This is a genomic window from Planctomycetota bacterium, from assembly GCA_035384565.1.
Taxonomy (GTDB): domain Bacteria; phylum Planctomycetota; class PUPC01; order DSUN01; family DSUN01; genus DAOOIT01.
Genome location: DAOOIT010000045.1, coordinates 1 through 50173 on the forward strand (window position 1 = coordinate 1; position 50173 = coordinate 50173).

A 50173-nucleotide genomic window follows, 5' to 3' on the forward strand; every position below is an offset into this window, starting at 1 on the left:
CCCCGCTGGCGCCGGCAACGCAGCCCACGGGGATTCTTGGACAGGCTCCTAGTGCTGCCCATGCCGCCTCGTGGCTCCTGACATCCTTCCCCGCCTCGGCCGTCTACCCCGAAGAAGGCTACCGCCGCCGAACGTCGGATCCGCCCTCGCATCCTCCGCTGGGCAGGCCCCTCACAGGAGCCCCCGCGCCTCGCACACGGCGCGGACGAGCAGCGGCCAGGCAATCGTGGCGTCGCAGTAGACCTCGGCGTAGCGGCCCCCCTCGTCGGGGCTCACAAACTTGCCCCACGAAACGCCCTCCGAGTACGTGCAGCCGCTCAGCCCGCCCCAGTGCACCGGCTCGGGGCACACACGCACGCCATACTGGAACCGCGGCACGGCCAGAGTCGTGCCGACGCGCATGTTGATGATCTCGACGAAGGGCGCCACCTGCTGCGCCCAGTTGCGCGGCACGCCGCCGCCCACGGTGAATATGCCCAGCCGTTTCGCCCGCAGGGCACGCTTCGCGTAGTCGTGGAGGTCCAGATAGGGATTGAAGTTCGGCACGCGGCCGAAGAACGCGTCGGGATCGTCGCGAGCCAGAAGCGGCCCGCCTACAGCCTTGCCCAGGATGTGGGTGGCCAGGTCGAGGCCCAGCTCGGAATCGGTGAACGCCGGCACGTAGACGGGCACCCCCTTCGCATACGCGCAGCCCAGGATGCTCGGCATCTGGCCGTGCTCGAACAGGTGACGGCCCACCTCGCGCGTCACCTCGCTCGAACAGGTCGGGCGGCTCCAGTCGAACTTCCCCAGCACCGCGCTCATCACCCGCTCGGCCTGGCAGAGGTTCTCCTCCATCTCCAAAGTGTCGTACACGCGGTTGTAGCCCTTCTCGTACAGTTCCTTGTCGGTCATCGCGGGGTTGTGTTTGTAGTGGGTGAGGCCAATAGCCTCGGTGAGGCCATGGGCCATGAGGGCGCCGGTGGAGATGACGATGTGGGCGAGGCCCGCGTTGATCATCTCGCAGACGACCTTGCCCATCTTCGCCACCGTCATCGCCCCCGAGATGGTGAGCACGATGGTACAGTCGGGGTCTTCGCTCATCGCCTTCAGCACGTGGAAGGCTTCGCCCAGGTTACGGCCGCCGAAAGCCGTCTTCGACATCGCCTCCAGCATCTCAACAAACGTGCGGGTCGAACGAACGTCCAGCGGCTCCAGCGGTTCCAACCCATCCGACCGCCCATCGTGCAGCTTCTCGCGCTCCATGCGTTCCTCGCTTTCGGGTGTGGGGGGCTTCCGACGCGTGGACGCTTGAAGGGTAGCGCGTCGCCCTGTGCCCTGTCAACCGGGTCTTCGCGCTTGACAAGGCGGACGGATTGCGCGTTTCTTATTGACACCCCATCAGGAGGCCCACCATGAGACGTGTCCTGTGCATTCTGGCCACTCTGACCATCGCCGCGGCAGCCGAGACGCCTAACGCGTGGATGAAGCTGCCCGCCGCCGCCTCGGACTGTCGTCCCGGCTCGGTGCTGCTGGCCGCGCCCGACCTCAAGCAAATGCTCCTAGTGGTGGCCGGCGAGAAAGACGCGCCCCAGGTGCGGGCCTTCGACCCCGCCGCAGGCACGTGGAGCGACCTCGCCCCCGCACCGAAGCAGAAGGGCGGCTTCTTTCCCTACTACCAGGCCGCCTACGACCCGGGCACGAAGTCCATCTACTGCCTTTCGGGCGGCCCGGTTCTCCACGCGTTCCGCGTGGAAGAGAAGACTTGGACAGCGCACCCGCCCGCGCCGGAGCTTGAGGGCCTGAGCTGGCACGCCCTGGCCTGCGACCCCGCGGGCAAGCGGCTTGTCGTGGTAGGCTCCGACAAGAAGGCCGACAACCTCGGCTGGCTCCGCACCGTGGTCTACGACATCCCGGCGGGGAGATGGACGAAGATGGACGTGATGGACGAGCAGGTGGAGCGGGAGCACCGCGAGCTGGTCGCGGCGAAGGAGGCCGTGATTGACCTCCGCGGCCGCATTCGACTCGCGTGGTTCCGCGACCCGAAGGGCGTGGGCACCGAGGCCGAGCTGAAGGCCCTCGCCGAGCGCTGCGACGCGCTGAAGAAGATGCCACAGATGGCCGCCTTCGCCGCCGAGGTGGACGGCGTCGCCGCTCACCTCGGCCAGCAGAAGACGCTCGACGCCCTCACGGCTGCCCGCGCGCTTCAGAGCAAGCTCGAAGCGGCCGCTGAAGCCCAGTACCCTATCCCCTGCTCCCGCCGCAACTCGCCTCTCGTCTACGACCCGACGAGCCGCCTCCTCGTGCTTTTCGGCGGCGACCACGAGGACTACCTGATGAACGACACGTGGCTCCTCGACCTCGAGAAGAAGGCGTGGCGGCGGGCGAAGCCCGACAAGGCGCCCAGCCCCCGAGCCGGCCATGCCCTCGTCGCGCTGCCCAAGTGCGGCAAGATCGCGCTCTACGAAGGCTACATCCAGTCGTCGAGCACCGACTACGGCGCCGCTCCCTATGCCCCACTCGCGCCGCGTCAGCTCTGGCTCTTCGACCCCAAGGCCGAGCGGTGGGATCTCGCCGCCTCCTGGCCTCTCCCCGCGAAGGACGACGCGGCCACCCCCGCCCCCCTCGGCATCTTCGACGGCTACTCCAGCGACCGCTTCTGCCCGCCCGCCCTGGCGGCTGATGCCAACGACCGCCTAATCCTCGCCGCCCACGCCATCACCCTGTGGTTCTGGCGCTGGAAGCGCCCCGCCGAGACCTGGGCCCTCGCCGTTGATCCCACCCGCCTCGACGCCGAGGGCCGCGAGAAGCTGGGCACGCAGCCCGACCAGCGGCTCTATCGCACCGGCCCCTTCGTCGCATCGTTCTGCGAGGTGCCGGATGAGCCGAAGCCCCCCGCCCTCGACCAGCTCCCCGACAACCAGTGGGTCCGCCTGCCCGACCCGCCCCGCAACCCCTGCCACGGCTGCCGCCAGCGCGACTGGGGCACTTGCGTGTGGGACTCCGATCGCGACCAGATTCTGATGTGGGGCGGGGGCCACTGCGTGCGGTCGTCCAGCGTGGTCGCCCACTGGTCGCCCGCCTCGGGCCGCATCGTGGAGGGCTACGACGCCGATGAGCCCTACGGCGGCAACGGCGGCGGGGGCTTCGACTCCTCGCTCCTCAACCGCCCCTGGGTCTCCGCCCACAACTACAACCACTACGCCTACGACCCCAAGTGCAAGCTCCTCGTCTCGGGCCGCGGCTACCTCTACGACCCCGAGCGGATGGACTGGCTGCGCATCGAGCCCTATGCGCTGCCCTTCGCCTTTTCCTGGGGCAGCACCGTGGTCGAGACCTCGCCCCACGGCGCCGTCGCCTGGGCGAGGAAACGCAACAGCGACGACGCCGGTCTCTGGCTCTTCGACCGCGAAAAGGGCTGGACCGATCTCGCGCCGAAGGGCAAGCTGTTCGCGCCTTATTGCGACGCCCACGGCATGGTCTACGACTCCAAGCGAGACCGCATGATCCTCAGCGGGGTCGGTGGCGGCTATGCCAAGCTCAGCAGCGGCGATCTCCTGGCGTTCGACTTCAAGACGAAGGAACTGACCTCGATCACGCCCGGGAACAGCGAGTTCTCCAAGACGAACAACGCCCGCGAGCTGGCCTATATCGAGCACGCCGACTGGGTGCTCATCGGCGAACTCTATCCTCGCGGCGAGAAGGTCAAGGGCACCCGCTACACCCGCGTCTACGATTGCGCGAGAAACCGCATGTTCCTGCTCGACGCAGGCCCCGTGCCCGACGGTTACGCGGTTGGCTGGATGTATGATGCGGCGCGCAAGCTGGCTTATGCCTTCACCTACCGCGGCGAGGCTTGGGCCATGAAGGTCAATCCCGCCACGGCCCGGCTGCTCGAGAGGGCCGAGCCATGAGAGACCAGCTCCTGAGCAGCGGTCAACGATGGCGGGCGGGCGGCCGGAGGAGGGCAGGGGAGCGCTTGACGACCGAACGCAGCAGCCCAAGCATCTCCTCGGGGAATCGGGAGCCCAGCTCGGACTTGTCGGTGCCCTTCTCGCGCAGGGGGCTGTTCTTGGGGAGGCGGTAGTCGGGGCCGCTGGGGTCCTCGAATGGCGCACCGCGGTGGCCGATGACCTCCTCGGCCTTGACGAGGTCCTTGGGGAGAGCGCGGGGCTGGGCATAGAGGCACACGTTGGTGAGTGCGGCAACGATCTCCTTCTTCTGATCCTTCGCCTTCTGCTTGTTCTTGGGTTCAGTAACGGTGAAGGCGCCGAGGATACTGTCGGTGATGGTGATGTTGCGCGCGTCCTCGTAGACACTGATGGGGCCGACAACGGTGGCGTGGTTGAGCTTGACGTCGCCCTCGAAGACGCAGGAGCCGATGATGAGGCAGTCGGTGAGGGTGACCCTGCTGAGGGTGAGCTCGTTGCCGACGAGGATTGACGCGGTGTGCTCGCCGCCGGAGACTTCCGCCTTGTCGCCGAGCAACAGCAGGCTGTGGTGAGTGGGGGTGTCAACGAGCTTCTCGAGCCGGAAGATGCAGCCGACGAGGGTGACTCTGGCGACGGCGTGCTTCGAGAGGGCGGAGACCACGTTGGTGACGGCCACACAGTTCTGGAGGGTCGCGGAGCAGTTGATGCCGATGTCCACCGCGGCCTTTGTGTTGGAGAACTCCAGATTCTCGATCCAGACGTCCTTGTCGTCCTTGTCGAAGACGAGGATGGTGTCGCGCTTGACGCCACCGTCGAGGCGTGGGGGCCGTTCGCCAAGGCCGCGGAGGATGAGGCCCTCGCCGATGCGGTTGGGGATGGCAATGCTGCCGTGGGAGTAGACGCCGCCATCAATCTCGATGGTGGAGCGGGGCGCTTCGAGCGCCGCCACGGCTTTCTCGACGGAGGCATGCGCGCCCTTAGCCGTGGCGGAGACCTTGAGGACCGGCCCGCGGGCGTCCACCGCTTTCTGCATCGTCTCCACCGAGGGGTTCAACTGCCGGTTGGTGAGAAGGGGGCTGTTGGGCGAGGCGTCGCGGAGGGCGGCGAGTTGCTTCTTGCACTCCTCGAACAAGCGGGCGTTGAAGGCGGCCATGGCCTTGTCGTAGCACTCCTTGGCCTTCTGCTCGTCGCCCGGCTTGTCGGGCTGCTTGGGGGCCGGCTGCTTGGGTTCGGGCTGTTTCGGCTCGGGTTGCTTGGGGGCGGGCTCCGGTGTGGGCTCGGGGACGCCGGGAGGGACGAACGGCTTGAAGGCTGAGGCGACGTCGCAGACCTTTTCGTTCTCCGCGTAGAAGGCGGTGTCGGCGAACTTCTCCTTGTAGTCGGCGAGGGCGGCTTCAGCCTCCTTGAGCTTGCCATCGAGGAAGAGCTTGAGGGTGCCGGCGAAGGTGCGGGCGGCCAGGGCTTCCTTGGCGGCCTTGCCCACGCCCTGGGCAGGGTCGGTGAGGGCGTCGGTCTTGGTGCCGAGCTCGTCGGCGCGGCCGAAGGCCACAGCCGCCTTCTGCTCGTTGCCGAGGAGGCGGAACCACAGGCCCAGGGCCAACTGGTGAGCGGGGTCGCCCGCCTTCGCGACGAGCTTGGCGAGGCGCTCCACAGTGACTTCGCCGAGCTTGGACCAAGGAATCTTCTCGCCTTCGCGCGCGCCCCCGCCGGTGACCACGGAGGTGATGCCTTCCTTATCGGCGCCGGTGAGTTCGCCGTTGAGGCCGGAGATCTTGAGCGCGCCCTTGGTGAGGCGCGGCTCAGCCTTGCGGATGTGGTCGGCGATGAGGTCGCGTAAGGCGGCGAGGGCCTCGATGGCGGCCTTGCGCTGCTCGATCTGTGCGGCGAGGGCCGGGTCTTCGGCCTTGAGTTTGCCGAGGCTCTCGAGTGCGGCGTCGAGCCGCCAGTCCTCGAGCAGGGCTTGCGCGGCCTCGAGGCCCTTGGCGAGGTCGCCTTGCTGCGCCGCGCGGCGGTCGGCGGCTTCCGCGGCCTTGCGGGCTGCTTCGGCGCCCTGGGTGAGGGCTGCCAGGGCCTCCTTGTGTGCGTCAATCGCCTCGATCGCCACCCTGGCCTGTCCGACCTCATTGTCGGTGCCGAAGGTGTCGGCGACGGTCTGGAGGGCGGCTCTGGCTTCGTCGAGCTTGCCGGCGGCGGCCAGCTCGCGCACGGTCTTGGCCACGGCCTGGAAGGCTTTCGCGGCTTGTTCGAGGATCGGGGCCTTTGCGGCATCCACGGCCTTCTGGAGCGCCTCGTCGGCGTTATCCTTGGTCAGTCCGTCGAGGGCGGCCAGGGCCTTGCCGAACTGGTTCTGGGCGGCGAGCGCCTGGGCGGCGCGGGTGACTTCTGCCAGGCCGCCAGCGGGAGGGCCATCCTCCTTTCGGGGCTCTTCCTTCTTCGGCTCCTCTTTCGGCTCGACAGGTTCCTCTTTCGCCTTGGGTTCCTCGGCCTTGGGCTCGGCAGCAGGTTCCTTCTGCTTAGGTTCTTCCACCGTCGGCCTGGGCGGCTCAGGCTCAGGCGGCGTGGGCTTGGGGACGACGGCCGGCGTGGGCTTGGAGGCCGGGGCTTTGGCCGGCAGAGTCTTGGGGGCCGGTTGCGTCTTCGCGGGTTCGGCCGGGGCGCTGGCGGATGCCTGCGGCCTGGACCCAAAGAGCTTCGGGAGCAGGAATACGAAGAGGCCGAGAACGGCCATGGCCGCGACGGCGCCGCCGACGGCCAGCGGCAGCCAGTTTCTGCGGCGCCGCACCACGCCGGTCGGCGCGTCGGTGGCCACGCTCGGCACGCGAATGTCGGTGCCGCTGAGGAGCGCTTGCAGCCTCTCGAGCAGCTCGGCATAGGTCTGGAAGCGGTCGGCGGGGTCCTTGGCGCACATCTTCGCGAGCAGGCCATCGAGGCCCTTGGGGATCTCGGGCACGAGCGCGTGGGCCGACGGGAAGGGCATGTCGGCGTGCTGGATGATCATCTCCGGCACGCTGGGGCCTGGGAACGGCGGCCGTCCGGTGAGGAGGTGGAAGAGAACGGCGCCCAGGGCATAGATGTCGGACCGGCAGTCGGCCAGCCGGGGGTTCTTCGAGAATTCGGGAGCCATGTAGAGCGGGCCGCCGTGGGCGCCGCGCACGATGCCCACGCTGGTGCCCTCGAAGCTCTTCGCGAGGCCCAGATCGGCCACCTTCACGTCGCCCTGCTCGGTCAGCAGGATGTTCGAGGGCTTGAGGTTGCGGTGGACGAGCAGGTGCTCATAGGCGAAGTCGAGCGCGGCCGCCGTCTGCGCGATGATGGGCACGGCCTCGGACACCGGCAGGCGCTTCTTGCGGGCCAGGAGGTCGGCCAGGCTCTCGCCGTCCACGTACTCCATCGAGAAGAAGTGGTGGTTCTTGTCTTCATCAATATCGAAAATCTGCACGATGTTCGGGTGGTTGAGCTTGGCGACCGCTTGTGCCTCGCGCTTGAACCCGGCGAAGAAGATGGCGTTCTTGGCCACGGTCTCAGGCAGCACTTTGAGGGCCACGCGGCGCTTGAGGCCCTCCTGGATCGCCTCGAAGACCGTGCCCATGCTGCCCTGTCCGATCCGGCGCACGAGGGTGTAGCCGGCGAGCGTCTCGCCGAGGGCCGGCTCGCCGGCGACCGGCTCCTGGGACGAAATCTGCATCGGGCGGACCGCGGGCCCGGTCGCCGACGCCGCGGGGGTTTCGGCCGATGCTCTGGGAGGGATCTGCATCGGACGCACGGGCGCCGGGCTCTCAGGCGGGGCGGAAGGCTCGGGGGCCGCCGGGGAGGGCGCCTGGGGCTCCTCGCGCGTCGCTTCGGTCGTCGTCGTGGCATCTACGGCCACGGCAATGTTCCCGCCGCCAGGCGGCGAGCCGAGCACGCTCTTGCAGGTGGGACAGCGGAAGCGCTCGGCGCCCTCGGGCGCGGCGAGCTTGCCCATGCAGTTGGGACAGGTGAGGATGCGTTTGGCCACGGGGCGCTCCTCGTCGGGTCGGGGCCGCATCAGTCTGCGTCAATTATAGCGCCCCGTCGCCCGACTTTGCAACACCCCGGCTTTCTTGACAGTCGGGTCACAAGGCACTACCATCATCTGCGGTCACGACCCGGTCCTGCCCGCCCAACCCCAGGAGCGCAGACAACCATGGACGAGTTACGCTTCCGCCAGGTGCACCTGGACTTTCACACTTCGGAGCACATTCCCGGCGTAGGCTCGCGTTTTGACCCCGAGCAGTTTGTGGCGATGCTCAAGCGTGGGCGGGTGAACTCGATCAACTGCTTCTCGAAGTGCCATCACGGCTGGTCGTATCACCCGACGCGCGTGGGCGAGATGCACCCGAGCCTGCGGTTCGACCTGCTGGGCGCGATGATTGAGGCGTGCCACGCCAACGATATCAAGATCCCCGTCTACCTGAGCGTGGGGCTGGACGAGCGGAACGCCCGCCTGCATCCCGAATGGATCGAGGTGGGCGCCGAAGGCAACCGCCACGGCGCCGCGCCGCTGAAGGCCGGGTGGCGCAAGATGTGCTTCGGTTCGCCCTACCTCGATTTCGTGATCGCCCAGGTGGAGGAGATGGTTCGCAACTACGACGCCGACGGCGCCTGGCTGGACATCATCCACCAGGGCGAGTGCTGCTGCACATGGTGCCTCGCGGGCATGGAGAAGGCGGGCCTGAATCCCGAGAAGGCCGAGGACCGTCAGGCCTACGCCCGCCGGGTGCTGCTCGCCTACTACCAGCGAATGACCGACGCGGTGCACGCCCTCAAGCCCGGGCTGCTCATCTTCCACAACAGCGGCCACATCCCGCGCGGGCGACGCGACCTGTTCCCCTACTTCACGCACCTGGAGCTGGAGTCCCTGCCCACCGGCGGCTGGGGCTACGACCACTTTCCCATTTCGGCTAAGTACTCGGCCACGACCGGTTTCGACTTCGTGGGCATGACGGGCAAGTTTCACACCACCTGGGGCGAGTTCGGGGGCTACAAGAACCCCGTGGCCCTGCGCTACGAGTGCGCGGCGATGCTGGCCTGGGGTTCGAAGTGCGGCGTGGGCGACCAGCTTCATCCCGATGGGCACATGGACGAGGACACCTATCGCATCATCGGCGACGCCTTTGCCCACGTGGAGGCCCGCGAGCCCTGGTGCAAGGGCGCCAAGCCGGCCTCCGAGGCAGCCATTCTCTCGGTCGAAGCCGTCCAGAAGCGCCATCGCGGCAGCGACGACCCCGACGTGGGGGCGGCCCGCATCCTGCTCGAGAACCACGTGAACTTCGACGTGGTGGACACCGAGGCCGACTTCGCCCGCTATCGTCTGCTCGTGCTGCCCGACGAGGTGACACTCGACGACAAGGCCCTGCTCCGCAAGGTCAAGGCATTCGTCGCGGCCGGCGGCACGCTCGTTCTCAGCGGCCGCAGCGGCATGAACGCTGAGGGCACGAAGTTCCTGGTGGACGTGGGGGCCAAGCCCGTCGGCCCCTCGCCCTGGCAGCCTGACTACGTGAAGCTGCTGAAGCCCAGAGGCGGCGCATCCCTGCCCTGCGAAGGCCTGGTCGAGAATCCCTTCGTCATGTATGAGCGGGCGCAGCGGGTGAAGGTGACCGGCGCCGAGGTGCTGGCCGAGGCCTGGCGGCCCTACTTCAACCGCGAGTTCCGCCACTTCTGCTCGCATCAGCACACGCCGCCGAGCGAGCCGGCCGGCTACCCCGCCGCCCTCCGCAAGGGCCGCGTGCTCTACTTCGCCCACCCCGTGTTCGCCAACTACCGCAACAAGGGCCAACAACTCGCCCGCGACTACGTCTGGCGGCTGATCGCCGACACCTACGGCCGCCTCGACGTCGAGGTGGGGCTGCCCAGCGGCGGCCGCGTGAGCCTGCTGCGGCAGGCGGCCCGTCGCCGCCACATCCTGCATCTCCTCTACGCTACGCCGATCAATCGCGGGCGGGGCATCGAGGTCATCGAAGACGTCGTGCCCCTCTACGACGTGCCCGTGTCGCTCAAGCTCAGGGCCCGCAGGGTCACGCTCGTGCCCGAGGGCAAGCCCTTGCGGTTCACCCGCAGAAAGGGCCGCATCGAGTTCACCGTCCCGCGCCTCGAGATGCATCAGATGATCGCCCTCGACGACTGAGGGCAAAGGCAAGTCATCCCCCGCACTTGCAGGAAGAGCCGCATGATCCGCCAAGCCTTCGTGATGTCGGTGAATCCCGGCCAGGAGGCCGAGTATGAGCGACGGCACCGGCCCATCTGGCCCGAGCTGGAAGCCACGCTCAAGGCCCACGGCGTCCACAACTACTCGATCTTCCTGCACCCCGAGACCCGCCAGCTCTTCGCCTACGCCGAGGTCGAGAGCGAGGCGCAATGGGCCGCCATCGCCCAGACGCCCGAATGCAGGAGATGGTGGGCGCACATGAAGGACGTGATGCCCGCCAATCCTGACGATAGCCCCGTCTCCCAGCCGCTCAAGGAGGTGTTCCACATTGACTGACCGCACCCTCTCCTGTCTGCTCCTACTCGTCTTTGGAGCCGTCGCCGTGGCCGAGGACATCAATCCCTATCCGCGCCAGCTCGTTCGCACCGAGTCGCTGATGAAGTGGACGTTCGAAGCGGGCAACGCGGGCTGGGCCGCACTGCACGAGTGCACGGTCGCCGCCGAGAAGGGGGTGCTGAAGATCACGTCCACCGGCCCCGACCCGTATCTCCGCAGCCCGGCCTTCAAGGCCGAAGGGCCGCTCGCCGTGCGGTTGCGGATGAAAGGCGCAGCGGACGGCCATGGACAGATCTTCTGGGCCACCGCGCAATCGTCCGGCATCGAGGAAGCCAAGAGCACCCGCTTCGACATGACCCACGACAGGCAGTGGCACGACTACGAGGTGCCGCTCGATGCGACGGGCACGGTGACGATGCTCCGCCTCGACCCCGGCACGGCACCAGGCGAAGTCGAGGTCCAGTCTGTCGAGCTCTGCCGCCTCGTCCGCCACCCCCTCGAGATCGTCAAGGTCGAGTCGGGCGACGGCCTGGCCGTCGTCCAACTGAAGAACCACGGGGTCGAGCCAATCGAGTTCACCCTCGGCGGCAAGGCGGCCACTATCGCCGCCGGAGCCGTCGAGCGGTCGCTCCTGAAGCTGGATGCCAAGCAGCCCTTCGAGGCCGTCGCCATCGCCATCGAGCCCAAGGGGCTTCCACCCATCCGCCGCACCCTCTTCGTCCACCATTCCAATGCCCAGACGGACTGGGTAAGCCTGGAGAGCAAAGATCTCATCGTGCGCGTCGCCCGCGACGCCTCCGGGGCGCGCATCGAGCGTGCGGGAAAGACCGCGGCCATCATCGCGCCCCTCGTTCACACGAACGGCGTGGTGCCGAAACTCGAAATTGACAAGAGCGTGGTGACGGACGCCGCCCCCTCCGTCGCGTTCCGCGGCGAAGGTGTCTCCATTCTCCTGATGCTCCGCAACGACGAACTCTCCGTGCGGATCGTGAGCGACAAGCCGTGCGAAGGGCCCGTCGTGCGCGCCATCGGGCCGCTCGAGGCCGGCCTGTTCGCGGGACTCGAGTATCTCGGCAAGGGCGAGCGTTCGTCCTCTAGGCTCGATATCGAGACGCCCGAGCACGTGCGCTACCAGCCTGACATCCTCAAAGTCACGATGCCCCTGATGGCCTGCGTGACTTCGCTTGTAGTTCCGCCTTCAGGCGGTCTGAGAGATGGGGAGGGAAAGGCAGAAGACCGCCTGAAGGCGGAACTCCCAACAGCGGTGGCTGTGGCTTGGGAGGACATGTCGCTCCAGCCCGTTTACGCCGTGCCGAACTTCTTCGACGGCACGCCTGACCACCGCATGGCCCTGCGCGGCACGAAGATCGAGGCGGCCATCCTCGTCCGGCCGGCCAGCATCGAGGAGGCGATCCTCTGGGCCGTGAAGCGCCACGGCCTGCCGCCCCTGCCGCCCGCGCCGCGCAGCCCCGAGGCCCAGGCCAAGCTATGCCTCGACGCGCTCAACGGCCCCCTGAAGGGCGAGGGCGGCTGGGGCCATTGCGCCGAGCCGAACTGGAAGCGCATGCCCACCGCCGACCACGCCTCGACGATCTGGCGCATCACCGGCGAGGCCCCGAAGCTCGACCGGCTCGTCCCCGGCGGCGCCCACGTCCCCAACGACGCCATCTGGTTCGCCACCGGCCGCGCCAAGCAATGGCTCGAAATGCGGTCGGCCCAGGCGCAGGGCCTCATCAAGAGCCAGAAGCCCGACGGCTCCTGGCGCTATCAGGGCCAATACCAGAAGGGCCACTACGAAGACACCGCGAGCGGCCACTGCGCCCGCCCCGCCGCCACGCTCCTGGAGTTCGCCCGCCTGACCGGCGACAAAGCTGCGCTTGATGCGGGGCTGAAGGCTCTTGACTACATGAAACGCTTCGACGTGCCGCGTGGGGCGCAGACCTGGGAGCTCTCGCTCCATACCCCCGACATCCTGGCCTCGGCCTATCTCGTCTGGGCCCACGTCCGCGGCTACGAGTTGACCGGCCGCGAGGACTACCTGGCCGAGGCCCGTCGCTGGGCGCTCAGCGGCGTCCCCTTCGTCTACCTGTGGACGTCGAAGCCGGTCATGCTCTACGCCACCATCGCCGTCTACGGCGCCACGAGCTGGCGCGCGCCCAACTGGATGGGCCTGCCCGTCCAGTGGTGCGGCGGCGTCTACGCCTACGCCCTGGCGATGCTCGCCCCTCACGACAAGACGCTCGACTGGGCGCACCTCGCCCGCGGCATCCTCATCAGCGCCGAGCAGCAGCAATACCCTGACGGCCCGTTCGTCGGCACGCTCCCTGATTCGTTCCACCTGGCCGCTCAGCGCCGCCAGGGGCCGAACATCAATCCCTGCGCCATCCTGAGCCTGCGCTGGGTGCTCGATGGCCAGCTTGACTCGTTGGCGGTCGCGGCGGACGCCAAGCACCGCGTCGTCGCCCCCTTCCCTGTCGAGCTCCGCGACGGCCAGGCCCACATCAAGGCCCGCAAGGGCATCACCTATCAACTCCTCGTTGACGGCCACCGCATCCGCGACGTCCAGTCCGAGGGCAACGACCTTGTTCCCTTGAATTGATCGCGCGAAGGCAGGGAGACCCATGGCCACGAAACGCCGCTACACGAATGAGCCTATCGGGTTGGAGGTCATCCCCGACTTCCTGCCTCCGCCTGAGAAGCTCGTCCGGCGGGAGGAGACGGTGAAGGTCACGCTGGTCCTCGACAAGTTCCGCGTGGAGTTCTTTAAGCGCCACGCCCGCAGGAGCCACGTGCCCTGTCAGCGCGTCATCCGCCGCGTGCTCGACCTCTATGCCGCCCGCCATCGGTGAGCCGCTTCCCTCGCCTTCTCAAGCCCGGCAGCCTGGTCCTCAGTTACGGCGCCTTGACGGTGAAGCGGGTCTCATTGGACGCGGCGCCGCGGGTCTCCCACCGCACGGTATGCGTGCCTGCTTGCGTGACGTCGCGCGAGAGGTCGTATTCTCGTTCCCACGCTTCGTTCACCCCCATCGTTGCGCGGCCCGTCCACACTGAGAACAGCGTGCGGTTCTCCTTCCGCTCGCCGTCTACCACCAGCGTCCCCGTGAGGAACGGAAGGAAGTGGAGCGGGCCATCGCTCACGTTCTCCACGTAGAGCACCATGGGCATGGGCTTGCCCACGACCGCGTCCGTGGGCGGTTCGAGGAGCAGGCGGGCCTCTTTCGTGGGCTCTCCCCAGGTCGCCGTGAGCCGAAGCAGCGACCGCCGCAGGCTGCGGTCCACGTTCTCCTCCAGGAGCTTCACCAGGACCGGCACGGCCTCCTGGCAGCGGAGGGCCGCCAGGGCTTGAGCCGCCTTCGCCCTGCACCTAGCGTCACACGAGCTACGGAGGATCTCCAGCAGGGTCGCCGCGGCGGGGGCGTGGCGGAAGCGCCCCAGGGCGTCAACGAGGATCCAGCTCCGCTGGCTCTGTCTCGGGAGCTGGAGTGCCTCCAGCAGGGCCGGCGCGGCGTGGGGGTCGCCGATATCCCGCAACGCGCCTGCCGCGCTCTCGCGCAGATCGCTGCGAATGGCAGGGTCCTTGACGATCGTGCAGAGCCGCGGCACAGCCTGTCGGTCGCCCAGCGCGCCCAGCGCCCAGATGCTGACCTCACGGGCGCCAGCCCACGGGTCATCCAGGCCCTTGCGAAAGACTGACACGGCCGGCACGCCGAGGCGCCAGAGCGAGACGGTTGCGCCTGCGCGCTGCCGGATATCTGGACAGTGCTCCGCCACGAGGCGTTGCGCGATCTCATCGGCCTCCCGCGTGCGCGGGCCGTAGACTTGACTCGCGCTCCACCAGTTCTCGCCCCGCAGGCTCGGCCGGGTGAGATCGAGTTTCCACAGGGTCTCGCCCAGCTTGGGGAACGTGGCCTCGGCAATGACGCGGCACCCCTTGCCCACCAGCACGCAGTCCCAGTACTCATCGAAGGCGGCTCGGTACCTCATGATCCCGACCCACGGGCGCGGGAGGAACCAGAACGAAGCACTGGCAGTCCCACGCTTCGCCTCGACAAGGAAGGCGACCGGCTCATAGGTGAACCAATGGCGCGGAATCGTGTTCCGAGCGGTCTCGGCGATCTCGAAGTCGGGCAGCGCCCGATGCACCAGGGCCACGAAACCCTCAGCTTCGTCGTCGCTGGGCCACTCGCCCCCGAACGCGGCAGAGATGCCCATCAAGCATGCGGCGGGCAAGGCGCCGAGCCACAAGGAAAACTGTGTGGTGCGTCGCCAGTCCGTCATGGCCTGACTCCGTGTTCTCAAGAGCGAGTCTAGCAGGGCTATTCCCGGAAAGCAATAGGGTGCTCTTGCCGTCACTCCACCAGCACCAAGCCGTAGTAGTTCTGTTCGCAGTCGCGGGAGGCGACGACGGCGATGGGGAAGCCGGCGGCGCGGGCGGTGGCGAAGACGTCTATGCCGCAGGCCTCCATCGCGGGGCGGGCATCGTCCTCGTGGCGGCAGGCGCCCTCGAGGTTGCAGGTCTTGCACAGGCGGCACGGGCCGCAGGCGTAGGCGAACGCCTTGTAGTAGCCGGCCAGGAACACCTCGCGCTCCAACGCCACGACGATCTTGCGGATGTCCGCCGTCCGGTCGCCGTGGACGAGGATGGCGGTCTTGAACTCATCGAGGATTCTGCGCGTGCGTTCGGGCGTGGGCGAGTAGGGCGGGCAGTTGCGGCTGCTCGCATAGGCCCCGCAGCCGTACTGGCACTTCAGCCGCACCCATTCGCCCGTGAACACCTGGCTGGTGGGCACCAGCTTCGCCTCCTTCGCGCCCAGCTCGACGGCGCGGCGGAGGAAGCCGTCAAGCGGTGTCGGGTGTTGGGTGTTGGGTGTTCGGGGACCGGCGAGTGCCGCTGTCTTGGCCCTTGTTCGTTTCATGTCTTCTCTGCTCCCTCTGCTCCTCTGCGCGAGACTCATTTCCTCTCGCCGCGGATGTGGGCAACCGCGAACTCGCCGGGCGCGTCGCCGGGGTCGAGGCGCAGGGCGGTGATCGTCTGCCCCGCCCACTGGGCGTGCTTACCCACCTCCAGCCGATAGTCGTGGAACTGGCCGTCGGCGATGATGGGAAAGCGGAGCGACTTGGCCTCCTCGAAGTCGGGCGATGCCTTGGTGGTCCAGAAGAGCTGGGCCGATCGCCCGGCCGTCGCCCGCAGGCGGACGAGGAGGACGGGGCAGGCTTCGCCCTTCATGTGGACGAGGCTGCGGACGATGTAGGGGTCGCTGCCCGTTGCCGTGCCGCAGAGGGCGCCATCGCGGACGGCGAGACCACTGATGTCGTGCGCCGCCGTCCAGCCCTCGGCCGAGCGGGCGAACGTGAAGTCCAACCGCTCCACAACCGTCGGCAGCCGGTCCACCCGCCGATAGCGGGTTCCCTCCACGCGTACCGCCCACGTTCGTAGTGCGGCCTTCAGGCCGTAGCCTTCGGCCGGCGCAGGCGGGCCGACGCGGATCGAGAGATAGGCCAGCGCATCGTCATAGCGCCAGCCCGGCTCGGCCCCCTTCTCGACCTCCGCGCGCTCGGCGAGAGGCCTGCCGTCGAGGAGGACGATGGTCGGCCGAGCAACGTTGGCGATGAGGACGCAGCCCTCCTCGCCCGGCGGATACCCGGCCTTGAAGGTGAGGAGATCGCCGTCCCACGAGGTGTCGCTGATCCTGGCCGTGGCGGAGATGTGGATGCGGCGCTCGGGGCCGGAGAGGAATGAGAACAAGCCCTTCGCGGGACGGGGACGTCCCGCCCACAGCATCACCGTGGAAGGTTCCTCGTCGCGGCCATGGAGCAGCAGGATGTTCTGGATGATCTGGCGGGGGACAAAGACCCAGGGGCATTTCTTGCCGTCAATCGCGCTGATGTTGTCGGGCCACAGCGCCACGTTCTCGCCCTCACTGTCCTGCTGAAGAATGGCGCTGCGGATGATCAGCTCGGCGAGGCGACGCCAGTCCTTGCTCTGGTCGTATTCGGCCAGCTTCAGGAGCGCGGTCGCGTAGCGAAGGCCGTTCCACTGGACTGGCCGCCCGAACCAGGAGCAGGTGAACCACGTGGCGCCGTAGACGGGGATGCTGGCGCCGAGGAGCCACGGCTTGTCGGGCGGGTTCCACAGGTAGATGAAGGGGATCCCGCGCCGCGCCCAGGTGACGGCGTCGCGGAGCCAGCGCTCGTCGCCGCTGAAGCGATACGCCTCGATGTAGGCGTCCACCGCGTCGGCGGCGGCCAGCAGGTCGGGCGTGTGGACGGGCACCTCCCACACCTGGGCCGCGCGGGGCACGCGAAAGGTCTCCATCAGGCGGAGCGTCTTCTGCATCCGCTCGTAGGCCTCGGCGTCGCCCGCGATGCGCGCGTAGCGGAGCACCTGGAACGCCTTGTTCGCGCAGGTGCCGACCTCGACTGCGTTGTCGGGGCCGAGCTCGTGATAGTCCTTGCCCACGAAGGGGCCGTGGCCCTCCCGGTCGGCATCGAAGCGCCAGGCGCCGTCGTCGCCCATCGTGGCGAGGAGGCCGGCGGCGTGGGCGGGATTGGCGATGGCGAGGTCGAAGCGGCCTGGGAACCGCATCGCATCGAGCCGCGGCTCGGTGTGAAGGAGCGGCGCCACCTCCTCCGCCCGCTCGCGGCACTGCTTCCGCACCGCCTCATCGGGGCTGACGAGCGCACCGAGCAACAGGTCGGCGGCGAAATGGTGCGGCCTGCCCTTCTTCGACATGATCGGCCCGCCGCCCTTGCTCGTCCACCACTCCTTCGTCTCAGGCACCCAGAGCGACTTGAGGTAGGCTTGCATCGAGAACTCGATTTCCTTCTCGTATGACCCGTGCGGCAGGGGCAGGGGCTCTGGCAGGCCGTAAATGCGAATCCACTCATCCACCGCCGCCAGCGCATCTCTCGCCTCCCCGTCGGCAAGGATGAGGCCACGAACACGGAGCGTCTGGCCGGCCTCGAGAGGATACGGTTGCCAATCGCCGGGCTTCATTCCCCTGATGAACTCGGGGCCCGCGGGCAGCAGAAGGCCGGCGAGATGCGAGCGTTGCCCTCGGCGGACGTCGGGGGACTCAAAGATCACGGACGGCCGGTCGCGCGTGCCGTCCCACTTCTGGTGGACATCCCACAGCAGGCCGACGGCTCCGTGGCGGCCGTGGACCCCGATGGCTGGGATCACTACCATACTTGGGGGAGGCATGGAGCGGTCGCGGTCCGGATGGTTCGCCGCGATGTCAAGACTGCTGGAGGAAAGCTCATCGCCTACGAGCCACTCGAGTCCGGGGAAGACGGCCTCTTCGCGGTCGAGCACGTAGAGGAGCGGGCCGCCGAGGCAGGCGACGTTCATCGGCACATCGCTCCCCAGCTCGCAGTCCATGAGGACCCAGGCGTTCTGACGGCTCAGGGAGAAAGCGACACCCGTCCACCTCGAGCCGCCCAGGAATCGTCGAGCGTCAGCGAAGCGCAGGCAGGCCACCGATTCGGTCGCCTCGGCGCGGGGCATCTGTGAGGTGAAGCCGCCGCTTTCGCGGAGCGTGTCACCATCCTCGCTCTGATAGGTGAACGGGGCGAGGTGGAGGAGCCAGGCGACGGTGCGCCAGCCGTGTGGCGTCCTGGCCGCAAGCTCGCCTACGCCGAAGCCGAAGGCATTACGCCGGAACGCGAGCCGCACACGTTCGTTCTCGATGAGGGCATAGTGTTCGGCGGCGACGGCGCGCAGACGGCCCGAGGGGGCGGGCAGCCTCACGGCTGCGCCGACGATGAGCGTCGTGCCCTGGCTCGGCTTCTCCCTGACATTGGCGGCGCGGACCTCCGCATGCACAGGGGCTTCAGGACTCTGCGCCTGGGGAGTATGCATCGCGCGGGCGACCCAGGCCTGGCCCGGTAAGAGCTCGGGGAGACCCCGGCTCGCCTTGCTCTCACCCAACGCGAAGTCCACAGCAGGCGAGAGCAGGATGGCGTTGCCGGCGTTGCGGATGACGCACTCAAGGGCGATGGTTTCGCCCACGGTCGCCACCGGGGCCGTGGGGCCGAAGCTCTCCAGCACGAGCTTGGGCGCGACGGCGATGACGTCGGCAGCCGCGAGGGCGCCCGAGGAAACGGTGAGACGGATCGTGCTGGGCCCCTCGCGGCGGCCCTGCACGATCCAGCTTGCCTTGGCCTTGCTTTCGGCGGCGACTCCGCCCAGGCGGAGTTCGACGGGGCTGGCGCGGAGGCCGGGCTGGGCGGAGAGGGTGGCGCGGGTGTCGGGGGCGGGGCCGTCGCCGACGTTTTCGATGAGGGCGGAGATGGTGCAGCGCTCGCCAGGACGCTTGGGGTCCTCGTCGAGGCGGAGGCGGCTGATGCGGAGGAGCGGGCCGACGGTCTCGACGTAGGCGAAGTCGTCGAGGAGGAGTTCGCCTGCGGCGCCGAGGATGCGGGCGGCGAAGTGGACCCATCTGGCCTTGGGGTCGCCGGTGAAGTCGTACTTGAGTCGGCCCTGGTGCCACTGGCCGTCGCCGATGTGGTCCTTCGGCACGTCGAAGATGGCGCGGGGCGAGTCGGTGCCCTCGATGGGGACGGCGTTCATCGGGATGGCCTGGATGGTGAGGCGGGTGCCTTCGGCGGCGGAGAGGGCTTTGTACCAGAACTCGATCCCGCCCTTGAGTTGGGCAATCATCGCGCCCTGCTCGCCGCTCTTGGGCTTCCAAGCGCGGTTGAGGCCGGTTTCGGGGGCCTTGGTGTCGGGGGTGCGGAGGAGGCGGAGCGCGGTCTTGCCGGAATGGACACTATGGACATCATGGACGGCCTGGACGGTTTGGCCGACGGGCTCCCAGCCGAGAGGGAAGCCGTTGGGGGCCAACTCCTCGAACGAACCGTTGGTGCAGGGGTTGGGCGGCGTGGCGGCCCAGGGGCCGCTGAGGAACGCGAGAGCCAGAAGCCACGCGGGCATGTTCTCCTCCTCTCGCCGGCGAGTGTAGGCCGGGGCGGACGCCGCGTCAAGCCCGGCGGGCGGGGCCGCGCGTGGGGCAGTTCGCCCATAGTGGCTCAAACCAGGGGGAGAGGGTGAGCAAGAATGATGGAATGCGTTGGATCGGCGATTCTCGTGCGTTTGTCCATACTTGCGCCCTCCGGGGCGTGAGCCAGTATGGGTGGAATGGCGACAATCGGCGATTTGCGGGGCTGTAGCCGTAAGCGCTGCCGTGCGAAGGACATGTGCGGGGCAGCCCGGGGGCGGGCACGCAAGTCCAGAACGGCAGGGCGCTTGGGACGCCGCGTCGAGCTCGGCTTGATCGCGCCGTCGCCCGTGGCGTAGAATGCGGGGCGGGGAGGAGAGCAACGTCCAGGCACTGAGTGAAGGGGGTCTCGCTTGAAGTGCATCCTTCTTCTGGCGGCGTGCGCGGTTGTGCTGGGTGCGGGCGGGTGCTCGCGGTGGCAGGCTTCCGCGGGCGGGCGCGGGGCGATTCGGCTGCTGGGGCGATGGGACGCGTCGGGCGCGCCCACCCGCCTGGTGACGGTGAACCCCGGTTCGTCGTTCGAGTTCCGCTACGAGGGCACGACGTGCGTGCTGCACTTCGACCGCTCGGGGAACAAGCCGCCGCTGCCGCAGCTTTGGGTGCAGTTCGACGGCGAATGGTCGAAGCAGGTGGTGGATCGCGACCAGGTCGTGCTCGGCGAGGGGGCGGAGGCGGGCCGGCACCAGGTGTGGGTGATCGTGAAGGCGCTCGACGAGCATCAGGCGCGCTGGAAGCCGCCGCTCGTGGCCGCGCTCACCCTTGCGGGGGTTGAGGTGCCCGAGGGGCGACTGCTGCCGGCGCCGCGCCGCCGCAAGCTGCTCTTCGAGGCCATCGGCGACTCGATCACCGAGGGTGTGCTGGCCGTGCGCGCGGGGAAGCTGGAGGAGTGGACGGAGATTGCGGATGCCCGGGCGACCTGGGCGTTCCAGACGGCGCTCGCCCTTGGCGCGGAGCCGCGCATCATCGGGTTCGGCGCCCAGGGCGTCACCAAGGGCGGCAACGGCGGCGTGCCCCCTGCGCCGCTGGCGTATCCTTTCGTCTACGACGGCGTGCCGGCCCACGAGGTGCCCGCCGATATCGTGGCCATCAACCACGGCTGCAACGACGGCGGCGTGCCGAACATCGAGAACGGCTACCGCAACCTCATCAAGCTGGCCCGCCAGCGCAACCCCGAGGCGGCGATCTTCTGCCTCGTGCCGTTCGCCCAGGTGCACGAGCGCTCCATTCGCTTCGCGGTCGAGGGCGTGCACAACGAAGGGGATGCCAAGGTCTACCTCGTCGAGACCAAGGGCTGGATTGACCCGAAGGCCGACACGACCGATGGCGTACACCCCAACGCCCAGGGCCACGAGAAGGCGGCGAAGCTGCTCACCGAGGCCATCCGCCGTACCCTGCGGCGGTGAGCACGCTCGCCGGGACGTGACCTTGCACAGAACCTCCCGCGGGTTGCCGACCCGCGGGAGGTTGGAGGCCGAGGAATCGCCATGCGTCCGTCTTGCCTTGCCGCGCTTGTCTGTATCGCCATCGCCGCCATCGCATCAGTCTCCGCCGCAGGAGCCAAGCGAATGACGCCGGAGGAGCGGATCGCGGTCGTGCTGCGCGAGACGCAGCCGTTGAGGTTCCCCCGCGGCGAGCGGCTGCCGCTCTTCGTGTGGCCCGCGATGGACCTGCCCGGCGACGAGGCCCAGGTCGAGGCGACGCTGCGGGCTCTCGACGCGCGCGGCATCGCCGCCTGCGCCTCGTGGCACCCGGGCAGGAACCAACAGCAGTCGCTCGACCGCGCCCTGCGGATGAGCGCCCTCCAGAAACGCCTCGGCCTGCTGGTCAACATCAACGCCAACGCCTGCACGTACAGCATCTGCGACGGCTCGGATGCCACCGCGCACCTGGACGCCGAGGGCAAGCCCTTCTTCGATACGTCCTCGGAAGGCAGGAAGCTCGGCTGCCCCTTCCGCCTCCAACACCGCTACCCGGCCATGCGCGAGCAGGTGGACTTCTTCTGCCGCGCCTACGCGGAGAAGGGCGTGGAGCCGAACTTCGTCTTCGCCGACTGGGAGATTGACGGGCCGATCGAGTGGAACGGCGGCTGGGACGCCGCGAGGCGCTGCGCCGTGTGCCGCAAGAACATCCCGAAGATGGACGACTTCCTGGAGTTCCAGAAAGCCTATCGCCGCCTCCGCAGCGAGATTCAGCGCGAGTGCTACGCCAGCGTCGTCCTCAAGCGCTTCCCCAAGGCCCTCGTGGGCAACTACGGCGTCTATCCCCACGGCGGCTGGCGCCACTGGTACGACTACTTCGAGGGCGACCCGCCGAAGGGCTGCCCCGTGAAGCTGGACGGGCGGGCGCCCTACCGCCCGTGGCCCGTTGAGGAGTTCGCCGACTGCGGCTACACCTTCGCCATGCCTGTGGTCTACACCTGGTATCGCATCTGGAGCTGGTACGACTGGCCGCAGGGCGATTACCGCTGGTTCTACGCGCTCTTGCTTGAAGCGAGCGGCGTCGGCCAAGCCACGCCCGCGGGCACCCCCATCATCACCTTCGTCCACCACACCACCACCTCGCCGCCCAAGGACCCCGATCCCGCCGTCAAGCAGTTCAGCAGCGCCGCCTATCGGGAGCTGCTTTGGCACATGCTCCTGCGCGGGCACGCCACCTTTTTCCTCTGGTGCCCCGACAACGAGATTGCTCAGGAAGTGAAGCCGCTGCACGAGACGTGGGCCGCGGCATTGGAGTTCCGCGAGTTCCTCGACAAGGGCGAGCCCGTGACGTTCGACGTGCCCAGACAGCCCGGCCCGGTCGTTTCCGCCCTGCGCCTCGGCGATCGCCTGCTCGTGCGGCGCACCGACTTCACGGACGCCCGAGGGCCCGTCGCCCTGAGGGTGGGGGAGAAAACTCTCGCGGTGCCGCGCGCGGAGGGGAAGAGCCAGGTCCTCCCCCTGGCCGACTGACCGCTGAGTTACCTGCCCACCTGTCGGCCCAGGCTGCGGCCCAGGCGCTCGAGGGCCTCGGAGCGGTCGTAGGGGTCGAGGTGCACGTTGACGAGGGAGAAGCAGGCGGTGTTCTCGCGCGCCTGGGCGAGCGCTGCTTCCAGCTCGCCCTCCGTGCGTGCCTCGCAGCCCCAGCCGGCGCCCACGAGGCGCGGCATCTCGTGGTAGGCCCAGTTGGGGATGTCGTTGTAGGCCCCGTCGTGGATGAAGCGCTCGGTGGTGTAGCCCTTGTTGTTGAGCACAAACACGATGGGGTTGAGGCCGAAGCGGGCGATGGTGGAGAGCTCCTGCCCGGTCATCTGGAACGCGCCGTCGCCCACGAGCACGATGGGCCGCAGGCGCGGCTTGCCGATCTGCACGCCGAGGGCCGCGGGCACGGCGAAGCCCATCGAGGTGTAGTAGGCCGGGCTCACGAATTCGGTCTTGCGGTGGATCGTGAGGTCGGCCGCGCCGAACAGGCTGTCGCCCGGATCGCACACGACCGCGAAGTTGTCCTCGAGGAACTCGTTGAGGCGCGCGAAGAAGCGGCGGACGGTGATGGGCCGCTGGCGGTGCACGCAGAAGGGCTTCTGCGGGCGCTTCGGCGGCGCGGCCACCTTGCGCCGCGGCCCGATCGGCGCGCGCAGCAGGCCGCGCAGGAAGTCGTGCAGCGTGACCCCCTCGAAGTGATGGTGCCGGATGGCGATCCGCTCGGACGTCGCGTGGATCGTGCGGCTCATGTCCAGGTGGGCCGTGAAGATGCCCAGGTCAATGTCGGTCAGGAACGCCCCGAGGATAAGCACGGCATCGGCCCCTTCGACCGCGCGCCGCACGTCGTCGCGGCCCATGCCGCCCTCGTAGATGCCCAGGTACTGCGGGTGGATTTCGGAGATGACCGACTTGCCGAGCAGCGTGGCGGCCACAGGATAGCCCGACCGCTCGACGAGGTGCACGAGGGTCTCCTGGAGGCCGAAGCGGTGGAGTTCCACGCCGGCGAGGATCACGGGGCGCTTGGCCGCCCGCAGCATGGCCGCGGCTTCGGCCAGGGCCTCGCGAAGGGCCTCGGGGTCGCTGTGTGGCTCCTCGCGTCCCAGCGGCCCGGGCGCGGCGCAGGGGCGGTCCACCAGGTCGCGCGGCAGCTCCAGGTAGACGGGGCGCTTGGCGCGCAGGCAGGCGGCAATCGTGGCATCAATCTGTTCCGGCGCGTGGTCGGGGTTCTCCAGGGCGGCCGACGCCACGGTGACCTGCTCGAAGATGAGCTTCTGGGTGTTGAAGTCGCGCACGCGGTGGTGGAGGAGCGGCGAGCGGATGCGCTCGCGGAGGCCCGGCGCCCCGCTGATGACGATGACGGGCGACTTCTCGGCGTAGGCCTCGGCCACGGCGTTCACCGTGTTGAGGCCGCCCACGCAGTAGGTGACGCACAGCGCGCTCAGGCCGTTCACCCGCGCGTAGGCGTCGGCCGCGAAGGCCGCTCCCGCCTCCGAGCAGGTGCCCACCACCTCCATCGAGCTGGCCTCCAGCAGATCGTAGAAGCTCAGCACGTAGTCGCCCGGGATGCCGAACACGTGCTTCAGCCCCGCTTCCTCGAGGCGCTGCACGAGGTACGAGCCTACCGTCGCCGACTTGGGCATGCGAGTCAACTCCATTCCTGCCGTGGAATCTCCGCGCCTTTGAGGATGTGGAGGAGTGTTCCGATGGGGATGGGGAGGCCCTTGTGATGGGGAATGATCGCTTGGAGGCCGGTCTCGGGGTGCCGCCACTTGCGATGGCAGCCGCGCTGGACGAGGAACTTGAACCCGTGCGCAGCAAGCAGCCGCTCGAGTTCCGGCGCGGTCATTCGGCGGACCCTGTGGCTCATCCCACAGCCACCTCGAGCACCTTCGCGCCAGGGGCGAGTTCCACGTCACTCGGCTCGAGGTAGAGGGCGATGGCTTCTTTAATGTTCTCGAGCGCCTCCTCCTCTGTCTCGCCGCACGAGGCGCAGCCAGGAAGCTCGGGGCACCACACCGCCCAGTCGCCAGTCTCGGGGTCCTGCTCGACCACGATGCGCCATTTCATTTATCGCTCTCCTGCCCCCCTTCCATCAGTATAGCCTGCGCAACGTTCGTTGCAAGCGGGTGTCTCTCGCTCACCTGACGACGAGCCAGTGGAGCGTGGCCCCTTCGGGCGCGGGTTTGTCGAAGGCGACGGCGAAGCCCTTCTCGGTCTGCTGGGTGACGGCGCGGGCGGTGAGCCACGATTGCTCGATGAAGACGGCGTAGGCGGCGTCGGGCTCAGGCTGGGGGAAGGCTACGGCGAACGATGTGGCCCCGGCGGGGATCTTGGCGGCGATGCCGCGGAGGTTGCGGGCGGGCTTCTCGGTGGCCGAGAGGCCGCCCGCGCGCACGACCCCCGCGCCGCCGGTGTCCACGTTGCCGCCGCGGACCTCGAGGTCGCCCGTCTCCGGCGAGACGCCGAGCGAGGTGCGCTGGCCACGCCGCGTCGCCCACTGAAGGGTCTGTGGGCGATTGGGCTGGCGGAGCAGGATGGCCGCGTCGGCGAAGTCGGCCTTGCAGTCGAGGCCCACTTCGGCGGCGGACTCGATGGCGAGCACGGAACCCCACGCCGGGCGTCGCGTGCGGCTCTTCGCCGCGGCATCGAGCGTCGTCGGGCCGCCGCGGACGGCGAGGCACTGGTCGCGCGGCACGGTGCCCAGGTTCGCAATGTCGAACACGGGCGAGGGGAAGGCGCCGGGCACCTCGTCCCAGAGGAACGCCCGGAAGGCCAGGGGCTTGAAGGGGTCGGGGCCGATGGCCTGCTCGATGGGGTCGCCGGGGGCGAAATCGTGCGGCGTACCGCGATCGGCATAGGGGGCGAGCACGAGGGTCGTGCGCCCGGCGATTCCCGCCGACGGGCCGCCGGGCGTGACGCCGCGCGAGAGGTCGCAGGGGTAGGCGCCCGGGGCGATGATGTACCGGAGCGGGCGGAGATGCCCGTCGCGGCTGTAGTTCTCGGGGTCGAAGAGGGTCGGGCTGCCGGCGCTCTTCGCTCCCCACCAGAAGCGGCGGATGCGGAGGTCCTTGGTGCCATCGGCGTGGGCCGTCAGCTCGGTGATCTCGTACCAGCGGCGGAGCCGGCCTTCGACGAGCTCTGACGGCTCATCCACGGCGAAGAAACGGCCGATGACGGCCTCGGTCCACGGGCAGTCCTTATCCCCACGGATGAGGCCGCCCATGCGCAGTTCCTTCGCGCCCTTCTGCACGCCGTCCACCAGCGTCGTCGGATAGGCTTTGCCCTCGAGCACGCTGCCGCCGCCCGCGTCGGGGTCGGAGGCCGAGCTGGGAGCGACGATGAGCACGCGGCCCCCGGTGATGGCCTTCGTGGGGTTCAGGTTGATGAGGGGGCGGGTGTTGGCGAGGGTCTCGGCGTTGGCGGCGCCGGTGTAGACGACCTCGCCCGTTTCGGCGTTCGCGGCCTGCACGCTCGCGCGGAAGACGTTGGTGAGGCTGCGGATGTAGGTGGCGTAGCAGACGCCGTTCTCGTCGCCGGCGGCCGAGTGCACGTCGCCCATGTACCCGAAGTCGGTGGCCACGAGATAGGCGTCGCCGCAGGCGTAGTGGTGGCGTTTGACGAAGAGGTCGAACGTCTGGTTCGCCGCGTTCGCGTTGGTGGTCATCACAAGCGGCTGGGTGTGGTTCTTGTTGTGCACGATGGCGCCGCGTTCGTGGTCGCTCGTGGTGTCGGCCACGAAGTAGGGCTTGCGCCGTTCGGGGTCGTAGCCGAGGGCTTTCACCCACACGCGCGCCACGCCGCCGCCGTAGCCCGGGCCGCCATGCACATTGAGGAATTGCCCCACGAAGAGGCCGCGAATCGTGGGCACGTAGAAGCGGCGGTCGGCGCCCGCTCTCACAGGCTCCTGAAGCCAGTCGAGGTAGCTGCTGGCGCCGTGGACGATGTTGTTCTCGATCTCCATCGCGGGGTAGAAGCCCCAGTGGGGCAGGCTGTCGCCGGGCGGCATGCGCAGGGTGCGGGCCACCTTCCAGCCGGTCATCTGCGGCACGCGGACCGTGAGGGTGCCGCCGCGCAGGTCGAGCACGGTGACGCCGGGGCCGGCGCGCCAGCCTTTGGCCGGCGCCGGCGGCGGGGGCTCGCGACGGAGCGATTGGCCCGCGTTCTCACAGCTCCAGCCCGCGGGCGCCTCGGGCGGGATGATCAGAACTCCGCCCGGATCGCCCAGGGCCGTCAGGGCCTTCTGGAACGCCGCCGTGGCCTCGGCCGGGGTGCCGATCGGCCCGAAATCCGCCAGCGAGTGCACGGTCTCTCCTGCCGCCGCCCCCGCGGTCGGCGAGAGCAGGGCCCACACGGTGAACACCAGAAGCCGTCGCATACGCGCTCTCCAGTATCGGGGTCGGAACATGCGATGTCAGCATAGGGCATGCCCTGGTCGAGCGCAAGCGGCGGAGAGCGGGGCATTTGACAAGCCTCCCTGCCCGCGCTACCGTGTTCGAGAGGCCGAAACGCACGCTGGGGAGAGGAACCGAAATGGAGGATGGGACATGCGACGAGCCGTGGCATGGATGGTTCTGCTGGGGGCTGTGGCCCTGGCGGCCGACAACACGCCGCCCGAGGGCTTCACCGCGCTCTTCAACGGCAAGGACCTCACAGGCTGGGGCGCCGGCGTGGGCAAGCCGGCCACCGAGAAGCAGATCGCCGAGTGGAAGGTCGAGGACGGCATCATCAAGTACACCGGCAAGGATGGCGATCTGTGGACGACGAAGAGCTTCAAGGACTTCGTGCTGATGGTCGAGTGGCGGCTGCCGGCGCCGGGCGACAGCGGCATCTACGTGCGCGGCTCGTCGAAATGCCAGGCGAACATTTGGGTGAGCGAGCTCGGCTCGGGCGAGGTCTATGGCTACCGCACCGACGGCAGCCTGCCCGAGGAGATTCGCAAGGCGGCCACACCCTCGAAGGAGGCCGACAAGCCGGTGGGCGAATGGAACGCCTTCGTCATCACGGTCAAAGGCGACCGCATGACGGTCGAGCTGAACGGCGAGAAGGTGATTGACGGGCTCCAGATGGTCAAGTGCCCGGCCGAGGGGCCCATCGCCCTCCAGAACCACGGCAATCCGCTGGAGTTCAGGAACATCTACATCAAGGAGCTCACGGACGAGCCGGCGAAGTGAGCCTCGTGCCCGCCAGCGCCTGACACAAGCGGGCTGCGCCGCCGCGCGAGGGCGGCAGCCGATCGGAGAGCCGCCGGTTCCCCAGGGGGGCCGGCGGTTTCTCTATGGGGCGAGGTGGAAGATCGTCTTGACGCCGGCGATGATGAAGTGCACGCCGATAGCGATGATGAAGATGCGCATGATGCGCGAGGCAATGAGCAGGCCGAAGCTGCCGAGCAGCCGGCGAATCGGCTCATCGAGCCAGAAAATGACCCGCGTGAGGGCGAACACGATGGCGCCGGCCAGCAGGGCATGCAGTTCGCCGTGCCGCTCGACGATCAGCATCGTCGTCACGATCGCTCCCGGCCCCACCAGCAGGGGGCAGGCCATCGGCACGGCGGCGATCTCCAGCCCGCGGGGCTGCCGCCTCGCCTCGGCCGCCTCGGGCTCCCGCGATGTCACCATCGCGTGAATCCCCACCGCTGCCAGCAGCAGGCCGCCCGCGATCTGGAACTCCGGCACCTCGATCTGGAAGACCTTCTTCAGCACGAAGCGCCCGGCCACGGCGAACGCCACGATGATCACGAACCCGACGGTGGTGGCGACATGGTAGGCCCGCCGCCGCAGCCGCGGCTCCATGCCCTCCATCAGGTCCACGAAAATGGGCAGATTCCCCGGCGCATCCACGATGGCGAACAGGAAGATCACGCTGTCGAGGAGTTCGCGCACGCCACACCATGCCCGCCCTCCCGCAGGCCTGAAGGCCCGCGGGAGGGCCATTGGAGAGCAGCGGTCAACGGTCGAACCTGTTCACAGTCCCTTGAGGGCCGTGGACTTGCTTTTCTTCTCGATCTCAGCGGAGGTGACCTCGCGCCCGAGCTTCTGGGAGAGGTAGATGCCCTCGCTGACCTTCATGGTGGCCAGGGCGATGGCCGCGGTGTCAATGAGCTTGCACTTGCCGAGCAGCCCGGCGATCCAGTGGTGCTGCGGGCCGTCGTAGCAGGCGGTCTCGGGGAAGCAGGCGTGCCAGCGCCAGTCGCTGCCGCCGAGGTCGAAGGTGGCGTTCATCGGCATGTCGGCCACGGTGGTGAAGAAGCCGAACGGGCTGAGCTTCACGCCGCCCTTCGAGCCGGCGATCATCGGGCTGTCGGTGCCGTCCGAGTGAATGGCCCAGCTCTCCTCGATGACGAAGCTGATGCCGCCCTGGAGGCGCACGAAGCCGAGGCCCAGTTCCTCGACCTCCCACGGGGCCGCCTTGGCGCGGTCCTCGTACTTGTCAATCTCGTCGTGGGTGGCGCCGGTGACGGTCTGGATCGCCGGGTTGCCGATGAGGTAGAGGATGTTGGCGATGTGGTAGACGCCCATGTCGAAGAGCGCGCCGCCCTGCGCCGTCTTCCTGGTGACGAATTGCGGCGAGCCATAGCCGTCCACCCACGGGCGGCCGCGGCGGCGGAAGCCGTAGCTCTTGACGAAGTAGATCTTGCCCAGCAGCCCCTCGTCAATCAGGCGCTTGGCGGCCCGGGTCTCTTTGGAGAACAGCGTCGAGAGCTGAATCGAGAGCTTCCTGCCGCACTTCTTGGCCGTCTCGTACATGCGCTTGGCGTCGGGATAGGCGCCCGCCATCGGCTTCTCGCAGTAGACGTGCTTGCCCGCCTCCAGCGCCGCAATGGTCACCGGAGCGTGGTAGTTGTTGTGGAGGCACACGTCCACCGCGTCAATCTCGTCCATCTTCAGCATCTCGCGGAACTTCGTGAACACGCGCGGGATGCCGTTGGCGGCGGCTACGCGTTCCGCCTCGTCCTTGTTCACGTCGGCCACAGCCACGATCTCGCAGTCGGGCACGCTCTTGTAGGTGTTCACATGGCTCTTGCCGATCTGGCCCACGCCGATGATGCCGAGCCTGATCTTCCGACCCATTTTCCGCTCTCCTTGCTCCAGGGGCTGCGAAGCTGCTGCGTGGCGCACCGTGCGCCCATGCTGCGTAGCATACACGTCTGCTCTGCTTTTGCAAGCGGATGTCATGGCCGGAGCACACCCCGAGGGGGGATTGCGACCCATCGGCGCTTCCCGCTCACCGGCCGTCGCTGAGGCGGACGACGATGGACCGGCGGAAGGGGGGGAGTTCGATGACCGCCTGCCGGGCGATGAGCGGGGTGGAGCGATTGGCCCAAGGGTCGTAGACGAAGGCACTCGCCACGGGCCTGAGGGCGCCCAGAGGCCCCAGGTCCACGGTCGCGCCGCGGACCTCCTCGGGGGCCTGGCCGTCCCGCAGCTCGCTCATCCAGGTGTTGGCCTTGTCGCGGCACCAGAGGACGAGGGTGTGTTTGCCCCGGAGGGCGTAGACGCGCAACCGCGGGTGCTCGAGCATCAGCGGCTCGAAGCCCTCGGCCGGCGGGTCAAGGCCCTTGACGGCCTGGGCGAAGCGCCCGAACTGCCACCAGAGGTCGTTCGCAGCCACGTAGACATCCCAGTGCCAGCACTGGCCGCTGCCCGCGGCTCCCGCGAAGAAGGGGGCGAAGAGCACGTCGTGGAGGATGATGCCGGCCTTGTCCTTGGCATAGAGCTTGAAGGGGCCGGTGTGGCGCGGCTCGACGGCGCCGCTCTCGGCCAGGATGACGGGGCGCTCGGGCTTCAGGGCGAGCAGCTCGCGCACCGCGTCGGCGGCCAACACGTCCACCGGGCCGTGGCAGACCTCGAGCTTCGCGCCCAGGTCGAGGTAGCGGTGCACCTGGGCCACGTCGTTGCCCTTCATCGTGGCGAGGCGGCGGTAGTTGTCGCGCGCCCAGTCGCCATCGTAGCTGCCCAGGCTCTGCATCGCCAAGTTCCGCGGGAAGAGCTTGTGGAGTTCGGCGAGCATCGTCTCGCTCCAGGCCATGTAGTCGCCGCCGTGCACGCAGTTGACTTCGTTCCATAGCTCCCAGCCGTAGACGATGGGGTCGTTGCCGTAGCGGTGGGCATACCAGGCGAGTTTGCGCTTGAACTGCTCGCGGGGCGGGTCAGTGTCGAACCAGTCCTTGGTCGAGGCGGCGGGGCCGCTGCGCGAGGCGTGCTGCACGGGGTTGAGGGCCCAGGTCTTGCGGGGCGAGGCGGGGTCAATCTCGCGGAAGTGCTCGAGGGTCATCTTGATGCGAATGCCGTGCTTGCGGCCTAGGGCGAGGAGGGCGTCTATGCGCTTCGCCTTCGCTTCATCATAGGCGCCGGCCTTCTCGTGCTCCACGTCGAAGAAGCCGATGCTCAGCCACACGCGCAGGTGGTTGGCGCCGTGGGCCGCGAGGGCCTTCATCCAGGCGTCGAACTGCGCGAGGCCCGCGGCCTCGTCGCCGCCGGCCCTGCCGGGGTGGATCATGTTCAGGCCGATGGGGATGTAGGGCTTGCCGTTCGTGAGCTCGAGGTAGCGCGGGTCGCGCGGGCTGACGCGCACAAACGCCTTCGCATCGTCTTCGCCTGCGAATGCCCCCGCAATTGCCATGGCCATCACCCCCAGAAGAGCAACTTGGCGCTGCATCGTCTGCCTCCGCGAATCAGGGCGCCAGCACGGCGAAGAAGCCCTCCTTCGGGTCGGTCTTCTCCTTGCCAGGGTCGGCGGCCTGGGGTTGGAGGGCGTCCTTGGTCGTGAAGATGTCGGCGGGGGCCTCGCCGCCGGCGAAGACGGCGCGGAGCTTGCCCTCGACTGTGCGGGCGTCCACCGCGTGGGCGGCGCCGTTGCCCAGGCGGGTGCAGGCGAGGCGCGTCTTGAGGTCGGGCGACATCACGAGGAGGAACGCGCCGCCCGTGTAATCGCTGCCACTGGGGTTGAGATCAATCGGCAGGCCGAACGCGGCGACGCCGACCACGTAAACGCGTCCCGCCTCGTCGGCATTGATCTCGCCGGTCTTGGTCGCCACGTAGTTGGCCCGGCCCTTGGCGAGCCGCCCGCAGAACTGCTGGCCCATGAGGTAATCGCCCGTGGCGGGCTCGTAGCGGGCGAAGAAGCACTTGTGCTCGGCCCGGGAGTTGTGGAACTGATGGTAGTGGTCGCCGCCGGCGAGGGTCACCTTGGCCATGATGTCGCGCGGGCTGTAGCGGAAGATGTGGTTGCCGCCGGCCACCTGAAACGTGACGTAGAGCTTGCCGTCGCGGCCGATCGTACAGCGGTCGCCGCGGGCGTCGGCCATGTTGTTCCCGCTCCGGTTGATGAAGCGGTCGGACTTCTCGTCGGTGTCCCAGTTGTAGTTCTCCCACTTGCGCGAGCCGTCGTAGGCGAGGCCGAAGATGTAGGGGATTTGGACGGGCTCGCGCTTCTTGCCGTCGAAGGCGTGGGCGTTGCGGAAGCCCGTGAAGACGACGGTCTTCGACGCCCCGTCAATGCACACGTCGCAGGTGAAGTTGCTCCCCTTCGCCGTGCCGAGCGGCTTGCCGTCGGGGTCGAAGACGTGAATGCTCCCGTCGGCGATAGCCGCGAAGTGGCCGTCTTTCGCCGCGTCCACGCGGGTGCAGTCCTTGAACTCCTTGCGGAGAAGCACCTTGTCGCCCGTCGGCGAGAGCTTGAGCAGGCCCTCGGCCCCCGCGGCGAGATACAGATTGTCCCTTTCGTCGAGTGCCAGGTCCTTGAGTTCCTTAGCGACTGCGGCGGAGCCGAGCAGTTTCCTGCCATCGGGGCTGAGGCGCAGGACGCAGCCATTCTTCCCTGCCTCCACATTCGGCCCGGCCACCTTCACCCCTGGCCCGAGATTGGCCGCCAGCACAATCGTCCCATCCCCCTGAATCCGCGCCCCAACCACGCGGTCGTCGAAGCCTGGCGCGCCGAGGAATGAGGCGGAGGTGATGTGGAAGTCCCCCGCGGCCTGTGCCCGAACACCTGACGCCAGCGCGAGAGACACCATCGCAATCGCGAACGGCCTGCCGATCACTTGTCGCTCCTTGCGTCCTTGAACACGACCTTGAACACGTTGGTTGCCTTGGCAATCTGTGCCTCCGCCTTCTTCAGGAGTGCCTCCGCGGCGTTCCTGATACCCTCTTCGTCGTCGAAGTCGACGACCTTCTCGGTCGCGGTGAAGAAGCGACTGTACGTGGCATCCGGGCGGAATGCCAGCTTGCTCAGCCCAAAGCCGGCCTCGCTGAGAGCTTGGACGCATGCGAGCCTGAGTTTGCTGTCCGCCATCTTGCCGACCTCGAGTCCGAGGTGGATCCCGCCGCGACGGAGCTTCTGGAGCCAACAGTAGACCCACCACTTTGGAACGAGGTCCTTCCACACCAGAGGGGTGAAGAAGACCATGCCGGGCTTGACGACGAGAATCTCGTGCTGTTTCCCCTCGGACAACACCACCGTAACCACGTCCTGAAAGCGGCTGACCGCCCCATGCTCGACTATCAGGTCAATCGCTTCGCGGTGTTTCCGGTAGATCGCCCTGCACAGGTCGGTGATAGCCTTGTCCTGCATGGTCAGCCTCCGCAGGGTTTCCTCGTAGTGAGAGAGAAACGTGGCCACTGGCACGGCAAGCTGACGATGCCGCTGGCCCCTGATCCGCTCGATGACCCGCAGAAGCTGGGAGTAGCTGTAGGGGATCCAGGGAGAAAGCTCCTCAGCCTCCTCGCCGCGCTCCTCGAGGGTCAGGAGGACGGGCAGCATCCTGGCGGCAGGGAATTCCTTCTGCGCGTCCTTGTAGTACCTCTCAAGCTGCTTCTTGCTCACGCCGGAGCGCACTTTGTTCTCGATGAGGATAACGACGGGATCGCTTGCGTGGACGATGACCAGGAGGTCGAAGTGGTGCCACTCCCTGCGCACCTCGACGTCGCTGAAGTCCAAGAGTTCAACTTCCGCAGCCGAAAGGCTAGGGGCTTTCTCGCCACTCTCCAGCAGGATGTTGGACATAACGCGGCGCAACACCACGTCGCCAAGCCCGTGTGACCCCTTGGGGTCGAGGAGCCAGGCGAGCGTGTTGCTGTGGCGGATCTCCTCGGTCTCGACTTTCAGCGCGCGGAAGATGTTGAACGTCGCGAGCCGGGCCGAGAGTTCCTCAAGCTCGGGATTGTCGGCCAGGAAGCGGTCGAGTGCTGCCTTGGCTTCGGCCTGCTCTTGGGGGGTCATGTCACGATGCCCTCTCGCTCTACACGGCCATGCAATAGGCCACGCACATTGTATGCCGCACCGGATAGGGCGTCAACCCAACCTCCCGCAGGTTGTGAACCTGCGGGAGGTTTCCTCAACTGCCTTCCCGCGGGTTTCCTCACCCGCGGGAGGTTAGGGGTCGAGAAGGTAGCGCTTGAGTCGCGCCCGCATGCGCGCCTCGCCGATCTCATCTTCAACGAAGCGGCGATACTCCTCCGCGGTCGGGAACCGCTGGCGAATGAACTCCCCATCTTTCAGCGTGCCGGCTCTCTCCCCGACCCATTCCTGGTAGTTCGAATAGGCCCACTCTTCCGGGTGGGACACCAGACCTGCGATGACAGGATTGAGGTGGATGTACCTGCACAGGTGCTCGACGTATGCCTCGCGGTCCACCAGCACGTGGCGGAAGCGCCCCTCGAACAATGTGCCCCTGCGCTGACGCTCGCGGTTCAGCGCCTGCACGTAGGCATTGAACACCAGGTTGATGAGGCGGGAAAGCGGGGCCTCGCCCTCCTGCCTCAGCAAGAGATGATAGTGGTTGGGCATGAGACAATAGGCGATCACCGTGGCTCCGCAGGGGCCTCGGTACAGTTTGAGCAGCCGCAGGCAGTGTTCATAGTTGGCGGGTGTGAAGAAGATAGCTCCTCTTCCCGCGCCCCGGTTGAGGATGTGGTAGTAGTGGCCAGGGGCAAAGGCACCGCGCCTGTAGGGCACAGCCGACCCTCCTTCGATTCGACCTCCCGCGGGTTCCAAACCCGCGGGAGGTTAGAATGGGCGGTAGCAGCGGATGTCGTCAATGGCGGTGACGGCCTCGCCGCGGCCGCCGAAGAGGAACTTGCCGGACTCGGCGACGGCGACGCCGATGCCGCTGCCGGTGCTGAGGCTCTGGATGTCCAGGGTGCCAACGGGTTGGCCGTCAACCGAGAGCGTGGCTTTGCCGCCCTTCCAGGCGAGGTCGAAGGCGTGCCAGCCCTCAAGCCCCAACCTCCCGCGGGTTTCAAACCCGCGGGAGGTTACGCGCTGGCCATCCTTCGCGCCCGGCTTGGATTCGAGGCGCTCGAAGAGGATGCCCTCCTTGTCGAGGGAGATGGCGAGGGCGGAATCGCGGGGCACGGAGGCCCCGCCCACAGTCTGCCGCGCCTGCCTGGGTGTCGTGGAGAAGATGAGGCCCTGCTTGCCGGTGAGGCGGGCCTGGAAGGCGAGGCGGCCCTCGGCGTCTGTGAGGTGAAGCCGCGGCCAAAGGCGAATGCCGTCGCGCCCGACGCTCAGGGCCTGGCCCTTGACGCCCTGGGTGAGCGGGGCATCGGTGGGCTCAAACATCGAGCAGCCGAGCGCCTCGTCGGCCTCCACGATGCGGCCTGAAGGCCGCACTACGAACTCGCGGTCGAAGGAGGCGTAGAAGCTCTCGTCGGCCTTGAGCAGTTGTCGCTCGATGAGGTGGACGGCCGCGAAGTCGCGCTGGAGGACGGGCACGCTGAAGCCGCGGCGGGTCAGTTCCACCGCCTCGCCCGTCTCGGCGTTGAGGGCAACGGTCTTGCCGCGGCTCAGGCCCAGGCCGCCGAAGTCCACCAACACGTCCACGGTCTGGTCCTTGCGCGCGGTGTTCACGACCCAGACGATGGCGCGCGGGGGAGGACCTCCCGCGGGTTTGGAACCTGCGGGAGGTTTGGCTACGTGAGCCGAGGCGAGGCAGTCGGGCGTCTTGGCCGCGACGGGGCAGCCCTTCTTCCAGTAGCCGAAGAACTCCACGTTGTCCTCGTAGAGGCGGGCCTCCTGGGCGAGGACGTTGTAGAAGGGCACCTGTTCGGGCAACACGTCGTGGGCCATCACCCAGCCGACGAATTGGTGGGTGTGCTTTGGCTCGTGGACGGTGGCGTGGCGGGACGATTGGCACATCATGGTCATCACGCCGCCCGCGCACTTGGCCGAGCCGATGGCCCGCAGGCGGCCGGCGGGCAACACCTCGAGGTAATCGGCGTTGAGGTCGGTCGGCTCGACGTTTTCGCCCTCGAAGAAGATGTCGCCGAACCATGCGTGGTAGGCGGCGCCCGACGATATGTGCTGCCAGAGATTCGGGGCGAGCACGCCGTTCTCGTGGAACATGATCTTCAGCCGCTTGAAGTACTCGCGCTCGCCGAGATACGAGTAGCCGGGCTGGAGGCGGCCGTCGGGCTTGAAGTAGGCGCCGCCCGTAAGGAAGTTCTTGTCCAAGCCCAGATAATTCTCGTCCACGTAGAGGCCGCGGAAGCCGGCCTCGCGCACCCATTTCTGGTAGTGCCACACGCGGAAGTCGTTCGGCCCCTTGCCCTGCGTGGTGTTGCCGTTCGAGAAATCGCCCGGCGTCTCGCCCCAGTCCACCACGTAGCCGGAGAACTCGTGTCCCGCGTAGTCGCGATAGCGGGCGATGGCGTGGGCGATAGAGCCGACCATGGGGCGGTGGTCGGTGTTGCGCGGGAACTGGTCGAATGCCTTCTTGGACTTCTCGAGGCTCCACGGATAGGGGGAGCAGTAATAGGGCCACAGCACCGCCCAGTCGGCCTGGCTGTCGAACCAGAAGTAGGTGTTGCGCGCGCCGAGGAGGTCGCCCTTGCGGCTGGCGCAGATGATCGAGCGCCAGCCGGGCGGCAGAGGACGCGACGGGAAGGTCTGGTAGGCCCACTTGATCGTGGTCGGCTGCTTCAGTTCGGTCGGCAGCTCAATGAAGTGGACGCGCAGCGTCACGGTGCCGTCCTTGCGGATGATTTCCTGGGTGGGGTGCGAGCGGTCGGTCTCCGTGCCCCAGCCCTTGTCGTTGTCGGCGACCCAGATGAAGGCGCGGTCGGAGTTGGTGAGCCAGATGTAGGGCACGAAGTCGCCGAGCAGCATGCCCGAGCCGGTCTGCTGGCTCGACCAGTAGGCGGGCGTGACGTCGTGGGTCGCCGCCCAGCCGCCGGCCGTTGTGCAGAAGTGCGTGGCCTCTTCTTCGGGGAAGACGACCTCCAGTGTCAGCTTATCGGCCTTGCCGCTGAGGGTCCATTCGTTCAGCGTGAAGCCATCGAACTCCACGCGGGTCTTGGCCTCGACCTTGATGCCGCCCCCTTCGCCGGTGCCGGCGACGTCCACCTGGGCCTCCACGTGGCGGACGAGGCTGGGCGCAGAGGGCACGACCTCGATGGGTTTGCCGCCGCTCACAGCGACGAGGCGCATGCGCTTCACCTGGTCCACCCCGCCGTTGTCGGCCTTCTTCAGCAGGCCCAACCCGTCCAGAGCGAGCAAGCGGTTCCAGACGCCCACAGTGCCGTTCTTCCAGGTCGCAGGCGGCCAGGGCGGGATGACCTTGTCCGTGATGCCGACCGAATTGTCGGACCACTCAAACCTGTGGCGGAGGAGGCCGACCTCCTTCGATTCGCTCTTGAGCGGCTTGCCGTCGGCATCCTTCACCGTCACCTCGACGAGGACCTTGAGCGGCTCGGGCGTGGGGCTGGGCTTGGGGGGCTTGCCCTCCTTTGCCAGCTTTGCGTTCTCGGCCTCCGCAGCGTCAATCCGCGGCCAGTCGGCCACGGGGATGCGCAGCTTGTCGAGGGCGAAATGGGTGGAGGAGTAGCAGTGGCGGAAGGGCTGCATCGCGAAGCCCATCAGCTCCTTGTTGTTCTGCGTCGGGTCGAGGAGGCGGATCGCCCCGCCGGCCACCTTCGCGCGGTCGGGCAGGTCTATGATGTCGGCCCGCACGATCATCACGTTCGACTCGGGGCCATACATCGCGCGGAAGTCGAGTTCCTTGACCTCGGCCTTCTCGGGCCGCACGGGCTTGGGGCTGGGCGCCCAGCCGTTCACCTGGAAGGGGAAGCTCTGGCGGAAGATCACGCGGGGCACGGAGGCCCCGCCCACAGCCTGAGTGGCGGTGATGGTGAAATGGCCGGCCTTCTTCTCGTTCATCGCCTCGGGCGGGACGGCGCCCGCGAACTCAAAGGGCTTCCGCTCGCCGGCGTCGAGGGTGAATGCCTGCCTGATGATCTTGTCGGTGTCAGCAAACGTTGGCTCCTTGTGCCAGCGCAGCTCGAGGGTTACCTCGGCCTTCGCCTTGTCGGGCGCCACGATGGCCATCGGGAGGCGGTAGTTGCCGCTGAACACGCTCGTGACGTTGAACAGTTGCACCACCGCCGAATCGTCCACGAGGTGCACCTGGGGGTGTTGGGGGATTTCGCTGAATGCCTGGGTGATGGACCACGACGCCTGCGCCCGCGGCTTGGCCCCGTGCGCCGTGCGGCACATCAGGAACCGCCAGACATCCCCACTCTTCACGCCGTCGAACCCGAAGTCCTTGATCGGAATGCTCGCCTCCAGGACGTAGTGCGTCTCGCTCTCGGTCACGGCGGTGGTCCAGTTGCCCTTCCAGCCCTGGGCCACGTAGCCGCGGGTGGGGATCATCTTCTGGTCGAGCACGGCGGGATAGGTGTTGATGATGTTCTGATAGGTCTCGGGCACGAGCGTGGGCGGCGTGATCCAGATCTCGACCGACGGGTCGCCGTAGTCGTAGTCGTCGTTCTCTCGCACCGCCTTGCGCAGATACCACTCGGCGTCGGTGCGGCGGCAGTTGAAGAGGAAGTAGAAGTGCCGCTCGTCGTAGCCCAGGGCCACGGTCGTCTCGGCGGTCTGAAGCTCGTGCTCGAAGGGCGCGATCATGCCGGAGGTTGTGAACGCCTTGTCCCACTCGCCGGGGGCGATCCTGCCGTCAATCGTCGGCGGTGCGATCTTGCGGGCCGTGAACTCGCCGATGGGCAACCGCGGCTTCTGGGCGGCGAACGCCGCCGAAGCCGCCACGAGAACTAATAGCGCAGAGGAACGAAGCCAGCAGTTCATCGGGGCGCACTCCATCGAGGTGGTGACGGAACCGGGGAGTAATATATCCGCGCGCGGCCGCCGCATCAAGGCGCGGTCGCTCGCGCGCAAAAGCCTTGCCGAACGGGGCGTTCCGGTGTAGACTCAGGGGAGCGCATGGCAGGGGGCAGTTGGAGCCGTGGCCTGCACGTGGACCGTCAGGAGGGGCGGCCGGTGAGAAGGCACCCGGTGAGCCAGATACGCGAGACCCTGCGTCCGTCGCTGCATCGCGTGGTGGCGGGCCTGACGCTGGTGCTCGGCTGCGCGGCCTCGCTGGTCGGCGCGCACCTGGCGCGAAGGGCGGAGGAGCGGCGGGTCGAGAGCGCCTTCGACCGCGTGGCCGCCCACCACTTCGCCGCGGTGCAGAAGACCCTGGCGCTGAACCTCCAGGTGCCGAGTTTCGTCGAGAGCTTCTACGCGGCATCGCAATTGGTCGAACGCGGGGAGTTCCGCGCCTTCGCGGCGAACATTCTGTCGCGCCGCCCCTCGGTGGCGGCGCTCCAGTGGGCGCCCCGGGTGCTGGCCGCCGAACGGACGGCCCACGAGGCGGCCGCCCGGGAAGATGGCCTGAAGGATTACCGGGTCACCGAACTGGACGACCACGACCGGCCCGTGGCCGCCGGGCCGCGCGATGAGTACTTCCCCATCTACTACTCCGAGCCCCGGGAGGGCCTCGGGCTCCCCCTGGGCTTGGACCTCGCCAGCAACCTCGCCCGGGCGCAGCTCCTGGCCAGGGCCTGTTGCGAGGCCGCGGCGCTCCTCGATAACGGCCAGGCTGCCGGGCAGGCTCCTGACGAGCCTTGCGTCGCAAGCGTCTTTGCGCCCGTCTACCGCAGGAATGCGCCGCTCGCCTCACCCGCCGAACGCAGGGAGAACCTCCTCGGGTACGTCGTCGGCGTCTATCGGGTCCCCGAGCTCCTCGCAGAAGCGCTGCGCGACTTCGCTCTGGGTGGCGTGCGGTTCAACCTGTACGACGTAGTGGCCCCCGAGACTCAGAGGCTCCTGTGCTCGTACCCGGGCGGGCCAGCCTTGGTCGGCGTCCCGGCGGGCGGATTGCGGCGCGAGGCAGTCTTCGACGTGGCGGGCCGCCGCTGGCGGCTGGTGTGCGTGCCTACGGGCGACTTCCTGGCCGCCGAGCGCACCGAGTTGCCCCTCGTCGTGCTGGGCGCCGGCTTGCTGTTCACGCTCGTGCTCAGCGGCTACCTGGTGGTGCTGGTAGGGCGCGCCGCGCGGATCGCCAAGCTCGTGAATCAGCGAACCGAGGAACTGGTGGCGCTCAACGACGATCTGGCGAACGAGATTGACCGCCGCAGGTTGACCGAGCTGGAGTTGCGCCAGGCCCGCGGCGAACTCGAGGCACGCGTGCAGGAGCGCACCGCGGAGCTTCATCAGGCCGTGGATGCCCTGCGGGCCGAGATCCAGCAACGCATCGTGGCGGAGGAGGACGCCCTCCAGCGCACCGCGATGCTCGAGGCCAGCAACCAGGTGCTCCGCGAGTCGCTGACCTGCGAGGAAGACGCCGCCGTCGCCCGCGTGTGCCTGGCCGTGGCCGAAAAGCTGACGGGCAGCCGCTTCGGCTTCATCGGCGAGGTGAACGAGGCCGGGCGCTTCGACACGATCGCGCTCAGCGACCCGGGGTGGGACTCGTGCCGAATGCCGCACTCCGAAGCGACGCGCCTGATCCGCGGCATGGAGGTGCGCGGCCTGTGGGGCGCCGTGCTGCGCAGCCAGCGCGCGCTCATCGTCAACGACCCCGCAACGCACCCCGACCGCGTGGGCATCCCCGAGGGCCACCCGCCGCTCACCTCGTTCCTGGGCGTGCCGCTGAAGCACGCGGGCAAGACCATCGGCATGATCGCGCTGGCCAACAAGCCGTCGGGCTACAGCGACCGGGACCGCGAGGGGCTGGAGGCCCTGGCGGTGGCCTTCGTCGAGGCGCTGATGCGATCGCGCGCGGAGGCCGCCTTGCGCCGGGCCCACGCCGAGCTCGAGGAGCGCGTCCGCGAGCGCACCGCCGAGCTGGCGCGCTCGAATGCCGAGCTCGAGCAGTTCGCCTACGTGGCGTCGCACGACTTGCAGGAGCCGCTGCGCATGGTGCGCAGCTTCGTGGAACTCCTTCAGCAGCGGTACGCCGGGCAGTTGGATGCCGAGGCCGACGAGTTCATCGGCTTCGCGGTGGACGGCGCGGCCCGGATGCAGGCCCTGATCCGCGGCCTGCTGGCCTATTCGCGGGTGGACCGCCGCACCTCGAGCCCCGGACCCGTGGACTGCGACCGACTCGTCCAGAACGCCCTCCGCAACCTCCAGGTCGCCATCGCCGAGGCGAAGGCCCAGGTGACCCACGACCCGCTGCCCACGGTGACCGGCGACGAGACGCAACTCCTCCAGCTCTTCCAGAACCTGCTTGGCAACGCCATCAAGTTCCGCAACGAGGCGGCGCCGCGAGTCCACATCGCCGCCGCCCGCCGGGGGGCCGAGTGGGTCTTCTCCGTGCGCGACAACGGCATCGGATTCGACCCTCAGTACGCCGAGCGCATCTTCATGATCTTCCAGCGCCTCCACACGCGGGAAGAGTATGGCGGCACCGGGATCGGCCTGGCCGTGTGCAAGAAGATCGTCGAGTGCCATGGCGGCCGCATCTGGGCCGAATCGGCGCCAGGCCAGGGCAGCACGTTCTACTTCACCCTGCCCGTCAAGGGAGAGGAGAACCCATGAGTTGCCCCATCACCACGCGGGCCGTCGAGATTCTGCTGGTCGAGGACAATGCAGGCGATGTGCGCCTCACCCGCGAGGCCCTCAAGGACGGCAAGGTGAGCAACAACCTGCGGGTGGTGCGCGACGGCGTCGAAGCCCTGGCCTACCTGCGCCACGAGGGCAAGTACGCCAGGGCCGTGACCCCGGACCTGATCCTGCTGGACCTGAACCTGCCGAAGAAGGACGGCCGCGAGGTGCTCGCGGCGATCAAGGCCGACCCGGACCTGCGGCGCATCCCGGTGGTCGTCCTGACCACGTCGGAGGGCGAGGAAGACGTGCTCCGGGCCTACAGCCTCAATGCCAACTGCTATATCACGAAGCCCGTGGACCTCGACCAGTTCATCCGCGTCGTGAGGTCCATCGAGTCGTTCTGGTTCACGGTCGTGCGGCTGCCCACCGAGTGACGCCGCTTGAAAAGGAGTGGCCCCATGGATTCCCGGCACATCACGGTTCTGCTCATCGAGGACAACCCCGGCGACGTGGCTCTGATCCGGACGATGCTGTCCGGCACGCGCGGCCTGCCCGTCTCGCTCCAGTGTGCGGACCGGCTGGCCACGGGCCTCGAGCGCCTCGCCCAGGGCGGCATTGACCTGGTGGTGCTGGACCTGAACCTGCCCGACAGCACGGGCCTGGCCACCATCTCCCACGTGCACGCCCGGGCCCCGCACGTGCCGGTGATCGTGTTGACCGGCGCGGAGGACGAGGTGCTGGGCGCCAATGCCGTGTGGGCCGGCGCCCAGGACTACCTGGTGAAGGGCCAGGTGGACGGCTCGCTGCTCCTGCGCGCCATCCGCTACGCCATCAGCCGCCACGGCCTCCAGATGGCGGCCCACCAGCGGGCGTTGATGGACGACTTCACGGGCCTCTACAACGAGACGGCCTTCCTGAGCCTGGCGGCCCGCGACCTGGCGCTGGCCAACCGCCGGGGCGAGCACGTGCTGCTCGTGGTCGCGCGGGTGGAGGGCTTCGGCAGCTTCGTAGACGCCTTCGGCGCCCGCGAAGGCGAGCGCGCGCTGGCCGAGGTGGCCAGCGCCGTGCGCCATGCGTTCCGCGAGACCGACCTCGTCGCGCGCCTGGGCGGCAGAGAGTTCGGCGCGCTCGCCTCGAGCCCCGAGAGCGCCGAGCTGGATGCTCTGCTGGCGCGGCTGCGGGAGAACCTGCGGAACGTGCGGCCTCGCGTGCTGACGCTCAAGCTCGGGGCGGCGCGCGGAGCGCCCTCGGCGTTGCACACGGCGCAGGCGCTCCTCGCCCAGGCGCGCGCCCCGGTGGCCGAGGAACCCATCTCCTCGGTGTAGGGCCGCGCGCACGGCCGCTGCCCCCCTCCTCATGGGCGCCACAGCGTGCCGTCGGGCAGGCGGGCGACGGTCCAGGTCGGGTTCGCATCGTCACACGGGAACTTCGCGGCGAGGGCCTCGTCGAACTCCACCCCCAGGCCCGGCCGGTCGTTGGCCCAGGCGTAGCCGGCTCGGGCCTCGGGCAGCCCGGGGAACAGGTCCCGCACCGCCTGGTTCGGGAAGCTCCACTCCTGGATGCCGAAGTTGTGAAGAGCGAGGTCCATGTGGACGTTGGCCGCGACGCCCACGGGCGAGAGGTCGCCCGGCCCGTGCCAGGCGGTGCGCACGCCGAACGCCGCGCACAGGTGGGCCAGCTTGAGGCAGGGCGTGATGCCGCCGAGCTGCGACGGGTGCACGCGAATGAAGTCAATGAGGCGGCGGGCGACGAGCGGCGTGATCTCGCGCGGGTGGTTGAACAGCTCGCCCATCGCCAGCGGCGTGGCGCACACGGAACGGATGTTCTCGAACCACTCGAGGTCCTCGGGCGCCAGAACGTCCTCGAGGAAGAACAGGCGGTACGGCTCCAGGGCCTTGGCGAGCCACACGGCGTCCACGGGCGCCAGGCGCTCGTGAACGTCGTGGAGCAGTTCCACGCGCTCGCCCAGCGCGCGGCGCAGGAACTCGAAGAGGGCGGGGAGGCGGATGAGCTTCTCCTTGGGGTTGAAGTACTCGCCTGGCGGCGCGCCGGGCAGGGGAGGGCGGTCGCTCAGTTCCGTGCCGGGATAGCCGCCGAGCTGGCAGCGGATGTGCCCGTAGCCCTCGGCCATCCGCGCGCGGGCGGCGTCCGCCAGGGCCTCGGGCGTCGCGCCGTTGCAGTGGACGTAGACGGCCGCGGCCGGGCGGCACTTGCCGCCCCAGAGGTCGTAGCAGGGCATCCCGGCCAGCTTGCCCTTGATGTCCCACAGCGCCATGTCCACGCCGCTGATGGCGTTGTTGAGCACCGGCCCGTTCCGCCAGTAGCCGTTCACCATCATCGCCTGCCAGAGGTCCTCGATGTTGCGCGGGTCCTTGCCCACGGCGAACGGCCCGATGTGGTGCTGGATGGCGGCCTCGACGGCCCGGTGGCGTTGCGTGAACGTGGCGCAGCCGAGGCCATGGAGCCCCGGCTCGCTCGTGAGCACCTTCACCACGATGAGCCGCGCCCCTTGGGGCTGCGTGAGGAATGCCCGGACTCCTGTGATTCGCAAGTCGGCCATGTTCCACCCTTTGTTCCTTGGCCCCCCGCGGCGAGCTGGCGCCAGCATTCTAGGAAGTCGGGCCGGGGCGCGCAATGCGGGATGAACAATATGGACATGATGGACGACAGGCGGTCGTGCGCCCGGGCCGTCCGCAGTGTCCATGGTGTCCGTCATGTCCATTTGCCCTTGAGGTTCCGGTTGCGCGCGGCGGCGGCTCCGCGTAGAATCGCTGCGGCCGAACGTCCCCCGCACTGAGGAGCCGCTTCGTGAGAAAGCCCTTGAGACAACTCGGCGCCGCCACCCTGGCCGCGCTGCTGGCGTGCTCGACGGCGCAGGCGCTGATCCGCCCCGACTTCACGCCGATTCACCTCGTCCACCAGAGCGACCTGGTGCTGGCGCTGACGGTGGGGCCGGTGGGAACGGGCGGCGCGGTGAAAGCCGACATCGCGAAGGCCCTCAAGGGCAAGGCGCCGGCAAAGGCGCCGGTGTTCGACTTCAGCAAGTCGCCCGGGCCGCAGGTCGAGGCGTTCCAGAAGCTCATCGGCCCGGCGGCGCGCGAGGCGCTGTTCTTCACGGGCAGGTTCCGCCCCGAGGTGCCCGACGGCGCGGGCGCCGAGCCTACCGCGGCCGGCCTGCTGCACGTGCGCGGCCACTGGTTCCGCTTCGTCGGCGCGGAGGGCGGCGTGTGGCTGCTCGACGCGCTCGACTCGGAGATGGAGCAGACCTGGGCCGGCGGCACCGACATGCTGCGCCGGGCGGTGGACTATATTCTCACCGACCCCGCGCCCTCGGTGCCCGTGAAGAGCATGGCCAACTGGCTGGCCCCGAAGCAGATCGCGAGGCTCGACGGCACGGTGCGCGGGGCCATCCCCGTAGACCTGGCCGGCGACGGCCGCCTGGCGCTCCACCTGCTCAGCGATGCCGGCGACCGCATCCTCCTGTGGAATGCCCAGACGAAGGCTCTCGACGACATGACGCCGCGGCTGAAACTGGGCGCGAAGTCGCGCTGCGCCGCCTGGGCCGACCTCGATGCCGACGGCCGCCTCGACCTGGCCTCCTTCGACGGCGAGGCCCTCACCCTGTGGCTCCAGGCCGCCGACGGCGCCTTCGCCGCCAAGCCGAGTGGGGTGAACATGAAGGGCGGTTGCCTGGGCCTCGCGCCCCTGGGCCTGGACGACAAGGGACGCGTCGGCCTCGTCGTCAGCACGGCGTCGTACCCGCTCGTCGTCGCGGCAGGGGAGGGGGGCGGGTTCGAGGGGCGGTTCCTCGTGCCGCCCGTGGCCGGCAAGTTCATCGGCTCGGGCCTGGGCGCGGCCCGGCCCTGCCTGGTTGCCGACCTCGACGGCGACGCCCTGCCCGACGTGCTCCAGCCATTCGCCAAAGGCGGCGTGTTCTACAAGGGCCGGGCGCTCGGCGCGTTCGAGGGCGGCGCCCTGGTCGAAGGCTTCGGCACAGGCGAGGGCGACGCGGGGGCGTTCGTGGGCGACTTCGATGCCGACGGCCTGCTGGACGTCTTCGTCGCGGGCGACGAGCGCCCCTTCCTGTGGCACAACCGCACCGCTGTGGGCGGGGAGGCTCTGCCCCGCGTCGGCGCCGAGGACGGGGGACGAGGACGGGAGACGAGGACGATGGCCTTTGAGGAGACCCTGCCCGTCTCGGGCGAGATCGCCTACATCTCGAAGCCCGGCGGCATCGGGGGCATGGCCGGCGACCCCAACGGCGACGGGCGGCAGGACGTGTTCATCGTTTACTCGAACCGCGCGCCGCACATCTTCTTCAATCGCGGCTTCCGCAGCTTCGGCCACGCGCACGAGTTGGACCTCGATGAGAACCGCCTGCTCGAGGCGGCCAAGGAGGGCCAGCAGGCGGGCTGCCTGGCCGACCTGGACGGCGACGGCGCGCAGGACATGGCCCTGGTGCTCAAGAACGGCGAGCTGTGGGTCTGCCTCCGCGACGCCGGGGGCGTGCCGCCGCTGGCCCTGCGCGCGGCGCTGCCGCCCGGCGGCTACGCCGGGCCGCTCACCGTCACCGCCTGGGCCGACAAGCGCTGCCTGGGCGCCTGGAACGTGTCGCCCGGCACCGCCGACGCCTTCTTCGGCGTCTTCGAGCCCGGCCCCCTCAAGCTTCGCTGGCAGTTCCCCGGCAAGCCCGCCCAGGAGAAGCAGCTCATCGTCGAGGACAAGCCGATTCGCTTCGTCCTCAAGCCGTGACAGGAGGCGCGCGATGCGGGTCGCTCTCTTGTTGGCACAGGCATCTTGCCTGTGGGCGGCTGGGGTTGACGCGCTGCCCGTCAATCAATGGGTCAAGCTCGACACAAAGAAGGAGCCGGGCTACGCCTGGAGCGCCATCGTCTACGTGCCCAGCCGCGGCCAGGTGCTCCACTGGGGCGCGGCACCCAGCGGCAAGCCCGAGCACGACGACGTGCGGGCCTTCGACATCGAGAGGCTCGAATGGGTCTCCGACTACCCCTCCGCCCCCGCCGAGGACTTGCGGAAGGCTGTTGACACCGAGGACCGGGCCAAGTCGGTGCGCATCTGGGGCCGCTGGGCCCCGCTGCCCGAGACCGGCCGTCCCGCCCCCTCGTGGGTCCTCAACGCCGTCACTTACGACTCGAAGCGGCGGCAACTCGTCTACGTCCTCAAGGGCATGATGGCGGCCTACGACCCCGAGAAGCGCACCTGGCGCGACCTGAAGGCTGAGACGGAGCTTTGGGGCAAGTGGTCGCTCAACCCCACCACGCCCTACGGCTTCTACGAGCGCGGCCTGCGCCCCGAGCAGGACTTCAAGGGCGAGCGCATCCCCGGTCCGCCCCCTGTCTACGGCGCCGGCATCTGCTACGACCCCGTCAACGACGAAATCCTCCTCTTCCCCCACTGGGGCAGCCAGAACAACGACCTCCGCTCCGCCACGGGCGAGGTCTCCGGCCATTCGGGAACCTGGGTCTACAGCTTCAAGGACAACGTTTGGCGCAGAGACACGATGTGCGACGGCAAGCCCCGCGTGCAGCCGCCGCCGCGCTGCGGCGCGCCGATGGTCTACGACGCGAAGGCCAAGGCCATCGTCCTCTTCGGCGGGCAGAGCGGGCTGGTGCGGAGCGACCTCAGCAATCCCGGCCGCGCCCCCGAGCCAGGCGCCCTTAACGACACGTGGCTCTACGACGTGGAAACCCGCAGGTGGCGTCAGGCGCCCCGCGACAGCCGTCCGCCCGCACAGGCTCAGCCCAGGCTCGTCCACGACGAGGCGTCGGGCCTCACCCTCCTGGTCACGCTCCCCGGCCGCTATGCAGGAAAGGGCAGCATCGCCCTCTGGTCGCTCGATGTCACCAAGGGATGGTCGAAGCGCCACGAGGAGCCCTGGCCGCACGGCGACACGAGTTGGGTGTCGCTCGCCCTCGACCCCAAGCGCCGCCTGCTCCTCCTCGTGCGGGACACCAGGGAAGGCCAGGAAACCTATGCATTCCGCCTAGACCTCAACAAGCTACCAGAGCAGCCAGCTCCCGTCGTGAAGGAGCCGCCGCCGATCACGCCCCAGGAAATCCCACCCGACGACCCCGCCTGGCTGGCGAAGCTCAAGGAGCTGCCCGCCAACACGTGGGTGCCCGCCAAGCCGCCCCGCGAGCCCGAACGCCGCGACTGGGGGATGATGGCCGCCGACCCCGTCCGCGGCCTCGTCTTCTACTTCGGCGGCGGACACTCCACCTATCAGGTCAACGACGTGGCGGTCTACGCCGTGGGGGCGAACCGTTGGTGCCACACGGTGGGCGACAGCAACTTTCCCATGCCGCCGCACGATTGGGACGGCTGCACGATGAGCACCCGCGGCGGCCCGCCCGCGGGGCACCAGCGCAACTCCTACGTCGCCTTCGACGGGCGGATGTTCGTCCACGCCGGCACCCACAGCCGCCGCTGGGACGCCGAGATTGCGAAGGAGAAGGGCACCCGCGTCGCCTGGTTCTACGACCTCGACCGCGGCGGCGTCTGGCGTCAGCGCGAGATCGCCGAAGTCACGCTCGGCGAGGGCGTCCCCGGCAGCTACGGCCGCCTCCACGTGGCCGACCCTTCAGGCAAGCTCTACGGCTTCGCGGGCCACCTGGAGCCGTACGACGGCCGCTTCTTCACCAAGGAAGCCTACTTCTCGGCCTACGACGCCCGCGAGAACAAGCTCAGCGTCCGCCGCATCCCCGAGCCGACGCCTGGCTGGGTGGGCGAGTGCCGCCCCTTCTGCCTGCGGCCCGACCGCAATCAGGTCTTCTTCTACGAGTTCCGCAAGGGCGGGGGCCACGCCACCTGGGTGTACGACATCAAGGAGAATCGCTTCACCAGCCTGGAGCCGAAGCGTCAGCCGCCGGGCGAGCCGGGCACGGTGGAGTACCTCGACGGCCAGGATGCCGTCTTCGCTGCCATCAAGGTCAAGGACGCCGTTGAGCCGTGGGTCTACTCATTCGCGCGGAATACCTGGGCGCCGCTGCCGACGAAGGGGGAGAGGGTGCGCTACGCCACCCCCTATGCACAACTGGTGTACGTGCCGAAGTACGGGGTTCTCGTCAATGTGCCCGACACGGCCGTGATGCGGCCCGATGTGAGCCAGATGAAGTGGGAGTGATATTGGAAACCTCCCGCGGGTTCGAGACCCGCGGGAGGTTGAGCCTGAAGAGGGGAGGCGCCGCACTACTTCGAGGTATCTACATACCCGCCGGCAGCGCGCTCGGGGAGCCAGCTATTCTGGTGGGTGTGGTCCGTGACGGCGTAGACCTTGCAGCCGCAGCCGTTGAGTTCCGCGAAGATGTCGTCGCGGGGCGTGGGCATCTTCGTTTGAGGCTTGTTGTCGAAGAGGCAGCGGCGGTCGCCCCATTCGTAGCTCACGATGTCCATGATGTCCACCGGCCGCACGCGGCCGTCGAAGAACAGGCAAGCCGTGCGCTTATTATGCCGCGGCACGGGCCGCCAGGCGGTGTTGTAGGCCGGGTTGTTGATGCCGTTGTCGTCGTTGGTGTACGAGCAGTAGAAGTACTTATAGTAGCCCACCTTCTTCTTCGTGGGGGTCCAGACGTCGGCCCAGGTGCGCCCGACGCCCGTATAGATGGCATTGAGGGGGAACCGAGTGTAGCCCATCCAGCACTCGGCCGCCAGGCCCGCCGTGTGCTCGCGCCACTCGGTGGGCACGCTGTACTGCTCGGTGGGCCGCCACTTGGGCACCGTGGTGTAGGCCTGCCAGACGGGATCGTTGGTCACCAGCCCCGTGTCGCACACCGCGATCTGGCCGCTCGGGTCGCTCATGCAGCTGAAGTGCGAGGACTGGCCGTACCAGAGGATGGGCGCGCCCGACGGGTGGCCGAGCATGTAGTTGGGGTAGGGGGTGAAGCCGGTGGGCTGGGTAGTCTCGTTGCCCATGGTATAGGGCCAGCACTGCTGGTCGGGGGCCAGGTTCTGGTCGGCCGCGTTGCGGAACTTGGCGCCGCTGCACGCCGTGGCGGGATAGTCCAGGCCATACTTGGCCTGGTTGAACGGATAGAGGATGGACTCCCCGTAGGGCGCCGCGTAGTTGAGGCCATAGCCGATGACCGCCTGCTTCTTGGAGGGGCAGGTGTACATCATGCACAGGCGCGCGATCTCGATGTGGTAGTAGGTGTCGTCGGTCACCTCGCTCTCCTTCTTGCCCGTGCGGTTGAGGTAGGAGAGCACGGCGTTCCGCCACGTGGCGGTGACGTTGACGTAGGGCGCCAGGGCCGCGTACCAGAAGGGGAAGCGCGTGGTCGAGCAGCGGGCGGCCGCGGCCGGATAGTCGTAGGGCGGCTCGACGAACGGGCCGTAGCTGGGCACCGCGGTGGTGCCGCCCGTCACGCTGATCGCCGGCGTGGTGCGCGCGCCCGCCGAGACCATCCACGACTCGAAGTCCTTGTTGTAATTGGCCATGGCCTGGCCGATCTGGCGCTGGTTGCTCAGGCAGTTGGTCAGCTCGGCCGTGGCCAGGGAGTGCACGATGGCCGGCAGGAGGAGACCCGCCAGGATGCTGATGATCCCGAGCACGACGAGCAACTCCACGAGAGTGAAGGCCCGCCGGCCGGCACGCCGCCGGAGTCGCTGCGTTCCAAGAACTGGCGTGTTCATTGGTTATGCACCCCCAGTTGGACTGCCCCTCGCCCGCCTCTGTGCGCACGCCCCCCGCTTGCATTATATCCCCGTGTCCCCAGCCTTGTCAAGCATCCGCAGAAGGGGGATGCGGGCCGGAATTGTAGGCAGGGTGATTGTCTCTGGAGCCTGAAGGGCTCGCATGGGATAGCCCAGGGCAACGCCCTGGGTTCAGCGGGGTCCACGGGTCCAGCCCTGAAGGGGCGAGATAGAAGCTCTCTATTCCGCCCTGTCAGGGCTGCCGCGGGGCGGTCTTGCTCTCCCAGGGCGTTGCCCTGGGCTATCCTATTTCGCTCCTTCGGAGCTCCCGCCGCC

At 68.3% G+C, this 50173-nt stretch carries 31 protein-coding genes; 13 read left to right on the forward strand and 18 right to left on the reverse strand.

Going from position 1 to position 50173, the window contains the following annotated elements:
* Nucleotides 1–171: 171 nt before the first annotated feature.
* A complete protein-coding gene (locus tag PLE19_16200) occupies nt 172–1245 on the reverse strand; it encodes a deoxyhypusine synthase family protein (GenBank protein HPD16495.1) in 1074 nt (357 codons plus the stop codon).
* A 149-nt stretch (nt 1246–1394) separates the two neighbouring features.
* On the opposite strand from PLE19_16200, the gene PLE19_16205 reads away from it, so the two are divergent.
* The gene (locus PLE19_16205; protein ID HPD16496.1) at nt 1395–3893 is read left to right on the forward strand and encodes a kelch repeat-containing protein; all 2499 of its coding nucleotides are present in this window, start codon (nt 1395–1397) and stop codon (nt 3891–3893) included.
* A 22-nt stretch (nt 3894–3915) separates the two neighbouring features.
* On the opposite strand, the gene PLE19_16210 is transcribed toward PLE19_16205, so the two are convergent.
* Entirely contained in the window at nt 3916–7908 is a 3993-nt protein-coding gene (locus PLE19_16210) for a protein kinase (protein ID HPD16497.1), read from the reverse strand.
* A 168-nt stretch (nt 7909–8076) separates the two neighbouring features.
* On the opposite strand from PLE19_16210, the gene PLE19_16215 reads away from it, so the two are divergent.
* Genes PLE19_16215 through PLE19_16230 form a run of 4 tightly spaced genes read left to right on the forward strand, consistent with a single transcriptional unit; the run spans nt 8077 to nt 13262 of the window.
* Nucleotides 8077–10056 carry a beta-galactosidase trimerization domain-containing protein gene (locus PLE19_16215; GenBank protein ID HPD16498.1) on the forward strand — a complete coding sequence of 660 codons (1980 nt, stop codon included), beginning with the start codon at nt 8077–8079 and terminating at the stop codon, nt 10054–10056.
* Nucleotides 10057–10098: 42 nt separating this feature from the next.
* On the forward strand, nt 10099–10413 hold the full coding sequence (gene rhaM, locus PLE19_16220; GenBank protein ID HPD16499.1) for an L-rhamnose mutarotase: 315 nt from the start codon (nt 10099–10101) through the stop codon (nt 10411–10413).
* The gene (locus tag PLE19_16225; GenBank protein ID HPD16500.1) at nt 10406–13012 is read left to right on the forward strand and encodes a hypothetical protein; all 2607 of its coding nucleotides are present in this window, start codon (nt 10406–10408) and stop codon (nt 13010–13012) included. Before rhaM ends, PLE19_16225 begins: the two co-directional genes overlap by 8 nt.
* Nucleotides 13013–13034: 22 nt before the next feature.
* A complete protein-coding gene (locus PLE19_16230) occupies nt 13035–13262 on the forward strand; it encodes a CopG family transcriptional regulator (GenBank protein ID HPD16501.1) in 228 nt (75 codons plus the stop codon).
* Nucleotides 13263–13305: 43 nt separating this feature from the next.
* Here the strand turns inward: PLE19_16230 and PLE19_16235 are convergent, their stop codons facing one another.
* The 3 genes from PLE19_16235 to PLE19_16245 all read right to left on the reverse strand — a co-directional run bounded on the left by PLE19_16235 (nt 13306) and on the right by PLE19_16245 (nt 19348).
* Nucleotides 13306–14691 (reverse strand): HEAT repeat domain-containing protein, encoded by a 1386-nt coding sequence (locus PLE19_16235; protein ID HPD16502.1) that lies wholly within the window; start codon nt 14689–14691, stop codon nt 13306–13308.
* A gap of 71 nt (nt 14692–14762) precedes the next feature.
* The gene (locus tag PLE19_16240) at nt 14763–15329 is read right to left on the reverse strand and encodes a DUF2284 domain-containing protein (protein HPD16503.1); all 567 of its coding nucleotides are present in this window, start codon (nt 15327–15329) and stop codon (nt 14763–14765) included.
* Between the two features lie 35 nt (nt 15330–15364).
* Complete coding sequence (locus tag PLE19_16245) at nt 15365–19348, reverse strand: hypothetical protein (protein HPD16504.1); 3984 nt, start codon at nt 19346–19348, stop codon at nt 15365–15367.
* Between the two features lie 417 nt (nt 19349–19765).
* On the opposite strand from PLE19_16245, the gene PLE19_16250 reads away from it, so the two are divergent.
* Nucleotides 19766–20815, forward strand: coding sequence for a GDSL-type esterase/lipase family protein (locus tag PLE19_16250; GenBank protein ID HPD16505.1), 1050 nt, complete (start codon nt 19766–19768; stop codon nt 20813–20815).
* A 162-nt stretch (nt 20816–20977) separates the two neighbouring features.
* A complete protein-coding gene (locus PLE19_16255) occupies nt 20978–22360 on the forward strand; it encodes a hypothetical protein (protein HPD16506.1) in 1383 nt (460 codons plus the stop codon).
* A gap of 8 nt (nt 22361–22368) precedes the next feature.
* On the opposite strand, the gene PLE19_16260 is transcribed toward PLE19_16255, so the two are convergent.
* From PLE19_16260 to PLE19_16275, 4 genes are all read right to left on the reverse strand, one after another.
* On the reverse strand, nt 22369–24009 hold the full coding sequence (locus PLE19_16260) for a thiamine pyrophosphate-binding protein (protein ID HPD16507.1): 1641 nt from the start codon (nt 24007–24009) through the stop codon (nt 22369–22371).
* A 5-nt stretch (nt 24010–24014) separates the two neighbouring features.
* Nucleotides 24015–24236, reverse strand: a complete 222-nt coding sequence (locus tag PLE19_16265; GenBank protein HPD16508.1) for a type II toxin-antitoxin system HicA family toxin — start codon at nt 24234–24236, stop codon at nt 24015–24017.
* Complete coding sequence (locus tag PLE19_16270; GenBank protein ID HPD16509.1) at nt 24233–24436, reverse strand: type II toxin-antitoxin system HicB family antitoxin; 204 nt, start codon at nt 24434–24436, stop codon at nt 24233–24235. The genes PLE19_16265 and PLE19_16270 overlap by 4 nt, the downstream gene beginning before the upstream one ends.
* Before the next feature lie 70 nt (nt 24437–24506).
* Nucleotides 24507–26744: a hypothetical protein gene (locus PLE19_16275; GenBank protein HPD16510.1), complete on the reverse strand. Its 2238-nt coding sequence runs from the start codon at nt 26742–26744 to the stop codon at nt 24507–24509.
* 169 nt (nt 26745–26913) lie between these two features.
* Here PLE19_16275 and PLE19_16280 point away from each other — a divergent pair, with 169 nt between their 5' ends.
* Nucleotides 26914–27540 (forward strand): DUF1080 domain-containing protein, encoded by a 627-nt coding sequence (locus PLE19_16280; protein HPD16511.1) that lies wholly within the window; start codon nt 26914–26916, stop codon nt 27538–27540.
* Nucleotides 27541–27642: 102 nt separating this feature from the next.
* On the opposite strand, the gene PLE19_16285 is transcribed toward PLE19_16280, so the two are convergent.
* From PLE19_16285 to PLE19_16315, 7 genes are all read right to left on the reverse strand, one after another.
* Entirely contained in the window at nt 27643–28248 is a 606-nt protein-coding gene (locus tag PLE19_16285) for a MarC family protein (protein ID HPD16512.1), read from the reverse strand.
* Nucleotides 28249–28329: 81 nt separating this feature from the next.
* On the reverse strand, nt 28330–29436 hold the full coding sequence (locus PLE19_16290; GenBank protein HPD16513.1) for a Gfo/Idh/MocA family oxidoreductase: 1107 nt from the start codon (nt 29434–29436) through the stop codon (nt 28330–28332).
* 154 nt (nt 29437–29590) lie between these two features.
* A complete protein-coding gene (locus PLE19_16295) occupies nt 29591–31024 on the reverse strand; it encodes a cellulase family glycosylhydrolase (protein HPD16514.1) in 1434 nt (477 codons plus the stop codon).
* A gap of 16 nt (nt 31025–31040) precedes the next feature.
* The gene (locus tag PLE19_16300; GenBank protein ID HPD16515.1) at nt 31041–32408 is read right to left on the reverse strand and encodes a hypothetical protein; all 1368 of its coding nucleotides are present in this window, start codon (nt 32406–32408) and stop codon (nt 31041–31043) included.
* Complete coding sequence (locus PLE19_16305; GenBank protein HPD16516.1) at nt 32405–33586, reverse strand: PD-(D/E)XK nuclease family protein; 1182 nt, start codon at nt 33584–33586, stop codon at nt 32405–32407. The genes PLE19_16300 and PLE19_16305 overlap by 4 nt, the downstream gene beginning before the upstream one ends.
* A 153-nt stretch (nt 33587–33739) precedes the next feature.
* A complete protein-coding gene (locus tag PLE19_16310; GenBank protein ID HPD16517.1) occupies nt 33740–34321 on the reverse strand; it encodes a transposase in 582 nt (193 codons plus the stop codon).
* 51 nt (nt 34322–34372) lie between these two features.
* Nucleotides 34373–38446 (reverse strand): sugar-binding protein, encoded by a 4074-nt coding sequence (locus PLE19_16315; protein HPD16518.1) that lies wholly within the window; start codon nt 38444–38446, stop codon nt 34373–34375.
* 192 nt (nt 38447–38638) lie between these two features.
* Here PLE19_16315 and PLE19_16320 point away from each other — a divergent pair, with 192 nt between their 5' ends.
* Genes PLE19_16320 through PLE19_16330 form a run of 3 tightly spaced genes read left to right on the forward strand, consistent with a single transcriptional unit; the run spans nt 38639 to nt 42513 of the window.
* Nucleotides 38639–41179: a CHASE domain-containing protein gene (locus PLE19_16320; protein ID HPD16519.1), complete on the forward strand. Its 2541-nt coding sequence runs from the start codon at nt 38639–38641 to the stop codon at nt 41177–41179.
* The gene (locus PLE19_16325) at nt 41176–41622 is read left to right on the forward strand and encodes a response regulator (protein HPD16520.1); all 447 of its coding nucleotides are present in this window, start codon (nt 41176–41178) and stop codon (nt 41620–41622) included. The genes PLE19_16320 and PLE19_16325 overlap by 4 nt, the downstream gene beginning before the upstream one ends.
* Nucleotides 41623–41646: 24 nt before the next feature.
* On the forward strand, nt 41647–42513 hold the full coding sequence (locus PLE19_16330; GenBank protein ID HPD16521.1) for a diguanylate cyclase: 867 nt from the start codon (nt 41647–41649) through the stop codon (nt 42511–42513).
* Between the two features lie 29 nt (nt 42514–42542).
* On the opposite strand, the gene PLE19_16335 is transcribed toward PLE19_16330, so the two are convergent.
* A complete protein-coding gene (locus PLE19_16335; GenBank protein ID HPD16522.1) occupies nt 42543–43748 on the reverse strand; it encodes an enolase C-terminal domain-like protein in 1206 nt (401 codons plus the stop codon).
* A gap of 248 nt (nt 43749–43996) precedes the next feature.
* Here PLE19_16335 and PLE19_16340 point away from each other — a divergent pair, with 248 nt between their 5' ends.
* Nucleotides 43997–45940, forward strand: a complete 1944-nt coding sequence (locus PLE19_16340) for a VCBS repeat-containing protein (GenBank protein ID HPD16523.1) — start codon at nt 43997–43999, stop codon at nt 45938–45940.
* 13 nt (nt 45941–45953) lie between these two features.
* Nucleotides 45954–48332 (forward strand): kelch repeat-containing protein, encoded by a 2379-nt coding sequence (locus PLE19_16345; protein HPD16524.1) that lies wholly within the window; start codon nt 45954–45956, stop codon nt 48330–48332.
* A 65-nt stretch (nt 48333–48397) separates the two neighbouring features.
* On the opposite strand, the gene PLE19_16350 is transcribed toward PLE19_16345, so the two are convergent.
* Nucleotides 48398–49837 carry a type II secretion system protein gene (locus tag PLE19_16350; protein ID HPD16525.1) on the reverse strand — a complete coding sequence of 480 codons (1440 nt, stop codon included), beginning with the start codon at nt 49835–49837 and terminating at the stop codon, nt 48398–48400.
* Nucleotides 49838–50173: the final 336 nt, after the last annotated feature.

Excerpts from the sequence above, each read along its gene's own strand:
- PLE19_16205 (HPD16496.1), top strand. The coding sequence starts at position 1,395 with ATGAGACGTGTCCTGTGCATTCTGGCCACTCTGACCATCGCCGCGGCA.
- PLE19_16315 (HPD16518.1), bottom strand. The coding sequence starts at position 38,446 with ATGAACTGCTGGCTTCGTTCCTCTGCGCTATTAGTTCTCGTGGCGGCT.
- PLE19_16235 (HPD16502.1), bottom strand. The coding sequence starts at position 14,691 with ATGACGGACTGGCGACGCACCACACAGTTTTCCTTGTGGCTCGGCGCC.
- PLE19_16270 (HPD16509.1), bottom strand. The coding sequence starts at position 24,436 with ATGAAATGGCGCATCGTGGTCGAGCAGGACCCCGAGACTGGCGACTGG.
- PLE19_16335 (HPD16522.1), bottom strand. The coding sequence starts at position 43,748 with ATGGCCGACTTGCGAATCACAGGAGTCCGGGCATTCCTCACGCAGCCC.
- PLE19_16245 (HPD16504.1), bottom strand. The coding sequence starts at position 19,348 with ATGCCCGCGTGGCTTCTGGCTCTCGCGTTCCTCAGCGGCCCCTGGGCC.
- rhaM (HPD16499.1), top strand. The coding sequence starts at position 10,099 with ATGATCCGCCAAGCCTTCGTGATGTCGGTGAATCCCGGCCAGGAGGCC.
- PLE19_16345 (HPD16524.1), top strand. The coding sequence starts at position 45,954 with ATGCGGGTCGCTCTCTTGTTGGCACAGGCATCTTGCCTGTGGGCGGCT.
- PLE19_16280 (HPD16511.1), top strand. The coding sequence starts at position 26,914 with ATGCGACGAGCCGTGGCATGGATGGTTCTGCTGGGGGCTGTGGCCCTG.
- PLE19_16260 (HPD16507.1), bottom strand. The coding sequence starts at position 24,009 with ATGCCCAAGTCGGCGACGGTAGGCTCGTACCTCGTGCAGCGCCTCGAG.
- PLE19_16215 (HPD16498.1), top strand. The coding sequence starts at position 8,077 with ATGGACGAGTTACGCTTCCGCCAGGTGCACCTGGACTTTCACACTTCG.
- PLE19_16290 (HPD16513.1), bottom strand. The coding sequence starts at position 29,436 with ATGGGTCGGAAGATCAGGCTCGGCATCATCGGCGTGGGCCAGATCGGC.
- PLE19_16295 (HPD16514.1), bottom strand. The coding sequence starts at position 31,024 with ATGCAGCGCCAAGTTGCTCTTCTGGGGGTGATGGCCATGGCAATTGCG.
- PLE19_16240 (HPD16503.1), bottom strand. The coding sequence starts at position 15,329 with ATGAAACGAACAAGGGCCAAGACAGCGGCACTCGCCGGTCCCCGAACA.
- PLE19_16305 (HPD16516.1), bottom strand. The coding sequence starts at position 33,586 with ATGACCCCCCAAGAGCAGGCCGAAGCCAAGGCAGCACTCGACCGCTTC.
- PLE19_16230 (HPD16501.1), top strand. The coding sequence starts at position 13,035 with ATGGCCACGAAACGCCGCTACACGAATGAGCCTATCGGGTTGGAGGTC.
- PLE19_16275 (HPD16510.1), bottom strand. The coding sequence starts at position 26,744 with ATGCGACGGCTTCTGGTGTTCACCGTGTGGGCCCTGCTCTCGCCGACC.
- PLE19_16255 (HPD16506.1), top strand. The coding sequence starts at position 20,978 with ATGACGCCGGAGGAGCGGATCGCGGTCGTGCTGCGCGAGACGCAGCCG.
- PLE19_16350 (HPD16525.1), bottom strand. The coding sequence starts at position 49,837 with ATGAACACGCCAGTTCTTGGAACGCAGCGACTCCGGCGGCGTGCCGGC.
- PLE19_16265 (HPD16508.1), bottom strand. The coding sequence starts at position 24,236 with ATGAGCCACAGGGTCCGCCGAATGACCGCGCCGGAACTCGAGCGGCTG.
- PLE19_16325 (HPD16520.1), top strand. The coding sequence starts at position 41,176 with ATGAGTTGCCCCATCACCACGCGGGCCGTCGAGATTCTGCTGGTCGAG.
- PLE19_16200 (HPD16495.1), bottom strand. The coding sequence starts at position 1,245 with ATGGAGCGCGAGAAGCTGCACGATGGGCGGTCGGATGGGTTGGAACCG.
- PLE19_16330 (HPD16521.1), top strand. The coding sequence starts at position 41,647 with ATGGATTCCCGGCACATCACGGTTCTGCTCATCGAGGACAACCCCGGC.